At 29.1% G+C, this 55866-nt stretch carries 52 protein-coding genes (1 of these 52 cut by a window edge); 7 read left to right on the forward strand and 45 right to left on the reverse strand.

The genetic code is table 11. The annotated features are described in order from the left end of the window. On the forward strand, positions 1 to 1095 hold the 3' portion of the coding sequence (purD, locus tag VJI95_RS05275; protein ID WP_324010507.1) for a phosphoribosylamine--glycine ligase. 132 nt of this gene lie to the left of the window's left edge; only the last 1095 of its 1227 coding nucleotides appear in the window; the start codon falls outside the window, past its left edge; the stop codon is at positions 1093 to 1095. Between the two features lie 56 nt (positions 1096 to 1151). On the opposite strand, the gene VJI95_RS05280 is transcribed toward purD, so the two are convergent. From VJI95_RS05280 to greA, 17 genes are all read right to left on the reverse strand, one after another. Continuing rightward, positions 1152 to 3086: a Cna B-type domain-containing protein gene (locus VJI95_RS05280; RefSeq protein ID WP_324010508.1), complete on the reverse strand. Its 1935-nt coding sequence runs from the start codon at positions 3084 to 3086 to the stop codon at positions 1152 to 1154. 324 nt (positions 3087 to 3410) lie between these two features. Next, positions 3411 to 3992 carry an orotate phosphoribosyltransferase gene (gene pyrE, locus VJI95_RS05285; RefSeq protein WP_324010509.1) on the reverse strand — a complete coding sequence of 194 codons (582 nt, stop codon included), beginning with the start codon at positions 3990 to 3992 and terminating at the stop codon, positions 3411 to 3413. A gap of 9 nt (positions 3993 to 4001) precedes the next feature. After that, complete coding sequence (locus tag VJI95_RS05290) at positions 4002 to 4898, reverse strand: dihydroorotate dehydrogenase (protein WP_324010510.1); 897 nt, start codon at positions 4896 to 4898, stop codon at positions 4002 to 4004. Further along, a complete protein-coding gene (locus VJI95_RS05295) occupies positions 4898 to 5626 on the reverse strand; it encodes a dihydroorotate dehydrogenase electron transfer subunit (RefSeq protein ID WP_324010511.1) in 729 nt (242 codons plus the stop codon). The genes VJI95_RS05290 and VJI95_RS05295 overlap by 1 nt, the downstream gene beginning before the upstream one ends. Next, positions 5616 to 6470, reverse strand: coding sequence for an orotidine-5'-phosphate decarboxylase (gene pyrF / locus VJI95_RS05300; protein ID WP_324010512.1), 855 nt, complete (start codon positions 6468 to 6470; stop codon positions 5616 to 5618). Before pyrF ends, VJI95_RS05295 begins: the two co-directional genes overlap by 11 nt. After that, positions 6470 to 7657: a dihydroorotase gene (locus VJI95_RS05305; protein WP_324010513.1), complete on the reverse strand. Its 1188-nt coding sequence runs from the start codon at positions 7655 to 7657 to the stop codon at positions 6470 to 6472. Before VJI95_RS05305 ends, pyrF begins: the two co-directional genes overlap by 1 nt. Continuing rightward, positions 7641 to 8084 (reverse strand): aspartate carbamoyltransferase regulatory subunit, encoded by a 444-nt coding sequence (locus VJI95_RS05310; protein WP_324010514.1) that lies wholly within the window; start codon positions 8082 to 8084, stop codon positions 7641 to 7643. Before VJI95_RS05310 ends, VJI95_RS05305 begins: the two co-directional genes overlap by 17 nt. Further along, positions 8084 to 9004, reverse strand: a complete 921-nt coding sequence (pyrB, locus tag VJI95_RS05315) for an aspartate carbamoyltransferase (protein WP_324010515.1) — start codon at positions 9002 to 9004, stop codon at positions 8084 to 8086. The genes VJI95_RS05310 and pyrB overlap by 1 nt, the downstream gene beginning before the upstream one ends. A 58-nt stretch (positions 9005 to 9062) precedes the next feature. Further along, positions 9063 to 9323 carry a hypothetical protein gene (locus tag VJI95_RS05320; protein ID WP_324010516.1) on the reverse strand — a complete coding sequence of 87 codons (261 nt, stop codon included), beginning with the start codon at positions 9321 to 9323 and terminating at the stop codon, positions 9063 to 9065. A gap of 266 nt (positions 9324 to 9589) precedes the next feature. Beyond that, entirely contained in the window at positions 9590 to 10480 is an 891-nt protein-coding gene (locus VJI95_RS05325; RefSeq protein WP_324010517.1) for a hypothetical protein, read from the reverse strand. A 2-nt stretch (positions 10481 to 10482) separates the two neighbouring features. Next, positions 10483 to 12531 carry a T7SS effector LXG polymorphic toxin gene (locus VJI95_RS05330; protein WP_324010518.1) on the reverse strand — a complete coding sequence of 683 codons (2049 nt, stop codon included), beginning with the start codon at positions 12529 to 12531 and terminating at the stop codon, positions 10483 to 10485. Between the two features lie 185 nt (positions 12532 to 12716). Then, positions 12717 to 14543 carry a polysaccharide biosynthesis protein gene (locus tag VJI95_RS05335; protein ID WP_324010519.1) on the reverse strand — a complete coding sequence of 609 codons (1827 nt, stop codon included), beginning with the start codon at positions 14541 to 14543 and terminating at the stop codon, positions 12717 to 12719. 2 nt (positions 14544 to 14545) lie between these two features. Further along, entirely contained in the window at positions 14546 to 15430 is an 885-nt protein-coding gene (locus VJI95_RS05340) for a UTP--glucose-1-phosphate uridylyltransferase (RefSeq protein WP_324010520.1), read from the reverse strand. A 2-nt stretch (positions 15431 to 15432) separates the two neighbouring features. Beyond that, on the reverse strand, positions 15433 to 16623 hold the full coding sequence (locus tag VJI95_RS05345; protein WP_324010521.1) for a DegT/DnrJ/EryC1/StrS family aminotransferase: 1191 nt from the start codon (positions 16621 to 16623) through the stop codon (positions 15433 to 15435). Between the two features lie 12 nt (positions 16624 to 16635). Further along, positions 16636 to 16923 (reverse strand): hypothetical protein, encoded by a 288-nt coding sequence (locus tag VJI95_RS05350; RefSeq protein ID WP_324010522.1) that lies wholly within the window; start codon positions 16921 to 16923, stop codon positions 16636 to 16638. Positions 16924 to 16932: 9 nt separating this feature from the next. Further along, the gene (lysS, locus tag VJI95_RS05355) at positions 16933 to 18390 is read right to left on the reverse strand and encodes a lysine--tRNA ligase (RefSeq protein WP_323999494.1); all 1458 of its coding nucleotides are present in this window, start codon (positions 18388 to 18390) and stop codon (positions 16933 to 16935) included. A gap of 35 nt (positions 18391 to 18425) precedes the next feature. Beyond that, complete coding sequence (gene greA / locus VJI95_RS05360) at positions 18426 to 18908, reverse strand: transcription elongation factor GreA (protein ID WP_323999435.1); 483 nt, start codon at positions 18906 to 18908, stop codon at positions 18426 to 18428. Positions 18909 to 19138: 230 nt separating this feature from the next. Between greA and VJI95_RS05365 the strand changes: the two genes are divergently transcribed. Continuing rightward, positions 19139 to 19555: a hypothetical protein gene (locus VJI95_RS05365; protein WP_323999432.1), complete on the forward strand. Its 417-nt coding sequence runs from the start codon at positions 19139 to 19141 to the stop codon at positions 19553 to 19555. Positions 19556 to 20149: 594 nt separating this feature from the next. Here VJI95_RS05365 and VJI95_RS05370 read toward each other — a convergent pair. The 12 genes from VJI95_RS05370 to VJI95_RS05425 form a co-directional block, all read right to left on the reverse strand. Further along, positions 20150 to 21064 carry an ABC transporter permease gene (locus VJI95_RS05370; protein ID WP_324010523.1) on the reverse strand — a complete coding sequence of 305 codons (915 nt, stop codon included), beginning with the start codon at positions 21062 to 21064 and terminating at the stop codon, positions 20150 to 20152. Between the two features lie 16 nt (positions 21065 to 21080). Continuing rightward, the gene (opp4B, locus tag VJI95_RS05375; RefSeq protein ID WP_324010524.1) at positions 21081 to 22037 is read right to left on the reverse strand and encodes an oligopeptide ABC transporter permease; all 957 of its coding nucleotides are present in this window, start codon (positions 22035 to 22037) and stop codon (positions 21081 to 21083) included. Between the two features lies 1 nt (position 22038). Continuing rightward, positions 22039 to 22974 (reverse strand): ATP-binding cassette domain-containing protein, encoded by a 936-nt coding sequence (locus tag VJI95_RS05380; protein WP_324010525.1) that lies wholly within the window; start codon positions 22972 to 22974, stop codon positions 22039 to 22041. Beyond that, positions 22974 to 23978, reverse strand: coding sequence for an ABC transporter ATP-binding protein (locus VJI95_RS05385; RefSeq protein ID WP_324010526.1), 1005 nt, complete (start codon positions 23976 to 23978; stop codon positions 22974 to 22976). Before VJI95_RS05385 ends, VJI95_RS05380 begins: the two co-directional genes overlap by 1 nt. A gap of 611 nt (positions 23979 to 24589) precedes the next feature. After that, positions 24590 to 25021 (reverse strand): MOSC domain-containing protein, encoded by a 432-nt coding sequence (locus tag VJI95_RS05390; protein WP_324010527.1) that lies wholly within the window; start codon positions 25019 to 25021, stop codon positions 24590 to 24592. Further along, on the reverse strand, positions 25021 to 25506 hold the full coding sequence (moaC, locus tag VJI95_RS05395) for a cyclic pyranopterin monophosphate synthase MoaC (protein ID WP_324010528.1): 486 nt from the start codon (positions 25504 to 25506) through the stop codon (positions 25021 to 25023). The genes VJI95_RS05390 and moaC overlap by 1 nt, the downstream gene beginning before the upstream one ends. Position 25507: 1 nt before the next feature. Next, entirely contained in the window at positions 25508 to 26449 is a 942-nt protein-coding gene (gene moaA, locus VJI95_RS05400) for a GTP 3',8-cyclase MoaA (RefSeq protein WP_323999423.1), read from the reverse strand. A 21-nt stretch (positions 26450 to 26470) separates the two neighbouring features. Continuing rightward, positions 26471 to 27514 (reverse strand): sulfate/molybdate ABC transporter ATP-binding protein, encoded by a 1044-nt coding sequence (locus VJI95_RS05405; protein ID WP_324010529.1) that lies wholly within the window; start codon positions 27512 to 27514, stop codon positions 26471 to 26473. A gap of 19 nt (positions 27515 to 27533) precedes the next feature. Then, positions 27534 to 28196 carry a molybdate ABC transporter permease subunit gene (gene modB, locus VJI95_RS05410; protein ID WP_324010530.1) on the reverse strand — a complete coding sequence of 221 codons (663 nt, stop codon included), beginning with the start codon at positions 28194 to 28196 and terminating at the stop codon, positions 27534 to 27536. A gap of 44 nt (positions 28197 to 28240) precedes the next feature. Further along, positions 28241 to 29059 (reverse strand): molybdate ABC transporter substrate-binding protein, encoded by an 819-nt coding sequence (gene modA / locus VJI95_RS05415; protein WP_324010531.1) that lies wholly within the window; start codon positions 29057 to 29059, stop codon positions 28241 to 28243. A gap of 317 nt (positions 29060 to 29376) precedes the next feature. Further along, positions 29377 to 30759 (reverse strand): hypothetical protein, encoded by a 1383-nt coding sequence (locus tag VJI95_RS05420; RefSeq protein WP_324010532.1) that lies wholly within the window; start codon positions 30757 to 30759, stop codon positions 29377 to 29379. Positions 30760 to 30845: 86 nt separating this feature from the next. Further along, positions 30846 to 31532: a Crp/Fnr family transcriptional regulator gene (locus VJI95_RS05425; protein WP_324010533.1), complete on the reverse strand. Its 687-nt coding sequence runs from the start codon at positions 31530 to 31532 to the stop codon at positions 30846 to 30848. Positions 31533 to 31812: 280 nt separating this feature from the next. On the opposite strand from VJI95_RS05425, the gene VJI95_RS05430 reads away from it, so the two are divergent. The 3 genes from VJI95_RS05430 to VJI95_RS05440 all read left to right on the forward strand — a co-directional run bounded on the left by VJI95_RS05430 (position 31813) and on the right by VJI95_RS05440 (position 34216). Continuing rightward, on the forward strand, positions 31813 to 32724 hold the full coding sequence (locus tag VJI95_RS05430) for an ATP-binding cassette domain-containing protein (RefSeq protein ID WP_324010534.1): 912 nt from the start codon (positions 31813 to 31815) through the stop codon (positions 32722 to 32724). Then, positions 32717 to 33451 carry an ABC transporter permease gene (locus tag VJI95_RS05435; protein WP_324010535.1) on the forward strand — a complete coding sequence of 245 codons (735 nt, stop codon included), beginning with the start codon at positions 32717 to 32719 and terminating at the stop codon, positions 33449 to 33451. The genes VJI95_RS05430 and VJI95_RS05435 overlap by 8 nt, the downstream gene beginning before the upstream one ends. A gap of 255 nt (positions 33452 to 33706) precedes the next feature. Further along, positions 33707 to 34216 (forward strand): hypothetical protein, encoded by a 510-nt coding sequence (locus VJI95_RS05440; RefSeq protein ID WP_324010536.1) that lies wholly within the window; start codon positions 33707 to 33709, stop codon positions 34214 to 34216. A gap of 208 nt (positions 34217 to 34424) precedes the next feature. Here the strand turns inward: VJI95_RS05440 and VJI95_RS05445 are convergent, their stop codons facing one another. From VJI95_RS05445 to VJI95_RS05510, 14 genes are all read right to left on the reverse strand, one after another. Then, positions 34425 to 34928, reverse strand: coding sequence for a hypothetical protein (locus VJI95_RS05445; RefSeq protein WP_324010537.1), 504 nt, complete (start codon positions 34926 to 34928; stop codon positions 34425 to 34427). Between the two features lie 28 nt (positions 34929 to 34956). Next, positions 34957 to 35907, reverse strand: a complete 951-nt coding sequence (locus tag VJI95_RS05450; protein WP_324010538.1) for a DUF6612 family protein — start codon at positions 35905 to 35907, stop codon at positions 34957 to 34959. Between the two features lie 199 nt (positions 35908 to 36106). Next, positions 36107 to 37243 carry a hypothetical protein gene (locus tag VJI95_RS05455; RefSeq protein ID WP_324010539.1) on the reverse strand — a complete coding sequence of 379 codons (1137 nt, stop codon included), beginning with the start codon at positions 37241 to 37243 and terminating at the stop codon, positions 36107 to 36109. A 398-nt stretch (positions 37244 to 37641) separates the two neighbouring features. After that, entirely contained in the window at positions 37642 to 38499 is an 858-nt protein-coding gene (locus VJI95_RS05460; RefSeq protein ID WP_323999405.1) for a DUF6612 family protein, read from the reverse strand. Between the two features lie 152 nt (positions 38500 to 38651). Further along, positions 38652 to 39536, reverse strand: a complete 885-nt coding sequence (locus tag VJI95_RS05465) for a DUF6612 family protein (RefSeq protein ID WP_323999404.1) — start codon at positions 39534 to 39536, stop codon at positions 38652 to 38654. Between the two features lie 174 nt (positions 39537 to 39710). Next, positions 39711 to 40586 (reverse strand): DUF6612 family protein, encoded by an 876-nt coding sequence (locus VJI95_RS05470; RefSeq protein WP_324010540.1) that lies wholly within the window; start codon positions 40584 to 40586, stop codon positions 39711 to 39713. A 111-nt stretch (positions 40587 to 40697) separates the two neighbouring features. Continuing rightward, complete coding sequence (locus tag VJI95_RS05475; protein WP_324010541.1) at positions 40698 to 41555, reverse strand: DUF6612 family protein; 858 nt, start codon at positions 41553 to 41555, stop codon at positions 40698 to 40700. 41 nt (positions 41556 to 41596) lie between these two features. Next, positions 41597 to 42466, reverse strand: coding sequence for a DUF6612 family protein (locus VJI95_RS05480; protein ID WP_324010542.1), 870 nt, complete (start codon positions 42464 to 42466; stop codon positions 41597 to 41599). A 125-nt stretch (positions 42467 to 42591) separates the two neighbouring features. After that, entirely contained in the window at positions 42592 to 43425 is an 834-nt protein-coding gene (locus VJI95_RS05485) for a DUF6612 family protein (RefSeq protein WP_323999395.1), read from the reverse strand. 146 nt (positions 43426 to 43571) lie between these two features. After that, complete coding sequence (locus VJI95_RS05490; RefSeq protein ID WP_323999393.1) at positions 43572 to 44444, reverse strand: DUF6612 family protein; 873 nt, start codon at positions 44442 to 44444, stop codon at positions 43572 to 43574. A gap of 185 nt (positions 44445 to 44629) precedes the next feature. Further along, positions 44630 to 45433, reverse strand: coding sequence for a DUF6612 family protein (locus VJI95_RS05495; RefSeq protein WP_323999391.1), 804 nt, complete (start codon positions 45431 to 45433; stop codon positions 44630 to 44632). 51 nt (positions 45434 to 45484) lie between these two features. Next, complete coding sequence (locus VJI95_RS05500) at positions 45485 to 46396, reverse strand: DMT family transporter (RefSeq protein WP_323999389.1); 912 nt, start codon at positions 46394 to 46396, stop codon at positions 45485 to 45487. Continuing rightward, positions 46386 to 47558 carry a tRNA uracil 4-sulfurtransferase ThiI gene (thiI, locus tag VJI95_RS05505; protein ID WP_324010543.1) on the reverse strand — a complete coding sequence of 391 codons (1173 nt, stop codon included), beginning with the start codon at positions 47556 to 47558 and terminating at the stop codon, positions 46386 to 46388. Before thiI ends, VJI95_RS05500 begins: the two co-directional genes overlap by 11 nt. After that, positions 47558 to 48694 (reverse strand): cysteine desulfurase family protein, encoded by a 1137-nt coding sequence (locus VJI95_RS05510; protein WP_324010544.1) that lies wholly within the window; start codon positions 48692 to 48694, stop codon positions 47558 to 47560. The genes thiI and VJI95_RS05510 overlap by 1 nt, the downstream gene beginning before the upstream one ends. A 211-nt stretch (positions 48695 to 48905) precedes the next feature. On the opposite strand from VJI95_RS05510, the gene VJI95_RS05515 reads away from it, so the two are divergent. Both VJI95_RS05515 and VJI95_RS05520 read left to right on the forward strand, forming a co-directional pair. After that, positions 48906 to 49052 carry a hypothetical protein gene (locus VJI95_RS05515; protein ID WP_323999383.1) on the forward strand — a complete coding sequence of 49 codons (147 nt, stop codon included), beginning with the start codon at positions 48906 to 48908 and terminating at the stop codon, positions 49050 to 49052. 350 nt (positions 49053 to 49402) lie between these two features. Continuing rightward, positions 49403 to 49771, forward strand: coding sequence for a hypothetical protein (locus tag VJI95_RS05520; RefSeq protein ID WP_323999379.1), 369 nt, complete (start codon positions 49403 to 49405; stop codon positions 49769 to 49771). A 99-nt stretch (positions 49772 to 49870) separates the two neighbouring features. Here the strand turns inward: VJI95_RS05520 and VJI95_RS05525 are convergent, their stop codons facing one another. Both VJI95_RS05525 and VJI95_RS05530 read right to left on the reverse strand, forming a co-directional pair. Continuing rightward, entirely contained in the window at positions 49871 to 50308 is a 438-nt protein-coding gene (locus tag VJI95_RS05525) for a GNAT family N-acetyltransferase (protein WP_323999377.1), read from the reverse strand. A 204-nt stretch (positions 50309 to 50512) separates the two neighbouring features. Next, complete coding sequence (locus VJI95_RS05530) at positions 50513 to 55330, reverse strand: S8 family serine peptidase (protein WP_324010545.1); 4818 nt, start codon at positions 55328 to 55330, stop codon at positions 50513 to 50515. Positions 55331 to 55866: the final 536 nt, after the last annotated feature.

Genomic DNA, 55866 nt, shown 5'->3' on the forward strand with positions numbered 1-55866 from the left:
ATAGATATGTATGATATTGAACAAATTAAAGACTTTGCAATAAAAGAAAATATCGACTTGACTTTAGTAGGTCCTGCTGATGTTTTAGCACTAGGAATAAAAGACGAGTTCAACAAAAATGGATTACGACTTTTTGGACCTACAAAATCTGCAACAAGAATTGAATCCAGCAGATATTTTACAAAACAACTTATGGAAAAATTGAAGATACCTACAACTAAATATGTTGTATTTACTGATAGAGATCAAGCTCTAAAATTCGTTTCAGAAATTGAAAAATTTCCCACAACTATAAAAATTGACTCCATTCCTAAAAATATGGGAATTTTCATTGCAAGAAGCAATAAAATGGCAATGGATATAGTAAATGAAATTTTTGATGAAAATGAAAATTCAAAAATTTTAGTTGAAGAATTTATCATAGGTAAGGAATTCTCAATCTTTGCATTGGTAAAAAATAGCAAAGTTTATCCACTACAAATTGTTAAGGATTACAAGAGAACATCAGATAGCGACGATGCTGAACATACCGGTGGTATGGGAGCTTGTAGCCCTGTTGCAAAAATTACAGATAATGAAATTGAACAAGTTGTAGAAAAAATCTTAAAACCTATGGCAAAATCAATGTATGAAGACGGTTATGGCTTTGAAGGATTTTTATATGGAGAAATTGTTGTAACAAAAGATGGAATAAAAGTTTTAAGTTTTAATGCTAGACTTGGAGATCCCGAAGCCGAAGTTCTATTGCCACGTTTAGAATCAGACTTTGTTCAAAATATTCTGGATGTAATGGACGATAAAGAGCCTGAAATCAAATGGACTGACGAAGTTTGTATCGGTGTAGTTCTTGCATCAAACGGCTACCCTTCAAAAGAAAAATGCCAAGATAAAATTAATCTCGTTCCTGTAGAAAGTGATATTTGCTTTATGGGAGTTGAAGAAAAAAATAACGAACTCTACGCAAAAGGTGGAAGAAATTTAATTGTAACAACGATGGCAGAAGATTTTGAAAAGGCAAGAGAATTAGCTTATAGAGATGTCGAAAAATTAAAAACTGACTCTTTCTTCTACAGAGAAGATATCGGCGAATTTTAAAAATTGAATTATAATACAAAAAAGAGAGCTTGTGCTCTCTTTTGCTTTTTAACTATCTATTTATTTCTTTTCTTTCTTGAAATTTGTAGAAGTCCAAGACTTAATGTCCCCATTGTAACATAAGTAAGTATTTGAGTACCAACTCCTGTTTTTGGAATTTTAGAATTTTTTGGAATTTTCTTGTTAGTAATTACAAAACCGTCTTTTACATTTCCTTCTATTTTACTTTCATAACCTTCCACTTCTGTTTCTTTGACTGTATAGACTATCTCTTTGTCATTTTCATCAAATTTTGGCAAGTCTTTGAAAGTATGTTTCCAAGAGTTTGAGTCATTTAATTTTACTCTTTGAACTTCTTTTCCATTTGCTAAAAGTTGTACTTCTACTTCTTTCAATGGAGTTCCTATCCATTTCTTTTCAACTGAAATTTCTGATTTTTCTATATTCTTGTTTGTTATTGTAAAATCATTCTTTGAATTTTCTCTTATTTCTGTTTTATATCCGTCAATTTTTTCTTCTTCAACAGTATATTTAATTTCAGTTTTTCCATCATCTTTAAATTTATTTAAGTTTTTAAATATATGTTGCCAATTATTTTCATCACTTAGAGTGACTTTATCGATTTTTTTACCATCTGCTAATAAGTTTACTACAACAGACGATGTCTTCTTTCCAACCCAAGCTTTATTAACTTTTACTTCCGTTTTTTCTCTCTTATTAGTTATAGTTTTTACTACAGCAACATTATCTTTTACTTCAACATTAATTATTTCATCGCTTTTTATCCAACCTGAAGGAGCTTGAATTTCTTTAATTTCATACTTACCTTGAACTAATTTTTCAGAAACCGCTTCTCCTTTTTTATCAGTCACTAATTCAAAAGTTTCATTAGTTTCTTTGTTAGTAATTTGAAATTTTGCACCTTGTAAAGGCATTTTATTATTATCAGCATCAACTTTAATAATCTTTATTTTTCCAAGCAAATTTCCCTCAATACTTCCATTAGAAATTGCACTTCTATAGGTACTTGTTGCTTCATGACTTTCGCCTTGTGCTAATAATTTTACCTTGTTTTTTACAACAAGATTAGGTTTGTAAGTTGATTTATATCTTAAGAAATATTGTTCTCCTTTGTTTATATCCCCAAGCTCAAATCTAAATTTTGTTCCATTTTCAGAAATTTGAACTTTATTTCCAATTTTTTCCTTTGATATACTTTCAGTTGCATTTCCATATTTATCAAGTTTTACTCTTTCTAGTTCAAAACTATCTTTAATATAGTGAAGTCCACTAGATTTTCCATTTGAAACGGTCAATTTATCCTCAAATACAACATTTTTGAAATTTTTACCCTTTACATTAAAACGAACAGTCCACGCTACTTCGTTGGCATTCTCGTTAACTCTGTTAGGCCATTTTTCTAAAATTTCATCTGGTACTAATCCAGGCTTTTCTATATGAATTTTTTTATTTAATTTTTTACCATTCATCTCAATTTCTAAAAGATTGTCTTGTCCAATCTTTATTTTATCTTGATTAAATGAAGATTCCATAGAAATTTTTCCCTTAACATTGTAGAGGTTTTCAACTTTTTCATTTAAAGTAACTCTTAAAACTCCTCCACCTTCTTTTTTTACAGCAATTTTGCCTTTTCCATAAACAGTTTTTCCGTCTGTTCCATATATTGGAAAATCAACAGCTGATGAGTCTTCTATAAATCTAAAAGTATCTGGTAATTTAACTTCAAAGTAATCACCTTTTTTTAGGGTATTTTTATACTTTTCTGCATTCCAATCTAAATTAAGTTTAAATCTACTCCAACGGGAAATTTTATTTAACTCTTTTCCTTCTCCGTTGGTAATTGTAAATTTCGTAATATTCACATTAGGTGAAATATTTCTACCAGTTTCAGCTGAAATTCTGAAAATAGGTAACAAAGTACCTAATACCATAAGTACACTCAACATAATACAACAAAATCTTTTTTTCATTGTGCACCTCCTCATAGAATGTTTTTGATATTATACCTATTTTTAAAAATAACACATCACTTATTTTCAAAAATTTTTTAGTTATTAGAAATAACAAAACTAATAACTTAACTTAAATAAACTACAAAAAACGGATGAAACAATTTCTAATAGTTATAATTATCATAGCACTTTTGTGATTTATAGTCAATATGTGTTAAATATAATTATAACTAATCATAGCTTAAAATTATAAAAGTAATTGCGATTAAATATCGAAAAATCACATCTACGAAATTTTCAAAAAACATACTCGTTTTTATACGAGTATGCTTTTTTAATAGCTTAGAATTTTTTTCTGCTTCCAGGTTTTACAAGTTCAATTTTTCCTTCTTTACAAAGTGGACATTCTTCTTTGTCAAATGCTTGAACATTTAAGGAAATTGCAGGGAAAAGCGGATATTCAATATTTGATTTTCCATTTGTCCTATCAACTATTGAAGCAATTCCAACAACATTTGCTCCATGTTCTTTTAGAACTTTTATTGTTTCCAATGAAGATTTTCCTGTTGTAACAACATCTTCAACTACAAGTACATTTTCTCCCTCATTTATGAAAAATCCTCTTCTTAAAGTCATAATTTCATTTTCTCTTTCTGTGAACATTGCTCTTACTCCCAAGGCTCTTCCCAATTCGTAAGCAATTACAATTCCGCCCATTGCAGGTCCAACTACTGCATCAACTTTTACATTTGCATCTTCAAGTTTTTTCTTAATTACCTTACAAACTTCTTCAGCTTTTTTTGGATACATCAAAAGTTTTGCACATTGAACATATTTGTCGCTATGTTTTCCTGATGATAATAGGAAATGTCCTTCTAATAATGCTTCACTTTCTTTTAATAATTCCAATACTCTTTGTTCCATATTTACCTCCTAAATAATTCCTCTAATTTCTTCTAAATTTTTTATATTTTGTTCTTTACAGAATTTTTCCATTCCTTCAATTATATCAATCATTACTCTAGGATTGATAAAGTTTGCCGTTCCAACTTGAATTGCAGTTGCTCCAGCCATAATAAACTCAATTGCATCTTGCCAATTCATTATTCCACCCATTCCGATAATCGGAACATCTACAACCGAAGCGACATCTCTTACCATTCTAAGAGCTATCGGTTTTATACAAGCTCCTGAAAGTCCTGCCGTTACATTGTCAAAAACTGCTTTTCTATTATAAATATCTATCGCCAAGGCATTAAATGTATTAACAAGTGAAAGACAATCCGCTCCCGCTTCAACACAAGTTTTTGCCATTTCTTTTATATTTTCAGCATTTGGAGATAATTTTACCATAAGAATTTTATCCGTATTTTCTCTAACTTTTCTTACAATTCCCTCTGCAATGTCGCATTTTATTCCAAAAGCCATTCCACCTGATTTTACATTTGGGCAGGAAATATTCAATTCAATTATTTTTATATTCGTCTTATTGATAAGTTCAATGGATTTTAAATAATCCTCTAATTGTGAACCTCCAATGTTTGCTAAAATCTGTGTATCAAAACTTTCCATAAAAGGTAAATCTTCTTCAATAAAAGTCGGTACTGAAGGATTTTGAAGTCCGATACTGTTCATTATCCCTGCAGGTGTTTCGTAAATTCTAATTCCCGTATTTCCGTCTTTACCTGCAAAAGTAAGTCCTTTTGTAGAAATACCGCCTATTCTGTTTAAGTCGATATATTCAGCATATTCTCTACCGAAACCGAAAGTTCCGGAAGCTCCGATAACGGGGTTTTTAAATTTAACTTCACAAATATCTACTTCCAACATTAAAAATTCACCTCCTTAACTTCAAATACAGGACCTTCCTTGCAAATTCTTTTCATTCCGTTTTTAGTTTTACAACTACAAGCTAGACAAGCCCCGATTCCACAACCCATTCTACTCTCTAAAGAAACATAGACAGGTATGTTAAAGTTTAAATTTTTAACAGAATTCATCATAGGATTTGGACCGCAACAATAGATTACATCATAATCATCTTTTATTATTTCAGTTATGAAACCCTTATGTCCTACACTCCCTGTATTTGTTGCGATATATGTATTTTTTGTAAATTCCTTAAATTCTTCAGTAAAATATATTTCATCTCTAAAGCCTGCATATAAATCCACGTCTGCTTCCAATTTCTTTGCAAGATATAGCATTGGTGCAATTCCGATTCCCCCTGCAACAAGTGCAACTTTTTTCCCTTTAAATTCATCAATCGGAAAGCCGTTACCAAGCGGTCCTAAAATTTCTATGCTGTCTCCAACTTTCTTTTCGGACATAATCTTTGTACCTTTTCCCACAACTGCATAAAGAAAAGTCAATTTATCATCTTCCATATCGCAAATACTTATCGGACGGGGAAGCATATTCCCGTCCTCAAAGCATTTAACCATATAAAATTGTCCGACTTTAGCTTTAAATTCTCCCTTGACATCCATTTTGTAAATGCCTTCGGAAATTTTTTCATTTAAAATTATTTCAACTTTTTCGTATGATTTATTCTCCATAAATATCCTTCCTCATATTCAAAACAGCTTCTCTTGTATAGTGAGCAAATCTTTCTTCGCCGTCTTCAAATTTTTGATAGTATTTTATAATTCCTCTTGAAGAGTTTACAACTCCGCCATTAAAGTCATTCAAATAAGTTCTGATGTCTTCCGCTTTTGCACCTTGTGCTCCATATCCAGGTAATAAAAAGAAAATATTTTTATATCTTTCTCTTATCTTCTTAGCTTCTTCGCTATGAGTCGCTCCTACGACAAATCCCAAAGGAGAATATCCACATTCAGAAGTTAATTCATCAGCAAATTTCTTAAGTTCATCTCCAACTTTGAAGTATAGAGCTTCTCCGTTATAATCAAGACATTCAATATCCTTTGCTCCCTCATTTGAAGTTCTAAGTAAAACGAAAACTCCCTTTTCTCCGATTTTTAAATAATCTAAATAAGGTGTGATACTGTCCATTCCCATATATGGATTAAGAGTTATAAAGTCTGCTTCAAACTCTCCTTTAAAATGTGCCTTTGCATATTCCTTTGCAGTACTTGCAATATCCCCTCTTTTAACATCTCCGATACCTAAAAGTCCCTTTTCTTTAAGATATCTTAAAGTTCTTTGATAAGCAATAAGGCCTTCAAGTCCGTTTGCTTCATAATATGCAATTTGTGGTTTGTAGATTGCTACAATATCACTTGTTGCATCAATTATTGTCTTATTATATTCAAAAATTATATCTGAAATTTTTTCGTGCTTTTCTTTAATATAATTTGGAATATAGTCTAAATGGCTATCAAGTCCTACACAAACAAACCCTTTTTCTTTTACTGCTTCATATAATCTATCTATTATCATTAAAATTCTCCTTTATACTTAATTTCTCCTGCTTTAATTGTCATAAGCACTTCTCCGTAAAGTTCCATTTTATCAAAAGGTGTATTTTTTGCTTTTGATGCAAATTTACTTGAATCTACAACAATTTTTTTATCAGTATCAACTATAACCAAATCTGCAAAATATCCCTCTTTTAAAAGACCTTTTTTAATTCCCATTAAATTAGCTCCCCCATAGGACATTACTTTTGACAAAGTTCTTATGTCGATATTTCTCTCTTTAACTAATTTTGTATTACAAATCGCAAATGCAGTTTCAAGTCCGACAAGTCCCGGACTTCCATTCGCCTTATCCTCTGCAGTATGTGGCGCATGATCCGTTGCAATCGCATCAACAGTTCCATCCACAATTCCATCTATTAGAGCTTCAACATCAGCTTTTGTTCTTATTGGCGGATTTACTCTGTAAGAATTATCCCAAAGTGCAATATGATGCGGAGTTATTTCACAAGTAACCTTTACTCCCTCTTTTTTTCCACGTCTTACAGCTTCCAAAGAGTCAATTGTACTAACATGGCAAAGATGAATTCTTCCACCCAATCTCTTTGCAAGATAAACATCTCTTAAAGTCATAAGGTCTTCTGCTATTCTATAATCAATTGGAGAAAGTTCACTTTCTGCATGTATCATTATGATTTTATCGTATTTTTTCGCCTCTAAAATCGCTCTATACATTGTAGTTTCGGAAAGCACACCTTTACCGTCGTCGGATAAAAATTTTGCATTTTTAAATTTTGAATAGTCAACTAAATTTTTTCCGTCAAAATTTTCAGTAACTGCGACTATCTGATTTATATCTACTAAATCTAATTCCTTTGCTCTCTTCATTATATAGTTATAAGTTTCTAAATCACTGCAAATAGGCTTTGTATTTGCCATTGTATTTACAGTTGTATATCCGCCTCTTAAAGCTGAAAGTGAGCCTGTTTTTAAATCTTCCTTATAAGTAAAACCCGGATCTCTAAAATGCACATGCAAATCTACAAATGCAGGCATAACAGTCTTTCCTTTTGCATCTATAATTTCATAACTTTCATCGAAACTTAAATTTTCACCAATTTCTACAATCTTTCCGTCTTCAATCTTTATTTCTCCGACTCTATTTATATCTTTATCCACTAGGATTGCATTTTTAACTATTTTTTTCACTATGTCCTCCACAAGAATATAAATTATCACAGTAATTACATCTATAAATTCCCTTTTCTCTATTAACTAATATAAATTTATTCTGAACATTTTCGTGGCAAGTTATACAACGTGGATTTTTACATTTTATAAAACCCTCTACCTTTTCAGGTAAAATCATTGAAAGTTTTTCTTTGATTTTTTCATTTTCAATGATATTTATAGTTAAATTTCTATCTATCAAACCTAAAATTGCTAGGTCAATATCCATTACATTTTCAATTTTTATCATATCTTTTTTGCCATATTTTTTAGAATCGGCATTCATTATAAGTGCAACTGTAAAATCTGCACTATCCAATTCTAAAAGTTTAAAAATTTCATAACCAAGACCCGGTTTAATATGGTCTATTACAATTCCATTTGAAATACTATTAATATTTAACATTATTTTACCTCCAATAATTTTAAGATTAATGCCATTCTGATTATCATACCGAATTTAACTTGATTAAAATACTTTGCTCTAGGGTCTGAATCCACTTCTGTCGCAATTTCATTTACTCTTGGCAATGGGTGAAGAATTATCATATCATCCTTTGCAGTTTTCAACTTTTTATTATCTAAAATGTAAGTATCTTTAAGTCTTACATAATCAGCCTCATTGAAAAATCTTTCCCTTTGAACTCTTGTCATATATAGAATATCAAGTTTATCCATAACTTCTTCTATTGTTCTAACTTCAATAAACTCAACATTATGGTCATTTAGATACACCTTAATATATTCTGGAATAACAAGCTCACCCGGTGAAATAAAGATGAATTTATTTCCCTTAAACTTTGAAAGAGTCTTAACTAGTGAGTGAACAGTTCTTCCGAATTTTAAGTCCCCACAAAGACCGATAGTCATATTTTCCAAACTTTTCTTATATTGTGAAATTGTAAGTAAATCTGTAAGAGTTTGAGTTGGATGTTGATGTCCACCGTCTCCCGCATTAATAAAAGGAACAAGTGTTACTTCTTTTGCAAGCTCTGCAGAACCCTCGTGTGGATGACGCATAGCTATAATATCTGAATAACAACCCACTGTTTTTATTGTATCTTGTAGGCTTTCTCCCTTAGTTGCTGATGAAACTTTAGGATCCGGAACAGTTATACAACTTCCACCAAGTCTAAGCATTGCAGATTCAAAACTCAATCTCGTTCTTGTTGAAGGTTCAAAGAACAATGATGCCAAAATCTTTCCTCTACATTTTTCTGAAAATTTTTCAGGATTATTATAAATCTCAGCTCCTAACTCCATAAGTTCAAGTAACTCTTCACACGAAAAGTCCTCACTACTAACTAAATTTCTAAATTTGTTCATACCATTCCTCCTACTAGGTCATTTTGTCATAAACACAAAAAAAGGAAATAACTAAAAGTTATTTCCTAAAATTAAAATTATTAAAGAAAAATATTGAATAAAATTGGAAACAAAGCTCCTTTAAAAAGCCTTTTACAACTTGAATATTAGGAAACTTTGTCTTTTTAAAACAAAAACCGGAAATACATTTTATAAAAAATGGATTACCGGCTAAATTACCAAAATTATTAAAAAGAGAAAATTTAAGAACAAAAACAGAAAAGTCAATCAAACAATTTTTACCAATATTAAAAACCGACATTTTAACTGTACTTGTCATAAAATTTACCTCCGTCAATTTTTCTTTGACTATTATACAATAATAAAAATATAAAGTCAATACTTTTTTAAAAGTTTCACAAAAAAACTCCACCAATTTGATGGAGTCAAGGTATAGACAAAGTATAAAATTTGTCTGCACAAAAAAAGAAATTAATGGTTCAGTAACTAAATTTATTATTTCAAAATATATGCCTTTACATTTGTTTTTTCAGAACAATTTTATCACAAATTAATTTTGCGAATGTAAAAACTTCATTATTATTGTTATTTATTAACTACTTTAACCGACTTAACAAATTTTTTAAAATCTTTCTTTATTTTTTCTTGCAAATCTAATGGAGTATTTACTAAATCAATTTCAAATGTAAGCTCTAAAACTTCTTCTCCATCTTTATATAAGTATGAATGTTTTTCTATCTTTTTATTTTTTCCAGAAACTTCTACATAGTATTCTTTATCGTCAATCTCTTTATACTTAAATGATTTTAAATCCCCATGCCATCTTGTCCATGTTTTTTTTATATCTTCACTTGAAAAACTTTCATATGCAGTATCTATCATAAATCCTATATAGTTATTTTCATATTCTTCATGAATATATATTTGATAAGCATCTGTATGTCCATCTTCTATATCAATATATTCATCAGGAAGTAGCTTATAACTAACTTTTGAATCATCTGCGGTTTCAAATCCACCATTCTTAGAAATATTTTTAAAATCTATATCCTTAGCATTTAATGCTAAATTACGTACAGTTTCTCCCAACACTTCCGGATTGACTGGTAACAATAACTCTACAATATTATTAGAATTCTTACTTCCAATATATCCTTTCCCAATACTAACCCAAAGTTCAACCTTAATCTTATCATCATATTTTAAAACCTCTATGAATTTATATTTTTTACAAAATGTGTTGTAAGATTTTATTCCTGTTACTGCCCAAAAATCTTTTTTAGAATTTTTATGTTTTGAATTTTCTGAATATTCTAATTTAGTTAATATCTCTTTCCCAAACTCTGTATTAGTCATTGTATGTGAATAAATTTTATCTTGATATTGACTTACCCATAATCCCCTTTCATCTCTTATATCATGTATTATTAATATATTATCACCTAAATGGATTGATACACTTGCCTTTGATATCATTTTTAATTTCCTCCAACTATTATTTTTAATATTATATTGTTCTTATTTGCATATTCAATTGCATTGTTAATACAATTTATTTGACTTTCATTAAGAGTTACATTTGGAACTACTACTTCTAAGCATTTAAATGAATAATCTTCCGGATTAACTCTATTACCATTCATTCTACCTTTTTCAAAATTAATTAACTTATTAATATCATTTTTAATGGTATATTCCAATCTCTTCCCAGTTAGATAAGATTTTGCTGATAAATTCCTACTTTTTATACTAGTTATTGTTCTATTTTCTATTCTATCAATACCAGGAAAATTATGTCCTAAATTATTATTCCCCTCCATTCGATCAATTTTTATTCCTCTTTCAAATTTATCTTTAAACCACATTCTCGCTTTTAATTTTAATTTTCCTACAACTGTATTAAGTTTTAAAAATGAATTGTCTACTGTAAAACTTTTATACACTTTAATCTTGCCATTAGCATCAATATATTTCCATATCTGAGATCCATCTTTAAATTTTTCAATTTTTAAGCTTCCTCCCTTTTCAAACCAATTTTTTGGTATTGGGGCATTTTTTGGCTTATTATCAGATATAAACTTTGTAACTTTTCCAGGATTATCTAATTTTAATTTTTCCCAGCTATTAAAATCTTTTACTTCTATTGGTTTTTCTACAATGTTATCACTCAATTCTACTGGCTTTTCAGGAATATTCTCTTTCGCTACATTCGGCTTATCAGTAATGTTTTCTTTTACTTCTATTGGTTTTTCAATAGCTTTACTATTCAAGGTAAATTTACCAGCATATTTGGAACCATAATATGCTCCTAGCATGGAAGCTAGAAACTGTCCAATTCTTGCATTTTCTTCTGAAAATCCAAGTTGTTTCAGTCCATAATAGCCAACCTTTCCTCCAACCCATGCTCCTGCACTTCCTGCTAAAAATTGAAAACCTCCTTTAACAATACTATTTGTTTTTCCTATTGGTATAAGTATTGATGAACCTTTTGTAAAAATCTGTCCAGTTCCATGGTACAATTTGTCATTCCCTAAAAATACAGTATCTCTTATAGGATTAATAGCACCTGTTTTGTTATCTCCTAAAGAGCCATAAATTACATCTTGACCAGCTTCTGTCATATTAGATACTGAATATGCTACTGTTCCTGTTCCACATATTTTCCCAGCAAGTACTACTAATGGCGTTGCTGATCCTCCTGTTGCTACTATTGCTGCTGTTCCAACTAAAAGTGTAAGTCCTCCAACAATTAAGTTTTTTATACCTTTATTTCTTCTCTCTTTTGCGAAAATTTGTTCCCATCTAACTTTGTCTCTTTTGTCTGCCTCTTCTATTATATTTTTCCTATTGGAAAGATATCTATTAGAATTGTCAAAGGCAATAGCTAATTCTTTTGCAAAGTCTATTTTGGCTAAATCTCCTGATTGGTAGGTGCTTATATCACGAGCTTTATTGCTATAGTTTTCCATGAAATTTCTTGTAGATACCAATAACTCCTTAAAAAGCTTTAAATCTTGTGATTGATGCAATTTCTCATATGAAACTATTCTGCTATTAAGAGTGTCTAACCCACTAATTAAAAAATTATAGTTAGAAATCATAGTATCATGGCTATTTCCACTGTAACTTATTAAGTCAGAAACTTTATTTTTTGTTGCTACTAGTAAATCTATCTGATTTGCAAAATTACTTCTAGAATAGGACAATTCATTCCTTAAGTTTACGAAAGTTTGTTCAGAGAGCTTTGATTTGGAATCACTATCGACATTATAGTACCCATCTTTATATAACAGTAAAGAATAAGCATAATCCTGAATTAAATTTTGCATTGAAACTAACAAAGTCCCGTGAACTTCATATAGATATACTTTAATGCTATCCATTGTCTCTCCCTTAAGAGAAGAGTCATCAGAAAAATTTTTAATTGCTTCCATAAGATTTTTTATTGAATTATTCCAAATTGCTATAGAATTAGAGAGTTCTCTTTGAACATTGGCTATATCTTCAAAATGAATTTTATATTCCACTTCAATATCCCCCTATCTATCATAAACTAAAAATCCTTTTCAACTTACTATGTAAACATATTAGTTAAATTAAGTTTTGAAACTAACATATATTTATTATATCATTAATATATAAATAAAGATACAAAAAAGAGAAGAAATTAATAAATTTCTTCTCAGTTTGACTACAAATTAGTGGAATATTTCTACTTATTCAACAAGTCCGGTTTAAATGTCGGAACCATATCTTTTAAGATGTCTGTAATATCTTTTTTGTCCAGAGTGTTTTTAACTTTATCAAGTCTTTCAAGTCCATCTTTTAGAGCTTCTACATTGTGAACTATCGGTTTTTCTATAAATATTTTTTCGTAGTCAGTTGCTACTGAATTTTCCATATTTAATAGTAATTCTTCATAAAGTTTTTCTCCGGGTCTAAGTCCTGTAATTTTAATGTCTATGTCTTTATAAGGTTCAAAGCCTGAAAGTCTAATAAGGTTCTTTGCCAAGTCAAGAATTTTAACAGGCTCACCCATATCAAGTATAAAGATTTCTCCCCCTTTAGCAATTGCCCCCGCTTGTAATACAAGTTGGCAAGCTTCAGGGATTGTCATAAAGTATCTTATTATATCTTCGTGAGTAACTGTAACAGGTCCACCCTCTTTTATTTGATTTATGAAAAGCGGAATTACAGATCCGTTTGAACCCAAAACATTTCCAAATCTAACAGCGACAAATTCTGTTTTAGATTTTTCATTATATGTTTGAACTAACATTTCGCAAATTCTCTTTGTTGTTCCCATTACAGATGTAGGATTTACAGCCTTATCTGTTGAAATCAAAACAAATTTTGAAACATTGTGCTTATCACAGGCTCTTATAACATTTAGAGTTCCAAAAACATTGTTTTTAATTGCAGAAGTTGAGCTGTTTTCCATAAGTGGAACATGTTTATGAGCTGCTGCGTGAAATACTACATCAGGTTTATATTTTCCAAATATTATATCCATTCTTTCAGCATCTCTTATTGATTCAATTTCTACAACCAAATCTAAATCTTTATAATGTCTTACAAGTTCCATTTGAATTTCATAGGCATTATTTTCATAGATGTCTAAAATTATCAATTTTTTTGGACTAAATTTTGCTATTTGTCTACAAAGCTCAGAACCGATTGAACCGCCCCCGCCTGTTACCAAGACAGTTTTATTTTTCAAGAAATCATTTAGTACTTCCTGATCTAATTTAACTTCATCACGTCCAAGCAAGTCTCCAATTTCAACATCTCTTAAATCTCTTATATTTAATTTTTGATCATCAATTAATTCATACATTCCAGGAATTATTTTTATCTTCATAGATAATTTTGAGCAAATATCTGAAATATCTTGTTGAATTTCTCTGTTAGCTGAAGGCATTGCCAAAATAACTTCATCTATTCTAAATTCACTAATAGCTGAAATAATTTTTTCTTTTCCTCCAAGAACGGGAATTCCTAAAATTTCTGTTCCTACCTTGTTTTTATCATCGTCGATAAAAGCTACAACCTTATAACCTAATTCCTTATGTTTTCTAAGTTCATTAAGAACTAAAACACCTGCATCTCCTGCTCCAATAATTAAAACTCTTTTAAGTTTTTCAACAGGAATTGAAAAAACTAAATTTTTTCTAGCCTTTGAAAGATATCTCGTACCTGTAACAAAAAACATATCAATTACGAAAACAAGTGCCATAACACTTCTTGGAAATCCTACATTCCTTGATATTAAAAGGATTCCAGTTAGAACATTCGCGACAACTATTGCCATAAAAATTCTAAACAACTCTTTAAAATCTGCATATCTCCACATTATTCTGTATAAACCAAAGAGGGCAAAAACTACAATTTTGATTAAAACTATAGGAATTATCCATTTGCTATACATATACCAATAATGTGCAGGAATTTTCCAATCAAACTTTAATAGAAAACCCAAATAGTAACAAAGATTTATAATTATAATATCCAATATTATTAAAAATATTTTTCTTATCATTATTATTCTCCCATTTTAAAATCTGAAGAAACTAGTTTTTTTAAGTATTCTTTTATAGAATTTTGATTTGTTTTATCTTTCAAACCATATTCTATACTTGCAATTAAAACTCCAACTTTATTTCCAACGTCATAAGTTTTACCGTCAAATTTATAGCCTAATAAATCTCCTTTTAAAGTCAATTCATTTAAGGAGTCTGTAAATTGTATTTCTCCATTTTTTCCCGCTTTTTGATTTTCAAGAATTTCAAAAATTTCATTTTTAACAATATATCTTCCGACCATTGCTAAATTTGAATTCGTTTCATCAATATTCGGTTTTTCTATAAGTCTTGTTGAGTCAAAAACATTTTTTTCGATTTCTTTTCCTTCCAAAACGCCGTAATTATGCCTTTTTTCATCAGGTACAAATTCAACACCTACTACTGTTTTTTCGTATCTGTTATAAATATCGACAAGCTCTTTTGTACATGAACTGTCTTTACAGTCAATTATAACATCCCCCAAAACAACGCAAAAATCTTCGCCATCTACAGCTTCTTTTGCACAAAGAATCGCATGACCCAATCCCTTTTGTTCTTTTTGAATTATAAAACTTATCTTACATTTTAAAATATTTTCCAAAGCGTCAATATCGCTTTTTGAAACATTGTTTGAATTTTTAACTCTTGGATCAATTTCAGAGTTAAAATGTTTGTCAATTGTAAAATAATCTTCATTTACAATGAGAATTACCTCATCAATTCCTGCCTCTACAACTTCTTCAATTACATATTGCAAAGTCGGTTTGTCAAAAATCGGCAACATCGCCTTTGGAACACCCTTTGTTGCAGGAAACATTCTAGTTGCGAGTCCAGCTGTTGGAATCACGACTTTTTTTATCTTCATAATTACACCAATGCCTTTAAATTTTCAATTATATAATCAACTTGCTCATCTGTTAATAAAGTATGAAGTGGCAAAGTAATTTCTGACTTATAATTATTAAAAGCATTTGGATAATCTTTTATATCAAAGCCTAAATTCTTATAAGCAGTAAACATAGGCAATGGCTTATAGTGAACATTTGTAGCAATTCCTCTTTCAGCCATTTTTACAATTATTTCATTTCTCTCTTCTTCACTCGCACCTTCAATATTTACAATATAAAGATGACAACAAGATTTTTTATCTTCTTCAAAGTGAATAAAAGGCTTTACTCTTGTTCCTTCAAATCCTCTATTATACCTTTCCACGATTTCAAAACGTCTTTTCAAAAGATTTGGATATCTCTTTAATTGAGCTAAACCAATTCCTGAAGCAATATCAGTTAAATTACATTTGTAATTAGGAGCAACAATGTCATACTCCCAAGAACCTAGTTTCATCTTTGAAAGTGCGTCTTTTGATTGTCCATGTAAAGATAAAAGTTGAAATTCTCTATAAATTTCATCATCGTTTAAACCTAAATTTCTATTCCAAGTAACTGAGCCACCCTCAGCAACAGTAAAGTTTTTAACTGCATGGAAAGAGAAACAAGTAAAATCAGCAATGCTTCCACTTGGTTTTCCCTTATAAACAGCTCCAAGTGAATGAGCTCCATCAGCCAGAACTATAACTCTACCAATTTTTTCTTGTAATTTATTATTTGGTCTAAATAAAGATTTCTTTCTTTCTACAATTTCAAAAATCTCATCATATTTACAAGGCTTTCCTGCCAAATCAACTGGGATAATTACCTTTGTATTTTCTGTAATTGCATTTTCTAAAGCTTCTAAGTCCATAAACTTATCATCTTTGTTTGTATCAACTAAAACAATCTTTGCCCCAACATGATGAATAACACTTGCAGATGCAGTATAAGTATATGCACAAGTTATAACTTCATCTCCTGCTCCCACTCCAAGCAATCGTAAAGTAAGTTCCATTGCAGCAGTTGCAGAATTTAAACAAACTGTCTTATCTGTATTAGTAAAAGCAGAAAGCTCTTGTTCTAGTCTTTTAGTCTTTGGGCCAGTTGTTATCCAACCTGACTTTAAAGCATCTACAACTTCATCAATCTCTAATTGGGTAATATCCGGCGGAGAAAATTCTATTCTCATATAATCACTGTCCTATCTATCACTACCACCACTGTTGTTGTTATTTTTATTGTTTTTATTACTGTTATTATCTTTTTCAGAATTAGAATTTTTCTTCTTATCAATAACAGCACCTTTACCTTCTTTAATATTCTTAATTAAAGATTCTTTATCTTCTTCATCAACAACAATATATTCAACATTTTCAACTTTATTTTCTTTCTTTTTATTGTCTATAACAACTTTTCCTGTATGGAAGCTATTACAACCAACAAAAGAAAGACAAACAAAACAAATTGCAACTAAATTTCTTTTTTTCATAATGAACTCCTATTCACTATCCTTTTCAACCATAGGTTTCATTGTTGGAAAAAGTAGTACATCTCTTATAGTATCTTGATTTGTCAAGTACATAATAAGTCTGTCAATTCCTATTCCCATACCACCAGTTGGTGGAAGACCTATCTCAAGTGCATTGATAAAATCATAATCCATCATTTGAGCTTCGTCATCACCATTTTCTCTGGCTTCAACTTGTTTTAAAAATCTTTGTTTTTGATCTATTGCATCATTTAATTCACTAAAAGCATTTGCAATTTCTCCACAATTTACAAAAGCTTCAAATCTTTGAGTATATCTCTTGTCCTTAGGGTCTCTCTTAGCAAGTGGACTGATTTCCACAGGGTGCTTAGTAACAAAAGTAGGTTGAACCATATATTCTTCGCAAAATTCTTCAAAGAATAGAGAAATAACTTCTCCTCTTGTAGTATGTTCAGTAACTTCTATTTTCTTTTCAATAGCAAGCTTTCTTGCTTCTTCATCTGTTAAAATTGTTTCAAAATCAACTCCTGCATATTCTTTTACAGCGTCAACCATTGAAATTCTTCTCCAAGGTGGTTTAAAGTCAATAACTTTACCCTGTAACTCAACTTCAGACTTTCCAACAACTTCCATACAAACAGTATAAACCATTTCTTCACAAAGTGTCATCATTTCTTCATAGTCAACATAGGCTTGATATAATTCAATCGCAGTATATTCAGGATTGTGAAGTTTATCCATACCTTCATTTCTGAACATTCTTCCCATTTCATAAACTTTATCGAAACCACCTACAATCAATCTCTTTAAATATAATTCATTTGCAATTCTAAGATACATATCAATATCTAAAGTATTGTGATGAGTTATAAAGGGTCTTGCATTCGCTCCACCAGCAATTGTATTTAAAATCGGAGTTTCAACTTCCAAAAATCCTCTACTGTCAAGATATTTTCTGATAGAAGAAATAATTTTACTTCTCATAACAAAAACATCTTTAATTTCAGGATTTACAATCAAATCCACATATCTTTGTCTATATCTTAAATCAACATCTTTTAAGCCGTGAAACTTTTCCGGTAAAAGTTGTAAAGATTTTGTAAGTAAAACAACCTTTGAACTTCTTATTGAAATTTCTCCTGCATGAGTTGTGAAAACTTCACCTTCAACCCCTACAATATCTCCAATATCCAAAGTTTTAACTTCTTCATAACTTTCGCCTAAAACATCAAGTTTATTAAAAAGTTGAATCTTTCCAGAAAAATCTTGCAAGTCCATAAAACAAACTTTACCATGTCCTCTTTTAGTTCTAATACGACCAGCAAGTCTTACAACTTTCCCTTCATAATTTTCGTAATTATCTTTTATCTCTTTTGAATAAATAGTACCTTCAAATTTCTCAATTTCATGTGGGTCTTTTCCTGCATCAACTAACTCTTGTAATTTTTGTCTTCTTACTAAGAGCATTTCATTTAAATTTTGTTCTTCCACAATATCACCCCTTAATTTATCTTTATATTTTGTATTTTGTATTCTACAACATTTCCGTTCGGTAATTGTACTTGAACTTTATTTCCCTTTTTCTTTCCTAAAATAGCTTTACCAATAGGTGATTCATTTGAAATTTTGCCTTCAAGCGGATTACTTTCAGCAGAGCCTACGATTGTATATTCAACCTTTTTCTTACTTTCAACTTGAACTAAAGTAACAGTAGCTCCTACATTAACAGTTTTTGTATCTAGCTCAACTTCATCTATTATCTTTGCATTCGCAATCATATTATCGAGTTTAACAATTTTTTCTTCTATCTGAGCTTGTTCATTTTTAGCTTCATCATATTCGGAGTTCTCAGAAAGATCTCCAAAATCTCTTGCAACCTTTATTTTCTCCGCTATTTCTTGTCTTTTAACGGTTTTTAATTCTTCTAATTCTAATTCTAATTTTTTTAAACCCTCAGCAGTTAAAAATATCTCTTTTTCATCCATAATATCTCTCCTTAAAAATCTACAATACTATTCAAATATTATACTAAATACACAAAAAAAAGTCAATTAAACGACGAATATTACATATATATTATAAAAATATTTTTATGTAATTACTTGACTAAAGCAAAAATGTATGATAAAATGAAAGTCTAAAAGTGTTAATGTTTCATTTCGATTTTATGATGAAGTAAATGGTATTTAATAGTTATTTTACAAGGGAGGATTCTATGGCTAAGTTTAAAAAAATTATCAGCATATTGGTTGTATCAATTATGTTATGTTCTTGTGCGTCTTCAGGTATGCTAAAAAAATTAGAAAACAAAGTTTATGATGGAGATAAAGGAGGACAATTAGTAATAACAAAGGAGAGTTCTAAATCTCCAAAATTAAATTTTCAAGGTCCAAGTCCAATTACACCAAATACAGATTCTGCAAAACTGGAAGAAAAAAGGGAGCAATATGAAAAAAGTATTCCAAAAGAATATTCCGGTGTAAAAATCGAAGAGAGAGATGGCAAAAAATACATTGTAGCCAAAGATTTTAAATATAAATTAGTTGTTGTAGATGAAAATACTATATTAGATGAAGAAGACAATGTAACTTATAGATGCCTACCAGATTTATATAAAGACAGTAAAAAATAAGAATTAGAAAGCTCTACGAAAGTGGAGTTTTTTTGTGGGAATGTATCGAAAATATATTAAATACGGAAGTTTCATTCTTAACAGGCTTTAGAAAATCTCCAGAGTCATTGTATCTAATTGTTTAATAACTAAAAGTTAAAAACAAATAATTTTCTCATATCAATAAATAAACTTCAAAAATCTATAATAATTGCATAGAAAATTGAATTACTCAATTTTCATTTTTTATATTTTATTCTAGTACAGTTCTAATTTTACAATTAAAAATGTTTAAAAAGATTTTTTCTATGTTTTAAATATCATTTTTACGGTATATATAGAGTGTGTGGTAGTGTTTAAAGATAATAAACTCCTCCCATAAGTTTTCCTTTTCTTCGCTACCACACTTTACATACTACAGCATTGACTTTGTTCCTTTTAAATCCTCCCAAATTTTACAAATACAATTTCAATTGCTGTTTATAATGTATTTTAACTTTCCTAAAAAAGATGAGTGCTTTTGCACCCATCTTTTAATTACATAAAGTAAATAGTTAAATTTCAACAAAAAAGCGTAGAAAAAATCTACGCTTAATTTTTTATATTATACTACTTCTAACCTAATCTTTGTTTTGCATCTGATGCTCTTCTTAATGCTTGTCCTGCATAGTTAATTGAAAGCATTAGTACAAGTACTACCATTGACGCAGGAAACCAAATATACATTCTATCTCTTAATACAGTAGGATCCAATGCCTTGTTGATTAATGTTCCAAGTGATGGTACCCCATCCGGCAACCCGAAACCAAGGAATGTAAGTCCTATTTCTATTCCCATATTTCCAGCTAAGTCTAAAATAGCACTAATTATAAGAATTGAACTAATATTTGGTAGTATTCCTCCAAACATTATCTTCCATGAAGGTGTTCCCATTGTCTTAGATGCACTTATATAATCACGTCTTCCTTCAGAAAGAGCTTTTGACCTTACAAGTCTGGCAATACCTACCCAATAGAATACAGTCATTATAATTACGAATGTAAATGCATTATATCTAGGAACTAATGTTACAAATACGATAATAAGCATAAGAATTGGTAGCACTTGGATAAAGTCTATAATTCTCATAATGATGTTATCTACTATACCACCATAGAATCCTATAATTAACCCAACAATTATACCTATTAAATTAGTTAAAAATGTTACTGAGGCACCTATAAGAATTGAATTTCTTGTTCCTAAGAAAAGTTGTCCTAAAAGTGGTCTACCACCTTGGTCAGTTCCTAAAATAAATCCTTGTTCTCCAGGTTTTAAGTATGAATTCATAAGATTTACTTTCATTACTTCTTCAAGATTAAAGAATAAACTTCCTATGAATACTACCAATATTATCGTAACAAATAATATAAACGAAAATGTTGCTAATTTATCTTTTTTAAATTCCCTAACAATTACTTTGAAAGCACTTGGTGTAATATCTTGCTTATTTAGGGAAGCATCTTTTTCCATTTCTTTTTTCTTACTCATTTTATCACTCCCCCTATTACTCTATTCTTATTCTTGGGTCAACTATACTCATAATGATATCTGATAGCAAACTTCCAAGTAAAGTCATAAATCCGTAAATCATAATTAATGTTGTCAATAATGAATAATCTCTTGATTGTATAGAGTCAAAAAACAATTTTCCCATTCCAGGATAACTAAAGATAGTTTCCATAAATACAGAACCTGAAATAAGTCCTGTTAAAGTAAATCCAAAGAATGCAGCTATTGGTAAAAGAGAATTTCTAAAAATATGATGTGAATAAACTTTATTAATAGGTACTCCCTTGCTCCTTGCAGTTCTTACATAGTCTGAACCTTTAGCATCTATAACTTCATTTCTTAAATATTGAACTATTACTGTTGTAGCTATTAAAGTATAACATATTGCAGGTAAAACCATATGTCTTAATCTACTTATCACATATGCAAAACCTTTAACACCTGGATCAACATATCCTGATGCTGGGAACCAATGTAATGTATAACCAAAAATCAAAATCATAACCAAGTAAAATATAAAACCTGGTATTGCAAAAGTTACAAAATTATACAATGTAACGGCTTTATCAAACTTACTTCCATTATATCTACCTGAGAACAAACCAAGAGGAAGTGCTACCATATATAATAATGTTACACAGCATATTGATAGCCAGAATGTATTACTAACTCTTTGTGATAAAAGTGTAGATACTGGTAACTTAAATGTATAACTTATACCAAAATCACCTTTAAATATATTTGTAATCCATCTCCAATATTGTTGATACCATGGATCATAGAAACCATATTTTATTCTTAATGCTTCTAATTGATTAGGATCAGTTGTTGGTGAAATTTGTCCAGAGAAAGGATCTCCCGGCATCAACTTAGCTAAAATAAAAACTAAAATACTTAATATTATTAATTGAGGTATCATTAGAAGAAATCTTCTTAACACAGTTTTCCACATATTATTTTACCCCCTTTTTTGCTACATAGTGAGTATCTGTAATTTTCAGTAAATCAAACACTTTGCCTTTTTCGTCATAGTATTCTTTTTCTAATTCTTTATACTCTTTTTCTACTCTCAGTCTATTTGCGATTAATTGTTCTTTTAATCTTGGATCCGTTTCCGGAATAGCTGCAATCAATCTCTTAGTATAGATATGTTGTGGATCTTTATAAATATCTTCCTTTGTTCCTCTTTCTACAAGTCTTCCTCTGTACATAATGTTTATGTAATCACACATATGTTTTACAACCCCAAGGTCGTGAGAAATGAAAAGATAAGACAATCCCATATCTTTTTGAATTTTTTTCATAAAGTTCAAAACTTGTGCTTGAACTGAAAGGTCAAGCGCTGAAACAGGTTCATCAGCTATGATAAGTCTAGGATTTAAACTTATAGCTCTGGCAACCCCGATTCTTTGTCTTTGACCACCGGAAAATTCGAATGAATACTTATAAAGTGCATCTTCCGGCATACCAACTATATCTAAAAGTTCTAAAACTCTTTTTCTTTCTTCTGTTACAGTCATTTTTTCGAAGTTTCTTAAAGGTTCTGCAATGATGTCTATAACTCTTTTCTTAGGGTCTAAACTTGCCATATTATCTTGGAAAATCATTTGAACATCTCTTGTAAATTCTTTATCTTTTCTTACCATTTTCTTAGTAAGTGTCTTTCCATCAAAAATAACTTGTCCACTTGTAATTTTTTCAAGACCGATTATAGCTTTTCCGATAGTACTCTTACCGCTACCACTTTCTCCGATAAGTCCGTAAGTTTTTCCCTTTTCGATAACCATATCTACGCCGTCAACAGCATAAACATAATCAACTATCTTATTGAAAAAACCACCTCTTATCGGATAGTGAACCTTTAGGCCTTTAATTTCTAAAAAGCTCATTAATTACCCTCCTTTTCATCAAAATGAAAATTCTTATAGCAAGTACATCTTACTAAATGCCCTGGTGAAACTTCGTGCATTGTAGGATTTCCTTCATGTTCTTCATCACTTATCCAAGGAATTCTAGATTTAAACCTACAACCTTGTCTTGGTAAGTTTTTAAGTGAAGGAACCATACCTTTTATAACATACAAATCTTCATCATCTGCATCCATTTGAGGAATACTGTTCAACAAACTCCTAGTATAAGGATGCTTTGGATTTGTAAATAGTTCTAAAACAGTCGCTTCTTCAACAATTTGTCCGGCATACATTACACAAACTCTATCTGCAAGTTGAGCAACAACTCCTAAATCATGAGTAATCAAAATAATTCCTGCATTAATTTCCTTTTGAATTTGAACTAAAAGGTCTAAGATTTGTGCTTGAATTGTTACGTCAAGTGCAGTTGTTGGTTCATCTGCTATAATAATCTTTGGTTTACAAGCAAGAGCAATCGCAATGATAACTCTTTGTCTCATACCACCTGATAATTCATGTGGATATTGTCTTGCAACACGAGGAGGATTAGGAATACCTACTTGTTCAATCAATTCTAAAACTCTAGCTTTTCTCTCTTCAGAATTCATTTTTGTATGATAAATCAAACCTTCCTCAATTTGTTTTCCAATTCTTTGTAAAGGATTTAAAGCTGAAAGTGGATCTTGGAAAATCATTCCAATGCCTTCTCCTCTAATTTCATTAAATTCTTTTTCTGACAAACCTACTAAATTTTTTCCTTCAAACAAAATCTCTCCTGTTGAACGAGTGAAGTTTGGATTATGTAACCCCATAATAGTAGTAGCCAAAGTCGATTTACCACAACCACTTTCTCCTACTATAGCTAGTATTTCATCAGAGAATAATTTCATATCAACGCCATCTACAGCGTCAAAATAATCATCACGGATTCTAAAACTTGTGTGTAGATCTTTAATTTCCAAAAGTAATTCTTTTTGATCCATAGATTCTCTCCCCCTAACTTTGTGTTTTGGTATTATTCTCTATAAAAGCATAAATACATTTTGTTCTCTATTCAAAAAACTAAAATAAAAAAGGAATAAAAAAATTTTATAAAATAATTCCTTATAAGACAAAAATCAACTTAAAGTTAAATCAATTTTTATCAATAATTGTATTTATGTTATAAATTCAATTATAATTATACAATATTTAAAATGAATAATCAAGTACCTTGAAAACATTTTTAAAGTTTATTGTCCCTAATAATAGCTGATTTCAAAAATGTATAATTATGCTTTTTTTTGAAATTTATTTAAAAAAAATTGTCGTTTTTACCTATCAATTATAATTTTATATTGCTTAACTCCTGTAATATACTACATTAATTGTTACACAATTTATATTAATTTAAGATGTCATAAGAAAAAGCAATTTTGAATAATTTTACAGATTGTAGAAAGTTAATCAAAGAATTTTTTGTGAAATTTTAAACTAATTAAAAAAATTTGTGAAATTACTTTCTCAAATTCTTATAAAATCTCATACAAAAAACCCCAAATCCTTTATCCAGATTTAAGGGTTCACATCAAAGTCTAAATGTCTTAAATATAATCTATTTTTTTACGATTTCGATTTTATCTTCTGCTTTTATCTTTCCGCCTTTTATTACTTTAGTGAAAATTCCCTCTCTTGGCATTACACAGTCGCCAACAATATGTCTGATTTCACAGCCTAGATGACATTCTTTTCCTATTTGTGTAACTTCAAGAGTACATTCTCCAACTTTTAAGATTGTTCCGATTGGCAATTTATAAAGGACAATTCCTTCAGTTAAGATGTTTTCTGCAAAATCCCCCGCTGAAAGTTCTGGAAGTTTTTCTTTCATCACTTCCATACTTTCAACCCCAAGCAAACTTACTTGTCTATGCCATTTTCCTGCATGAGCGTCGCCGTCTATTCCGTAATCTTCAATTAATTCTATGTACTCTACGGGATGTTTTTTAATTCCCTTTCTTTCACTTATACTTACTGCTAAAACTTTCATTACTTTCCCCTTACAAAATCTCCACTTTTTCCGCCGGATTTTTCTAATAATTTTATTTCTGTTATTTCAATGTCCCTTTGAACAGCTTTACACATATCATATATCGTTAGAGCAGCTATTGAAACTGCTGACAGTGCTTCCATTTCAACTCCTGTTTCTCCAACACATTTAGTTGTGGCAATTATTTCTATTTCAAAGTTTTCATAGTCCATATTAAATTCAATATCAACGCCTACTAAATTTATCGGGTGGCACATTGGAATTATATTGGAAGTTTTTTTTGCTCCCATAATTCCTGCAACTTGAGAAACGGCTAGAACATCACCTTTTTTTGTTTTTCCGCTTACAACTATATTAAAAGTTTCTTCATTTAATTTAACTTTTGCAAAAGCCTTGGCAATTCTTTTAGTTTTTTCTTTTTCTCCAACATCGACCATTTTTGCTCGGCCTTGATCATTAATATGAGTTAAAACTTTTTCTTCCATTTTAACCTCCAATTTTATTCATATCTCTTGCACTTTCACTTTTTCCGTCTTCAAGATGATGTTTTTCAGGTTTTTCATAAATTCCTCTCTTGAAAACTTCTTCAAGTTCTTCTCCACTCAATCCTTTAAGATTTATTTCATCACTTGAATGTAGGCAAGGTTTTAATTTCCCGTCGCTTGTTAATCTTATACGATTGCAATCTTCACAGAATGAGCAACTTATCGGGCTTATAAGTCCGATTCTACCTTTTTGTCCTTTTATTTTATAAATTTTCGCAACTCCCGAAACTCCGTCAAACTCCAGTTCTGGAACTTTTTCCAAAACAACTTTGTTTGAAATAAATTTATCCTTACTCCAATTTGCAGTTTCTCCAATTTGCATAAGCTCGATAAAACGAACTTCCAAATCATATTTATTTGCTAAATTTACAAAGTCTTCTATTTCATCATCATTAAAGCCACCGATTAGAACTACATTTATTTTGACCTTAAAGCCTTTTTTTATTGCATAAAAAAGACTCTCCATAGTCTTATCAAAATCATTTCTTCTTGTTATATCATTGTACTTTTCTTTTACCAAAGTGTCAAGACTGAAATTTATTCTTCTAACTTTATTTTCAAAAAGTTCATCTGCCATCTCTTTTAGATGAACTCCATTTGTTGTTATTGCAATATCTTCAATTTCATCAATCTTAGAAATTTCTTTACACAAATTAATAAAACCGCGACGAACCAAAGGTTCCCCGCCTGTCAACCTAATTTTTTTTATTCCATTTTTTGATGCGATTTTAACTATCTCAACAATTTCTTCAATGGATAGAATATCACTATGACAAAGACTTTCAACCCCGCTTTCAGGCATACAGTATTTGCATCTTAGATTACATAAATCAGTAACTGAAATTCTAAGGTAGGTGATATTTCTTCCAAATCTATCTTTCATATAATCTCCTATCTCGATATATTAATTATTTTCCTCCTCCAACAAAATTAAATCTTCCTTTCTTAATGTGATAAAAAGATGTTCTTGTCCTTCTACCTTTTCCCAAATATCCTTTGTTACTTCAACTCTTATGGATTTTATTGCACCTTTTTTACGAACTAATATAATATAGGTAAAGACATCTTCAATAACTTTATCAACTTCAACTTCAAATGAATTTTCTTCTGATTTTTCAAATTCAATAAAATGCGAACGGATTCCTAAAACTTTATGAGTTTCTAAAATTTTATCTGAAGTTTCAAGCTCAACATCCCAATCTTTTGCAAAGAGTTTTGTATCTGAAATTTTTTCAATTTCAGAAAAGTTTTTACAGCCTGAAATAAGGCAGGATGAAAAAGTTTTTGGGTTTTTAAAAAGCTCTTTCTTTTTCATAAGCTCTTCACTTTTACCTTTAGACATTACACAAATTTCCTTACAAAGTCTATAGACTTCTTCTCTACTATGTGAAACTAAAATTGTAGGAGTTTTGTATTTTCTTAAAACTTCCCCAACTTCTAGTTCTATTTTCCATTTTAAATAGTCATCCAATGCAGAAAAAGGCTCATCTAAAAGGATAATTTCCGGCTTATTTATAAGTAATCTTGCAAGAGCAACTCTTTGTTTTTCTCCACCGGAAATTTCATATATTTTCTTATCTTTTAAATGAGAAATTCTCATTTCTTCGAGTTTTTCCATAATTAATTTATCAAAATTTTCTCCTTCTCTTATACCCACTTTAATATTTTCATAGACATTCATATTAGGAAAAAGGGCATAATCTTGAAATAAATAACCTATTTTTCTATCCTTTGGAGAAATATTTATCTTTTTTTCAGAGTCAAATAGAACTCTACCATTTAATATAATTCTTCCTTTATCGGGTTTTTCAATTCCTGCAATACATTTTAAAGTAAGACTTTTTCCGCTTCCTGATGCTCCCAAAAGCCCCATTATTTCATTGTCAAATTCAAATTTTGTCCTTAAATTAAATTTTCCAAAATTTTTTTCAATATCAACATAAATCATAAATTACTCCAATTTTTATTTAATCTTTAACTGCTTTCTTTTCCAACATATTTATAATGATAAGAACTGTAAATGAAATTACAATATTTACAAGCACCCATCTATAAGCCAAAGCATCATTTCCCGTTCTCCAAAGCTGATAAACAGTTGTTGAAATTGTTGCCGTATCATTTGGAGTATAGCCTGAAACCATACTTGTCGCTCCATATTCTCCCAAGGCTCTGGCAAAACTTAAAACAAGTCCTGCTAAAATTCCCTGTTTACAATTAGGCAAAGTAATTCTCCAAAAAATCCAAGTATTGCTCTTTCCAAGAGTTTGAGCAACATATTTTAAATTCATATCGAAATTTTGAAAAGAACTTCTGGCTATTCTATACATTAGTGGAAAAGTTACGACTACAGTTGCAAAGATTGCAGAATACCAATTCATAACGAGTCTTATTGAAAATTTTTCAAAGAAAAAACTTCCAATTGCACTCTTTGGAGATAATAATCTCAAAATGAAAAAGCCGATAACCGTTGGTGGTAATACTAAAGGAAGTGTTAGAATAACATCTAAAATTCCCCTTATAAATCTATTAAGTTTTGAAATATAATACGCTAAGAATATCCCGATAAAAAAAGTTATCACAGAAGAAATTAATGCAATTCTTAGCGAATTTAAAAGAGGATAAAGATCCATAAACACTTCCCTTTCATATTAATTTATTATTTAAAATTTAAAATCTACTTAGCTCTTGTAAAACCAACTTTTTCAAAAATTGCCTTACATTCATCACCTTTTAAGAATTCTAAAAATTCTTTAGCTTCTTTTGAGTTTTTAGAATTTTTCATAATTGCAGCTGGATATAAAACAGGAGTCTTAATCATTCCTTCTTTTGCAGTTGCAACAACTTCAAGGCCTGCTGAATAAGCGTCAGTTGCATAAATGATACCACAGTTTGCAACCCCTTCTTTAATCCAAGTTGTAACTTCTTTAACATTGCTTCCTAAAGTAACTTTCTTTTGAATTTCATCCCAAATTTTTAAGTTTTTCAAAAGTTCTTCTGAATATTGTCCAACAGGAGCGTCAGAATTACCAAGTGCTATTTTAGAAATTTCAGCTTTTGTTAAATCTGTAAAATCTTTAAGACCCAAAGAATTTCCCTTTGCAACAGCAAGAACAACCTTATTTTCTAAAAGATTAAATCTAGAAGATTCATCAATAACTACACTTGCTTCTGGAGTCTTTGTCTTATCCAAAGCATTCATTTGTTTTTGAGCTGCAGAAATAAAAATATCTACTTCTGCACCTTGTTCAATTTGTTTCTTTAAAGTTCCTGAAGAATCAAAAGTATAAACTAATTCTATATCCTTATGTTTTTCTTCATATACTTTCTTGATTTCTTCCATTGTTTCAGTCATTGAGGCTGCACAATAAACATATAGTTTTTTCTTTTCTGTCTTTTCTACTTTAGTTTCTTTCTTATCTGCAGGTTTTGAAGAACATGCAGTAATACCAAGAATCATAGTTAAAACTAAAAATACTCTTAAAAATTTTTTCATAAAATACTCCTTAAAATTTATTTGACCTATTTCAGTCAAATAAATTTTAACATCTAAAGAAAAATAAGTCAATTACTAAGGTTAAATTATTTCTAAAATAAACGAACGATGTTTATAAAAATAACCGTTGTAGGTGTGTTTTTTTAAGTCCTTTACAGAACTTACTATTATTTGTAAACAAATAATAGTAGGTCTAGATTCACTCCGCTAACGCTACAGTCGAAATGACATGTTGGGAGACTTTCTATTCAAGGTATTGTGATGTGAACATTTTTTGCAATAAAAAAAGCAAGATTAAAACTTGCTTTTTAAATTAACTATTTTCTCTTTTTTGTTAAGCCTAAACCAACTAAGCTAAGTAATGCCATTAATAATGAATTATTAGCTATTGCAGTCTTTGGTAATTTTGCTTTTCCTTTCTCTTTATCCATTCCCGGTTTTAATCTTCCATTTTTATCATTTGAATTTGATTCCTTTTTAGTAGCACTTGCAACAAATACAGTATCTTTTTCAATCACAGTATTTTTTTTCGGTGCCCATTTCAAATCCTTATATCCTTCTTCAAGTTCAACATTCGGGAAATATTTTTGATCTAAAACTGTTCCCTTCTTAACAGCATAAGTTTTAACTTTTGCTTTTTTTACACCTTCTCCAAGTTTAAAAGTTACTTTTGCATGAGTTTTAGGAATAACTTGTCCATCTTCTATTTCAAAAACATCAAGAGGTTTCCACTTTCCAAATACTTCCATATCCTTTGTTATTTTAGTATCTTTTGTAAACTTAGTACCTGAACCATCAGCATTTGTATTCCAACCTTCAAAATTATAATTTTTCAAACTCTTATCTGAAATTTTAGCATTTGTTTCAGTTGAATTAGCTATTGATTGTCCTGCAAGAACACTGATTTTTTCATGTTGTTGTTCTTTATCTCCAAATTTTGTAGTATTTTTATTGAAATCAATAACATTCTTAATTTTTACTTCAACAACTTTAACTCTTGTACGTTCTCCTCCAGCTTTTTCTGCATAAGAAATAGCCAATTTTACAGAATTTTTTTGAACATCTTTTAAAAAACTTTCTTCTATATAAGTCCTAAAAGTCCATTTAACAGGTTTGCCTTTTGTTCTACCCACTAAGTTAGTTGCATAAATCATATATCTTGAATCTTTAGCTAATGTATTCAATTCTCCTGACCTAGAACCTGAACCTTTTGTGAAGAACCTTTCAATATCATTATCAAAATCTTTTTCACCTTGTTTTCTAAATTTATAAGCATTTTCCCAATTAATATCATATGAAAAAGCAGTTGTCGGTCCTTTTGGCTTTTCTCCATTTATCTTTAAATTTTCAGGATCTTTTAAAGAATTTGGAAGTAAAATTGAATGCCAATTATGATTATTCCATCCCTTTGGTGAAATAAGAGGTGCATAAATTCCCCCTCCTTCTGAATTAACATTTGAAACAATTTCCCAATCAATATAAACTCCTCTTTCATCTTTGTTTAAATTAGCCTTATTTACTTTGATTGAATTTTCAATATTAACATCTTCAGCTTTATTTCCAACAGTAAAAGATGTTGTTTTAGTTAATTCTTGAGCTGAAAATCCTTCGGCTTTAACATTTGTAGTAACTATGCTAGCAGAAACAGCTAGAGTTAATAAAAATGCCAAAAATCTTTTTGTTAACTTACTAATTCTCATGAATATCCCCCTTTTTAAATTATTCTTCTTAATGGTATCATAAAAATATACCTATGTCAATTTATATAAGACTTCTTATTGATTTATCATCCTATAATCTTTTTTAAATAATCTACATCTTTTATTAGTATCTTTTTTGTTTCAATCAGTTCTATTACTCCTTTTGCATTTAGTTCTGCAAGTTTACGAGTTACGGTTTCTCTTGTAAGTCCTGCAAATGAGCCCATATTTTCACGACTTATATTTAATTCCAACAAAATTCCGTCTGTTTTTTTTACTCCGAAATTTCTAGCTAAACTCAAAAGAAGTGATGCGACTTTTACATCTGCACTGTTTTCTATAAGTCTTGTTACTAAATCTTCTGCATGACGAATTCTCAAAAAGGATTCTTCCAAAATCTTTATTGTAACTTTTGGATATTTATTTATAATTTTGTCAAAACTTTCTTTAGAAAGAGAGATTACAAAAGTATCTTCGATGGCTTGTCCATAATATATATAAGCAGTATTTTTGATAAGATTAAGTCCACCGATAAAATCATCCTTTTGATATATATAAAGCATTTGTTCAATTCCGGAGCTACTTATGGTAAATACTTTTATTTTACCACTTGCTATAATATACATGGTATTAGCCTTATCTCCAGGTTTAAATAAAAATGTATTCTTTTTATATTTCATTATATTTAATTCATCTTTGAAAGTATCAATCTCTTCAGTTGATAAATCAGAAAAAATTAGTAAATTTTTCAAATCAATATCTCTATTTTTCATTTAAACCTCCTTGACCTATTTTGTAATTTTAATTCTAACATTTATTACAAATAAAATCAACAAACAAACATATTTTTCATACAGTAAATTTACCACTTTTCACAAATTTGATTATAAATATTATATTTACAGCTTGAGTCTTAGTTGAGAAATTCCTATACTAGAATGAGTTCAAAACTTTTAGAAGATAGTAGAAGTACAGCATTTAATAAATAAATAATATTGATATTGAGACTGTTTTGTGTTAAAATAAAGTCAGGAACTTTATAAGGAGGTTTTTATGGACGATATTTTAAAAATAAAAGGTCTTACTAAAACTTTTGGCCAAACAAGAGCCGTAGATAATGTCGATATGTGTATCCAACGTGGAGATATCTACGGATTTATTGGAAGAAACGGTGCTGGTAAGACTACATTAATCAGAATTTTACTAGGCCTTTGCGAAAGACAAAGTGGAGATATCGAACTTTTTGGTTCAAGCAATCTAAGTGAGGGAAGAGATAAAACAGGTTGTATTATTGAAAATCCTGCATTATTTCCAAAGATGACTGCAAGAGATAATATAATTGCACAGTCTAAAGCTGTAGGAGTTAAACTTAGCGATTCCGAAATTGACGATTTGCTTAGGGTTGTTGGACTTGAATCTACAGGTAAGAAAAAAGCTAAGAATTTTTCTCTTGGTATGAAACAAAGACTTTCAATAGCTCTTGCACTTGTAGGAAATCCTGAATTTTTAGTACTTGATGAACCTACAAATGGACTAGATCCAGAAGGAATTAGAGATATTAGAAATTTAATTTTAAAATTAAATAAAGAAAAGAGTATTACTGTTTTAGTTTCAAGCCATATTTTAGGAGAACTTCATAAATTGGCTACAAGATATGGTGTTATAGACAAAGGTAGACTTATTAAAGAATTTACTGCTAAAGAGCTTGATGAAAAAACTGAAGATGGCTTTGAAATAAGAGTTAAAGAAGATGATGTTCAAACTACAGAAGAATTCTTAAAAGAAAGTAATGTAAATTACTCATTGGATAGCGAAAAATGTAAATTTACAATCTCCAAGGAAGAAAATTCAGATGATATTCTAAAACAAATAACTGCAAAGGGAGTAATTCCAACTTCTTATGGCTTTAAAAATGTTGATTTAGAAGATTACTTTATGGAACTTATAGGAGGTAAACATGAATAGAGTTTTTAAATATGATGGATTTAAATTGCAAAAATCAAAATTTTGGTGGGTTTGCTTATTGATTACTATGATTTTAGTTTTTTTTGCAATATTCGCACTCTCAACAGTTAGTGGAAGAAGTCTACCTTTTAAAAGAGTTAGAACTATAACAAATCCTTCCAGTTTAGATTTTCTCTTTGCAATAATGATATGTATATTTGTTGGAAATGATTTTAAAACAGGAACCATCAAAAACATTGCATCTAAAGGAATTAAGAGATATGAAATAGTACTTTCAAAGTTAATTTGGAATTTTGTTTTAGCTATAACTTTTACAGCTGTTTTAGTGCTTTCGGGTTTAATTGCAATTACCTTATTAACAAAAACTTCAATCTCATCTAAAGAGTTTAGTGAATTATTTAAATTATCAGCTATCGCATGTCTTTCTCTATTTGCCCTTGCTTCACTCTATACACTAATTACTTTTATAGTGAGAGGTTCAGGAATTGCTATTGCGGTTTCAATAGGTGTAAATATACTTTTAGCAATAATTGTTCAGTTACTTCAAATTTTAATTTTTAAAGACAAACTAAATATATCAAAAGTATTTCCTGGTTATATAGTATCAATCACTGACGGTGCTGCATCTGCAGCAAATACCACAACATTTATAATTGCAATGTTTGTTTGGATTATAGTTTGTTCAGCTTTAAGTATTTTAATTTTCCAAAAACAAGAAATAAAATAAGACTTTTTGTCTTTTTTTATTAAAATATAAATAGAAAATATAATATAAAATGTTGCTACCAAACAATTATATTATTATAAGCGATTAAGATTTCCCTCTTAGTCGCTTTTTAGTTTGTATAAAATGAAATAAGGAAGTCAAATAATTAGTATTTTCATAGAAATATTACTACAAAAACAATATATAATGCGTCAGTTAAATCTATAAAATAATAAAAAAAAATGGTATAATCAAGATAATAGGAGGTAAGTATTATTGGATATAAAAATAATATTTGTAGAGTCAATTATTTGGTCAATTATTTGGGTAATTATGGTATCTATATCTGTTAGAATATTCCCTTTTACTATTGAACATGATTACCCAAAAGATGTAAGAGAAATTGCAAATATACAAAAACCCTCAAAAAAACACAAAAAACTAGGAATCATATTTGCAGCTACTAGCTTTATCATAATTTTTGGATTACTAATTGTATTTGCAATATTGGAATATAGAGGACAAGAATTATCTTTTAGAAAAATATTTATTCACTTATGGATTATCTGTATGACTTGGAATATAGTTGATTTAGTAATTATTGATTGGCTATTTATTTGTCTTTTATCATTCAAATATTTTGTACTACCAAAAACTGAGAACTATAATGGAAATAAAAATTACAAATTTCACTTTATTGGATTTTTAAAAGGTTGTGTAATGATGAGTATTGTAGCACTAATTTTTACTACAGTTTCATTTTTTATTTTACATCTTTTGAATTAACTAAAATGTTAAATTTATCAACATAATACTATTTTAGATTTGCGAAGTTATATTAAATGAGCTTTTTGCTTCTTATACAATTTATAATAATTTTTAGAGTTTTTTAATATTTACGTCAAACATTTAATTAAAGTTTTATGTCTATATGTCATTTCTCTCGAAATCAAGTGAAGCTGAGTGAAGTTAATCTAGCCATAACTTTGCTTGTTTATATAACAATACTCAAGCTATTTCCTAAAATTAAATTTGAAATTAGAAAAGCTAGTAAGTTAGAAAGTATTACCATTGGAAATAGTATAAGTATTATCTCAACAAATCCAAAAAGAAGGTAATGACCTCCTTTTTCTCCAAAAAAGAGACTGTAAAGATGATATTTAAAGTAGTATAATGGAGCTTTTCCTTTACTATAATCTCCATATTTTTTAAAAAACCATAACCAAGCCATTTCTCTAATATACACCATAAGTCTATAAGCTGTAGTTGCTGATATGATTATTCCAATAACAAAAGTGTAAGAAAGAAAGCTGTATCCAAAATATAATCGTATTAGTATTACATAAAAAATCAAGATAATTTCTATTAAAATAATCCATTTTATGTATTTTTTTGCTTCAAATTTATTTTCTTTTGTTGGTTTCTTTGCAAAGAACATTAAAATTGATATTAAAACGACTAATCCTATTGCTTTTGCAATACCTTCCAGAATATACATCAGATTTTAACTCCTTTTCGATAATTTTTTATTTATTGCGAAGCAACAAGGTTCCCGGGTACCCACCCGATGCGAAGCATCGTGGAAGGGTGAGGTTTTTATTGCGAAGCAACAAGGTTCCCGGGTACCCTCCCGATGCAAAGCATCGTGGAAGGGTGGGGTTCTTATTATACGATACTTCAGATTCAATTAGTTTTCCATTTTTTGCTTCTTCAGGTATTATTATCTCCTTAACTTCATCTATATCAGAATATGTTACCGTAAATTCTTCATCTAAAGAAACGGAAATAACTCTTTGCCCATCTTTGAAATATGCAAATTTAGCTTTTATTTCACATTCTATTGGTAAAAAGGTTTTTTTATCAATTATATATTTTACTTCAAGATTTTCTATAAGCAACTGCTTTCTTAATTCCTCTGTACCTGTTTGGACAGAATTCAGAATTTTTGTAAAGATTTTATTAACAGAAGTCTCACTTCCTGAATAAGTTACTTCATAATTTGAATTTTTTTCTTCTATTTTTATCTTATTTTGAATAACAGTTAAAAATTCAGTTACCATTTCAAAGTTTGTAAGTTTTCGTTTAAGATTGTATCCTTCTCTAAGCTTTTCATTTGTAGCTCTCTTCCAACTTGTATTCTTAACATCTTCTATATAAACAGTGTCATCTGTAATGTACAACATACTCTCAAACTTCTGCCCATTTCTTTGTGTATTACGACTTACTTTTACAATGGATGGATCAGTGGTCATCGAAGTTTCAAGAGTTATTGTTGAGTTCATATTTTGATCTGAATTTATAAAATTTTGTTTAGTTTCAATTTTTGCATTTGCACTTTTTACTGATTTTGTGGCTTTTATTACTTTCTTAACTAATTCTTCATTTTTAGTATTGTCAACCTTAGATGAACAGCCAACGGCTACTATAAAAAATAAGCAAATTGAAAAAATCAGTAGAATTTTTTTTATTATTTTCATATAAACCTCCAAAATATATATAGTTAATTGTAATACATTTAGTATAAAATGTAAATATAAAGTATTTCTGACGGAAAAATTATTCAAATCTTTGATTTGAATACAATTGACTGTAGAAATCACAATATTAAAAAAATTATTTCACAATAAAAAATGCAAACTTATGTCTGCATTTTTTATTAAAAATTAATTATAAAATTTACTTGTCAAACAGAAACATTCCTGTTACAAATTGATTATCATTAGGTACATCATCAATCTTTAACGGCACCTCTTTGATTTTTTTTATTTCTGTTCCATTTATTTCATACTTTGCTATAGTAGGATTTTTATTCTCATATTCATGAAGAACATAAAGATAATTATCAACTTTAAACATTCTATCTGCTCCAGGCTCTAATTTATGAAATATCTCCTCTCCTGTCTTTATATTTTTAAAAGTAATTCCTCCTTTATGTGGAGATTCAGAATTAGCACTTCCTAAAATATAATATTCTCCTGAAATTGTAACATCTACAACATTTTTAGTTTGCAAATCAATTTTTTTCAAATCAAATGTATTTTCATCAAAAACATACATAAAATTTTTATTTTCAGAATTCTCAGAATTAGCAAAATAATATTTATTTTCTATCTTACTTATCCTAAAATATTCATATTGTTCAAGTTCAATTTTTTTTACAAGTTCTAATTCATTATTGTAGATATACAAAAAAGTTTCTCCTATTTTACTTTCTTTAGTAAGATCATCTTTAGAGGAAATTACAAATAAATGTTTTTCATTTGCAAAACTCGCAGAAATATACTCAGCTTTTAGCTCTATCGTTTTTTTCTTTCCTTCATCCTTACTTGTTGCCGTAATATATGAAACTCCATTTGAGTTTGTAGTTCCAAAAACATTTTTCTTATTTTCTGCAATAGTATAAAGACCGGCTCGTTCAACTTCATAAGTTTTATACGAAAAGTCTTTTAAATTAACTTCTAAAATTTCTTTTCCCTCATGATTATATTCATGCCCAATTACCTGTCCAAAATATGATTCTTTATTAAAGGTAGTATGATTAGCAAAATGTCCTACATTTTTAAAGGGAAAATCTACATCTGCAATCAAATTCAAATCTTTATCATAACCCAATATAGTAGTTTTTTTTGTGAAATTAGTAGTCTTTACAACTCCAAAGACAAGTTTATTTCTTTGCTCTTGTGTTATTTTTGCCCCATTTGAATTTTGATTTGATATTTTATCTTTTTTTTGTAATTTCCAAAATAGAAACAATCCAGAAATAATCACTAAACTAAAAGCTAAAATAACTATGTTTTTTCTTGTTTTTATCATTTTTTCTCCTTTAATTATCTATTTAAATAATAAGAATATCCATTACTTTATAATGCTGTCTCCATTTTTGTATCTATGATAATTTTTATAATTCATAATTCTTACCTCTCACAAAAACATTTGATAACTATAAAGATATATATTATCATTTTCATAGTAACATATATTTTTTCTTTTATCAATACTTTTAAAATATAATTGATTTATACAAAATCTCCTAAATCATTTTTCTAAATTTGGGGGCAGTATTTTTATTTGATATACGATAGCCTTGTTATTTTATAATAAGAACCCCACCCTTCCTCGATGCTTCGCATCGGCTGGGTGCCCGGGAACCTTGTTGCTTCGCAATAAAAAATGCAGACAAGCTTTAATGTCTGCATTTTAGTTTTTACTTTTTAGTTATTACCTTTCCATTCTTTTGCGTTTTTAACTTCATCAGGTAAAACTATCTCTTTAATTTGATTGATTTCTGAAAATTCTGTTTTTGAATCCATATCCAAACTCATTTGCTTTTCATTTTCGCCAGCTTTCATACTTACTTTCATAGAATAGCTTTTTGGGAAAAGTGTTTTTTTATCGATTTCAAATTTTGCTTCAAATTTTTCTAGGTTAATATTAGTAAAGAATTTTGCTAAGCTTTGTTGTCTATTAACCCCAGATTTAGATAAAATTTTTTCCAAAATTTCCTTAATAGCTTGGTCATTTCCTGAGTAAGAAATTTCATAAGATGAATCTTTTTCTTCTACTGTTAGATTTTTTTCAACAGAATTCATTATTTCTAACATTGTATCAAAACTTGTAGGATCTTTTTGTGATTCAGTTTGCTTTTTTGCTACTTCATTATTAGCTTTCACCCACTCTTTAGTTATTGCATTTTGAACATAAGTACCCTCTTTTGTAATATACATGTTATTTTCTTGTTCTAGTCCAAAAGATTTAGCCTTTCCTACGATTTTAAGTACAAAAGGTTCATAAGTTGATGTCATTTCAATTTGTGAAGATACTTCTGCTTTTTGACCTGCCATATTTAAATTTACTGTACTTTGAACGGTTGCTTTTGAACTCTTTACAGTTTTTAAAGCTTCAGTTATCTTTTTAATAAGCTCTTTATTTGATAATTTACCATTTGAATTTTCGTTAGTATTATTAGTAGTACCATTTTCATTATTTTTATCATTAGATGAACATCCTACGGATATAATGGAAATTGAACAGATAGCTAAAGCCATCAATATTTTTTGTATTTTTTTCATAACATACCTCCTTAATAAATGTATAACTATATTGTAATATATATTTAATAAAATGTAAAGTTTTAATATCAATCTCAGCAAGAATACTTTACAATAAAAAAAGCAGATATAATCTGCTTTTTTGTCATTTATTATTCTGGATTTGAATTTGCCTAAGGTAAACTAGGCAAATTTGGATCTGCATTTTTTGCATTTAGAACATTTTCAGGAATTGTTATAGCTTCAACCTTATTTACATCTGAATACTTTGCTGATATTTCTTCAATCATACCAAGTCCATCAACTTTTTGTCCCTTTTCGTAGTAATCATATTTAGCCTTAATATAAAATTCTGTTGGTAAAAATGTCTTTGCATCTACTATAAATTTATATTCAAAATTAGTAGGTTTTACTTGTTTAAGTAACTTTTCTGCACTCTTATCAATGTAAATTAGTACTTTCGAAATTAAATCTCCAAGAGAAGAATCATTTCCTGAATAAGTAACTTCATAAGTCGAACCTTTTTGTATTACTGTCAAATTATCTTTTACAGTTGTCAAAAATTCTAAAGCATTTTTATAATTTACAAGGTCTCTTCTTCCATCATTTAGCTTTCTAAGAGCTTCAAAAGTAGCTTTTGACCATTCTTTAGTTTTATAATGTTGACTATAAATTGTACTATCTGTAATATATTGTTCATTCTCTGTCTTTTTATTTCCAGAACTTAAACTAGTACGATAAATTTTTATAATAGTTGGATTATCAGACATTGCCATATCCATAGTTACAGTGGAAACAGATGTTCCATTTTCACCATTTACTGTCTGTTTTTTTTCAACTACTGCCTTTGAACTTTTTACTGTTTTGATAGCTTCTGTATATTTTTGAAGAAACTCTGAACTATCTACTTTAGTTCCTTTTTCTTCTTCTTTTTTTAAGTTATCTTTATTATCTGTCGTAGTAGTTTTATTTTTATCATCTTTAGATGAACAGGCTACCACCACTACAGAAAGAGAACAAAAGGCAAGAGCCATTAAAATTTTTTGTGCCTTCTTCATATTAAACCTCCTTAATAAATGTACTATTATATAGTAATATATTTTTTAAAAAAAGTAAATACTTTAATACTTTTTTAGATAAGAACCCCATAATATACCACATCGGGTAGTGCTTAGAAACCTTGTTATTTCACAATAAAAAACAGATAAACATCAGTTTATCTGCTTAAAATTTTATTTACCCGTATAGTCTTTAGCATTTTTAACTTCATCAGGTATTTTTATCGGTTCAACTTTATTTATATCAGAAATTTCTCCCTTTACATTTATTTTAAAAACATTCTCTTCTCCGTTTCTAACAATTTTTAAATTAATTTCAACAGTATATTCTTTCGGCATAAATGTATTTTTGTCAATTTTATAAAATAATTCAATTTTTTCTACATTTAGAAGATTATTAACCTTATTTTGAGTTTTTTCTTTCAAAAATAAAATCATTATTTTTTTTAGATAATCCTTAATAGAATCATCTGCTCCTGAATAAGAAATTTCATATTCCGAATCTTTTTCTTCTATTTTCAAATTCTTTTCTATAGAGTTTATAAAATCTATAATTCCTTTAATATTTGAAGCTTCTTTATGTAATAACATTCGTTTTTTACTTTTTTCATCTTTAATATTATACCAGTCTTTTGTTCTAGATTCATAAGCATAAAATTTATCTTCTGTATAATACATAGTTGTACTATCTTTACTTTCATAATCAATCATTGTACTTGAAACTTTAGAAATAGTAGGATTAGAACTTGTTATTACATCCATAATTAAAGTTGTTTCCGCTTTACGACCAAATGAATTAAAAGTATTTTTAAATTCAGTTTTTTGCTTCGAACTATTAATTGAACTAAAAGCTTCAGTTAGTTTTTTAACTATTTCTTCATTTGATAATTTTTCAGTTTTATCTTCTTTTGTTTCTTTATTTTCTTTCTTTTCAGTTGTTTCTGTTGTTCCATTTGAAGTGTTTTTCTTTTCATTAGAAGAACAGCCTATGGCAACAACAGAAAGTGAGCAAATTGCTAATGCCATTAAAATTTTTTTTGATTTTTTCATAATATCCCCCATAAATAAATATTTAACTATATAGTAATATATTTTTTTAAAAAAGTAAAGACTTAAATATTACATAAAAAGCAGACAAACATTAGTTTATCTGCTTAAAATTTAATTTCCTGTATATTCTTCTGCATTTTTAACCTCATCAGGTATTTTTATCGGGCTAACTTTATTAATATCAGAAAATTCTCCGTTTACAGAAACTACAAAATACCTTTCTTTTTTGACTTTACGAGATTTTGTATAAATTTCAACAGTATATTCTTTTGGCATAAATGTCTTTTTATCAACTTTATAAAGAATCTCAAATTTTTCTACATTCGCATCGTTAAGAAATTGATTTATAGAATTTTCATTCATAAATATAACCATTACTTTTTTTAAATAATTTATAATAGAATCATCAGCTCCTGAAAAAGAAATTTCATATTCAGAATTTTTTTCTTCGACTTTCAAATTCTTTTCTACAGAATTTATAAGTTCGATTAACCATTCAATATTTGAAGCCTCTTTATGTGATAGCATAAGTTTTTTGCCGTATTCATCTTTAATATTAGCCCATTCATTTGTTATAGCATCATGGCCATAAAAATTATCTTCAGTAAAATACATCATCATACTATTTTTCCCCTTGAAGTTAATAGGTGTACTTGCAAGTTTAGTAATAGTAGGGCTATCACTTGTTGTTATATCCACAATCATAGCAGTTTCTCTTTTACTACCATTTACATCAAAAGAAGTTTTAAATTCAGTTTTTTGTTTTAAACTCTTTATTGATTTTGTAGCTTCAGTAATTTTTTTGACTATTTCTTCATTTGATGATTTACTTGATTTGTTTTCTTTCTTGTCAGTTGTTTCACTTGTATCATTAGCAGTATTTTTCTTTTCATTAGAAGAACAGCCTATGGCAACAACAGAAAGTGAGCAAATTGCTAATGCCATTAAATATTTTTTTGATTTTTTCATAATATCCCCCATAAATAAATATTAAATATGTAGTAATAAAATTATTTCCCTTTCCATTCCTCTGCATTTTTTACTTCATCAGGTAATGTAATTGGATCAACATTGTTTATATCATAATATTGTGATTTAAAATCAAATACATAATAACTCTCTTTTTTACTTTTTTTAAATTTCATTTTAATCTTAACTGTATATTCTATTGGCATAAATGAACTCTTATCAGCTCTGTAAACTATATCACATTTTTCTAAATCTGTAAGTTCAAAAAGCTTATCAGTAAGAGGTGCATTGACAAAACAAAGTTGTTTTAAATAATCTTTAAGATTAACTTCTGCTCCTGAATAAGAAATTTCATATTCTGAACCTTTTTCTTCTATTTTCAAATTCTTTTCGATTGATTGCAGAACTTTTATAATTGCCTCAATATTTACAGAATTTTTTTGTGTCTCAAATGTTTTTTTTCTACCTGCATCCTTAACATTATACCATTTTTTTGTTTCTGAATCTTGAGCATATGAAGCATCTTCAGTAAAATACATATTAAAATCTCTACTTTTTATATCATCCTTCAAATTACTTAAAAGTTTAGTAACAGTAGGATTCTCACTTGTTGTTACTTGCATAATTATACTTTGAAGAATCATATCCCTATCAGAAGAAATAGATTCCTTATAATCAGTTAACTGTCTTGAACTTTTTATAGATTTTGTAGCTTCAGTAGCTTTCTTAAAAATTTCTTCATTTGATAATTTAACCTCTTTCTTTTCTGTTGCCTCTTTCTTTTCTGTTGCCTCTTTCTTTTCTGTTGTTTCATTTGTAGTATTTTTCTTCTCTTCAGAAGAACAGCTAACTGCCACAACAGAAAGAGAGCAAATTGCCAACATCATTAGAATTTTTTTGAGTTTTTTCATAATATCCCCCTTAAATAAATATTCAAGTATATATTAATATATTTTTTTAAAAATGTAAAGACTTAAAAATATTTTTAAAGAAAAAAAGCAGATAAATTAAAATTCATCTGCTTTTGCTTTTATGATTAGTTGCTTCTTTTCCATTCTTTTGCATTTTTAACTTCATCAGGTATTGTTAATCCTTTAACTTCATTGATTTCAGAAAACTCTACTTTTAGCTCCATTTGAAATACAGTCTCTTTATCTTTATTAGGATATTTTATGGTTGTTTTCACTTCATACTCTTTTGGCATAAATGTCTTTTTATCAACTTTATATTTCAATTCAAGTTTATCCAATTTAATATTATCCAATACTTGACCTAAATCTTGTTGATTATTACTTAAAGCTTTTTTTAGAGCTTCCTTAACAGCATCATCATTTCCTGAGTAAGTAATTTCATATTCTGAATCTTTTTCTTCTACTGTCAAATTCTTATCCAAAGCATTCATCATTTCTAACATTCCATCTAGATTTGAAGCGTTTTTTTGTGATTGCATTGCTTTTTTAGTTGTTTCATCTTTAATATTAAACCATTCATTAGTTTCCGGATCTAAAGCATAGACAGCGTCTTCTGTAATATAAGTATTTATATTAATAGTTCTTCCTAATGCTATCATATTACCTGTAACTTTAACAATAGTGGGATCAGAACCTACTATTATGTCCATATTAAAAATAGTTTCAGTCTTTTTTCCAAGTACATCTAAACTAGTTTTATTTGTAACTTTTGCCTTTGAATTCTTAATTGATTTAGAAGCTTCATTAACCTTCTTTAATAATTCTTCATTTGATAATTTACTATTTTCTTTTGTATTATCTGTTGTTGTATTTTTCTTTTCATCAGAAGAGCATCCTACTGCCACTATAGAAAGCGAACAAACAGCAAGAGCCATTAATATTCTTTGTACTTTTTTCATATAAAAAACCTCCTAATTTGTTGTACAACTATATAGTAATATATTTTCAAACAAAAGTAAAGTATCAAAAAATTTATAAAAAAATGCAGATAAATGTCGAATTTATCTGCATTAAAAATTTTATTGTGAAACAATAAGGTTCTTCTTTAATTCTTGTTCCATTCCTTAGCATTTTTAACTTCATCTGGAATTGTTATTTCTTTAACTTCATTAATTTCTGAATAACTTGCTTTTAAATCCATATCAAAAGATAATTCTTTATCATTTTGCTTTAGTTTAACAGTTGTTGTCATTTCATATTCTTTTGGGAAAAATGTCTTTTTATCAATTACATATCTGATATTAAGTTTACTTACTTCCATCCCATCAAGCAATCCCTTCGCTTTTGGTTGACTTGAACTCATGATTTTTTTCAATGCTTCCTTAACAGCATCATCTGTTCCTGAATAAGTAATTTCATAACCTGAATCTTTTTCTTCTACTTTTGCTTTATCCCCAATAGACTTAAAAAGTTCTACCATTCCTTCAAGATTTCCAACATTTTTTTGTGATTCAAATGAACTTTTCATTGTTGGATCAGCAATCTTCAGCCAAGTTTTAGTCAATGTATTCTTAACGTAAGTAGCTTCTTTTGTAATATACATATCCATATCAACGGATCGTCCCAATGTTGTCATCTTTCCACCAACTTTAAAAACGAACGGATCTAAAGTCATTGTTACATCCATATCCATATTTGTACTTGTCTTTTTACCTGCCAAATCCATAGACGTATTATTTTTTACTTTTGCCTTTGAACTTTTCATTGACTTTGTGGCTTCATCAAACTTCTTAGCAAGCTCTTCATTTGTTAATTTACCAGTATTTTTATTTTTTGAATCTTCGCCTGTAGTATTATTCTCACTTGTAGTAGTCGTATTATCTTTATTATCCTTGTTATCTTTAGATGAACAACCTACTGCTACTATAGAAATTGAACAAATTGCTAAAGCCATCAAAAATTTTTGTAACTTTTTCATATTAAACCTCCTAAATAAAAGTACAATTATATAGTAATATATTTTTAAATAAAAGTAAAGCCCTCCAAAATTTATAAAGAAAAATGCAGATAAATGTCTAATTTATCTGCGTTAAAGTTTTTGTTGTGAAACAACAAGGCTCTCCGGCAACCTCCTGATATGTCGTGCTAGGTTGAGGTTCTTCTTTAATTTTTCTTCCATTCCCTAGCATTTTTAACTTCATCTGGAATTGTTATTTCTTTTAATTCATTTATATCATAATATTTAACATTAAAATCTATTTCTATGATTAATGGTTGGTTTGAAATAGAAGCTTTAATTTTAGTTTTTATATTAACTTCTGTTAGGTTAAATGTCTTCTTATCAATTATGAATTTTGCATCAAATTGTTCCAATTCGATATTGTTTTGAATCACTTTTTGTGAATTAGGTTGACTAGCAACTATAATCTTTTTTAAAGGTTCTTTAACTACATCATCGGTTCCTGAGTAAGTAACTTCATAGTTTGAATCTTTTTGTTCTATTTTAAAATTCTTTTCCAAAGCTGTCAAAAGTTCAACCATATTTCCAAAATCAGCTGATGGTTTTTGAGCCTCAAATGATTTTTTATAACTTTCATTTTGAATATTCAACCACTCTTTACTATAACTATTTTGGAAATAAACAGCCTCTCCAGTAATATACATATTACCATTAATAGTTTGTCCTGATGTTTCAGACTTTCTACTAATTTTTACAACTGATGGTTCTTTAGTCATTTCAGTTTCTAAATCAAAATTTGTAGTTACTTTCCTACCATTAACATCTATACTTACTGTACTTACATTTTTAGATTTTAAACTTTTTGCTGATTTTGTGGCTTCATTAACCTTTTTAACAAGCTCTTCATTAGTAACCTTATGAGATGAACAAGCAACTGCTCCAATAGAAATTGAAGAAATAGCAAGGGCATCAATATTTTTTGTAATTTTTTCATAGTATACCTCCATAATAAATGTATAACTATATTTTAATGCTTTTCAATAAAAAGCAAAGCCGTGTTACCTCATCTGTTTTCCAATATTCTTCTTAACTCCTATTTTTAGTATAAATACTGTTGAAATTATAAAGAAAAATCCAATAAAATCAATAAATTGTAATTTTAAATTAAGCAAAACTACGCTAAAAAATATTGCTGATAACGGCTCAAATGTATTTAAAAGACTAGCATTTACTGGTCCTATCAAATTAACTCCACTCATAAAAAGGAAAAATGAGATTACAGTTCCAATTACAACAAGTCCTAAAAATGCAAGAGTTGTTAAAAATTCCAATTCAACAGATATTGTCCAAGGTTTTAAAAGTAAAGTCAAAAAAACTCCCCCAATAAACATTGAATAACTTAAAACTGAAAAGCAATTAAATTTTTTAAGTAATTCAACGGGGGTTAAACTATAGGCTGCAAGTCCAATTCCCCCAAGCAATCCCCAAAATAACGCCTTTGAATTTATTGAAAGAGAATTTAGATTTCCATGTGTTGTAATTAAAAATGTCCCGACTAATGCAAATAACAAAGATACAAATTCAACCTTTGTCGGAAATCTTAAATTTCTTATACATACATATATAACTAGATATGATACTCCTAAATATTGTAAAACTGTTGCTGTTGCTGCATTTGAATAGGAAATTGCCATAAGATATGTAAATTGAGCTCCTACAAGTCCAAATATTCCAAAATTAACAAGCCTTAAAATATCTTTTTTATCTTTTAGTGGCTCAAAAGTTTTTTTACCAACCACAAAAAGTGAAATAAAAAATAGAACTATAGATGCAGTCAAAAGTCTTATGGGAGAAACCCAAAGGGGAGATATTTTCTTTACAGAAAATAAATAATCACTACAAAACCCCGAAAATCCCCAACAAATTGCACCTAAAATTGTATATAAAAATCCTTTTGTATTATTGTTCATTTATTTCATACACTTTCTTATTAGCCAATGCTTCGTCAATAAGTTTATCAACTTCTAAAAGAGCTAAACTATTATTTATATCTTCAATCTTTGGCTTTGTTACCGGATGTTTTGGTAAAAACACAGTACAACAGTCCTCAAAAGGTAAGATACTAGTTTCATAAGTGTCAATCATTCTTGCAATGTCAATGATTTCAGTTTTATCCATTGCAATTAAAGGTCTTAAAATTGAAATTTCAGTAGATTTATCCACAACTGTAATTCCTTGAATAGTTTGACTTGCAACCTGTCCAAGACTTTCTCCTGTAATTAAAGCGTGATAATTTTGTTTAATCGCAAGTTTTTCTGCAATTTTCATCATAAAAATTCTGCCTAGAATAGTAATTTCTTTTTCAGGGCATTTACTTGCAATTTCCTTTTGAATAGGTAAAAGGTTTATGCTTGTCATTGTAAATTTTCCAACATAATTTGAAAGTATTTTTGCAAGGTCTTTAACTTTTTCCTCTCCTCTTTCACTTGTAAAAGGATAGGAATGAAAATGTATTGCTCCAATTTCCATACCTCTTTTACCCATGACAAAACCAGCAACGGGACTGTCGATTCCACCTGAAAGAAGCAAAAGTCCTCTTCCACTTGAGCCTATTGGAAGTCCACCAAAGCCCTTATATCTCTTTACATAGACATATACATATTCTTTAACATCTACGAAAATTGGCATTTGTGGATTATGAACATCAACCTTTAAAAGATTTCCGAAATTTCTAAGAACAACGCCTCCAAGCTCTCTTGAAAGCTCAGGAGATTTTGGAGTAAATTTTTTATCAACTCTATTTACAAAAACTTTAAAAGTCTTTTCTTCATTTATTCCTAAATCACTCACTAAAACTCTTGTTGCCTCTCTTATATTTTCAAGTTTTTTTTCAGTTCTTAAAACTTCGCAGATATAGAAAATCCCAAAAACTTTTTTGATTTGTTCAATCATTTCATCAAAAAGCTCTCTATCAGCTTTTATATAGACTTTTCCCTGTTCTTTGTAAAATTCTTCTACTTCAAAATCTGCTATCGCCTTTTTTATCTTTCTTATTATTCTATTTTCAAAATCTTTTCTATTATCTCCCTTTAAAGTCAGCTCTCCAAAGCTGACACTAATTAAATAATCCATTATCTTCCTCTTTTCATAATCATTCTAATTTCATTTACATACTTTTCTAATTTTTCAATAAAAATTGTAATTTCTTCTTCTGTATTAAACTCGGAAAGAGAAATCCTTACAACTCCGTCATTGTATTTGTTATCAAGACCTATTCCGTCAAAAGTTCTGCTCTTTTTACCCTTACTACAAGCAGAGCCTGTTGAAATATAAATCTTTTCACTCTCCAAGAAATGTAAAAGCACCTCACTTCTAATATTTTCAAAAGCGACTGTTACAATGTTTGGAACTCCGTCTTTATTAGTTAAAAATTTATGATTCTCAATTTTTGAAATACCAGAAATCAGTAAATCTCTTAAATTTTCCAAATGTTTTTTTCTATTCTCCATATTTTCATACATAAATTCGGTAGCAACTTTTAAACCCATTATTCCTGCGACATTTTCCGTTCCTGATCTAAAGTCTTTTTCCTGACCTCCACCCAAAACAAAAGGTCTTAAATTTATATTTTTATTTACATAGATTGCTCCTATTCCCTTTTGAGCATGAATTTTATGCCCACTCAAAGTTAAAATATCAATCTTGGATTTTTTTACATCAATATTGACTTTCCCGAAAGCCTGTGCGGAGTCAACATGAAAAATACATTTCTTATTCTTTTCTTTAATAGCTTTTCCAATGCTTTCAACATCTTGAATAATGCCAAGCTCACTATGAACATAGGCTATTGAAACTATTTCAGTATTTTCATCAACGAGATTTTTTACGCTCTCAATATCGATATAGCCTAATTCATCCAATTTTAAAAATCTAATCTCTTTTTTCTCTTTTAAAAATTTATAGACATTAAAAACGGAAGAGTGTTCTATCTCTGTTGAAACTATATTTTTTCCCTTTGCAGTTGAAACCCCTCCAAAAATTGCAGTATTATTTCCCTCCGTTGCACAGGAGTTGAAAAATACCTCTTCAGCCTTGCAATTTATGTATTTTGCAATAACTTCTCTACAAGAATTTATATCTTTAGAAACGGAATATCCAAAATCATAAAGCGATGACGGATTTCCATAATTTTCCCTTAAATATTTTACCATAATATCTATAACTTCATCGCGAACTCTTGTAGTCGCGGCATTATCTAAATAAATCATAACAACTCCTTAAAAACTCTTTTCATTAACAATATTTTAATATAAAATCAAGAAATAAGCAACAAAAAAATTACAATATTAAATAAAAGTTATTTAAATTTAATAAATTAAACTATTGCACGATTTTAAACTTTATGTTATTATATAGATATAAAATAATATATAGCAGATTAAAGTTTAAATGTATGAGAATTATTTTAAGGAGGACATTATGGAAGACAATTATATTGAATTGATACAATTTATTTCTATATTGGGAGTTTTATTCAAAGTCGTATTAGGCATTATGAGCTTAATAGTTTTACTTAAACTCTCAAAAGCATTAGATAAATATTTGAAGGAAAATAAAGACGAATAATTTTATTAATTTATATTTATTTGAAGTTTATTTACTTTTTACGTCAATCTATCAAATGAAGATTATTCTCTTATACGTCATTTCGACCGTAACGGAACGAAGCATAGCGAAGTAGAGTGTAGTGAATCTAGCCCTAACTTTGTTTACTTGTAAACAAAAGTAGGTCTGACGCAAAGATTGTTCAAATCTTTGATTTGAGTACAATTGACTGCGAAAATCTCATACTTTTGATTGTAAACAATCAAAAGTAAATGTATCGTAGATACATAAAATAAGCAATCTTATTACTAAACAGTGCTTTAAGAGATTTATATAATAATTTTATTAATTAAAAATTAGGGGAATAAAAAATGAAAAGAATGAGTACAGGAGATTTATACAAATCATTTTTAGTTGTATTGTTTTCCGGTTTTATAATTGCATTTTTACATTTACTAAATGTGGATAAACTTTATATTACTATTATAGCTGTAACTTGTATTTGTATAAGTTCCTATTTAGTGTTTTTTACCAAAATAGGAAAATTTAAAATATTTAGAAATAAATATTTTGAAAAATACTATGAAAACTATGTTATATTCGGAGAACTCTTAATTTTAGGGATTATATTTTTCGTTGTATATATCAAAAATATGAATGAATTTTCTCTAATGGGAGCAATTTTTATACTGATAGGTTTAATCCTTCCTTATTTTTCAAGAAAAAATTGGGATAATTAATCAGAAGTAAATAATTTAATAAGTGGCCGAAAGGTCACTTTTTTTATAAAAGACCATATAAAAAGCGACTACTTTTTGTAATCGCTTAAATACTATTTATTAAAAAGGATGATAAAATACAGCACTATCCTCCAAATGTATAGCTCCTTGAGATTTATAAAAATTGTATGCTGAAGAATTTGTTAAAGTTGTAAAAAACGCTCCGGAAACTCCCATTTTTTTCAATTCTTTCAAAACATCACTATATAACGCTTTTGCTATTCCCTGTTTTTGAAAAATCGGATCAACAAACAGTTCATCAATATAATATGTTTTTCCATCATTAAAAGTTTGTATATGTCCTAATATAGCCCCAACCGGAATACCTTCTTTTATGGCAATAAGCCCATAAAAATGTGGAAAATCAAAAATATTGGATAAAGAAATTCTAACACTTTCGTCTGTCCATTTTTGATTCCATTCACTTTCATTAAATGCTTTTTTAAAACTTGGAATAAGTTTTTCTAAATCTTCTTTTAAAACTTTTTTTATTTTCATATACTACCTCTCTTTATTGATATTCTATCTCGTTTTTATAATTATAACATTTCTTTTTAAGCTCTGCAATAAAATTTTCAATATAAAATAAAATGTCTTCATAATAAAAACTACTATTTCGATGCTTTGATGAATAATAAAGTTTCCAAAAAACTTATTACAAAAAAGTGGCTACATCGTAACCACTTTTTAAATTATCTTTTCTTATTTACTTCTTCTCTTTTTATTTACGACCACTGCTATTCCTAAAGAAATAACCGCTACTCCAATAAGTCCTAAAATATTTGAATTAAGATTTGTCCTTGAAAGCCCTTTTCTATTTTTAGAACCTTTTTGTCCTGGTTTGTTCTTTCCTGGTTTGCCCGGTTGTTCTGGTTTGCCCGGTTGTTCTGGTTTGCCCGGTTCTCCTGGTTTTTGTGGGTCCGGAACTTGTGGATCTGGTTTTTGTGGATCCGGATTATCTGGATTATTTTCAGCCTTGCCATAATCCACCGCATAACCTGAGAAGTGAGTTGTTGTAAATGTTACATTTTTATCGTCTTGTTTAATTTCAAATTTTTCTTTGTCAAGCTCGCCTTTTTCATTTACATAATAAACATCTTTTGCTGTCTTTCCTTCAGCTTTTACTATAGAAACATTATATTCTCCCTTAGGTAGTTTGATTTTTGTATTGTTTTTATCAAGGAAATAGATGTCGTATAAATCAGCTTCAGAACCTTTTAATTTTTCAACTGAGTTTTTATCTTTAACATCAGCTACTAAAGTCCAATCGTCTTTTAAATCAAAGCTTGAAACTGTAACTTTCTTATTTTTATCTGTCAATGTTACCATCTTCTTGATATTTACAATTTCTTTAACTTTATCATTTGCAACTGTAATATCGAAAGAAGGTCTATCAACTTTATATCCTTTAGGAACTTCTATATTAACTCTGTATTTTCCACGATCAACTTCACCATAGAATACTTTCTTGTTAAACTTACTTTCTTGAAGTTCTGTTTTTTCTTTAGTATTAAGATTTTCAAGAGTTACTTTTACTCCTTCAGGAAGTTTATCCAAACCTTCAAAAGCAATATTAACTATATCTTTTATTGTTTCTTGTGTTTTGAAGACTACTCTCTTTGGTTTGTTTTCTTCAACTTTAAATTTAATTGAAGTTGTTTCAAATTTTAAAGAATCATCTTTTGTTACAATTTCAGCAGTATATTCTCCAACAGGTAAAATAGTCATTAAATCTCTGTGGAAATTAACTCCTGTAAGTTTTCCATTTTTGTCTTTGATTGGAGATTCGTATAACTTAGTGTAAGTTTTTAGATTATCTCTATTAACTACATTTCCATCTTTATCTTTGATTACATAAGTTCCACCAACTCCCATATAGTTTTCAGGATAATTACCTATTTGTAATCTGAAATTAACTTCTCCATGTCCCTTTGGAATCTTTTCTTCTTTTTGTTTAGTTTCAAAAACAACTTCTGATTCTTTACCTTTTTCAACCTTAACAGTCTTTTTTTGTTCTTTTAATGGTTCATATACATCAGGAATTTGAGCAATGTTGAATTCATAACTTCCTGGAGCAACATTTACTAATCCATTAGAATAGTTGTAATCACTTAATAATTTCCAACCTTTTCCATCATTAACTTCAACATCTTGTCTCCAATTAATTTCTATTGGGAACATATTAAGTTTTTCTGAACCTTCAATATGATTTCCTTCAAAGTCTTTATAATTTGTTACTCTAAATACTGGTTTAATATTTGCTCCTAAATCTTGTGGTTTTATTTGAGGTGCAGAATATTCAGAGCCATCTAAATTAAGTGATGAAATATTTCCAGCATGGTCAAAAGTATGAATATAGATATTTTTATGATCTATTCCTTGAGGAATTTCAAAAGTACCATCATCTTTAGGATTTATCCATTTAACTTTTCCATCTTTGTCAAGATATCTTAAGAATGTTTTATCAATACCACTTAAGTTATCTGTAATTTCTGGTTTGTAAATATTACCTTCAACCTTAGGTTTAGCAATCTTTGGAGCAGTAATGTCAATTTTTACTTCAAATTCTAATTTTTGTTCAGCAAAACCAGAACCACCAACTTCAGAATTTCCAGTTACTACATACTTGTACTTGCCTTCAGGAAGAGTCTTGCCATTAGATGTTCCATCCCAATAAGTTTGAGTTATAAGATTAGATCTTCCAGCATTTGGATTGTAGTTATTGCTATTTTTCTGAGCATAACCTGATCCATTTTCATAAACAAGATTCCCACTTTCATCATAAACTTTAGCTTTTAAATATTGTGAATTTCTAAAGAATACACCTTTAAATGCAACAAAGTCTTTGTTATTATCTCCATTTGGAGAAATTGCCAAATTATCCTTTGAGAATGATAATTTACCTGAGTCAAAACCTAGAGGAATTTCGCCTTTACTACCAACAAAATTGAATTGTACTCCATTTTTGTTAGTCCATTGTTTTGATAATGCATATGGGTTATTTTCAACAGTTACAAGAGATGTAAAGTTTCCTGTAAAAGTATTTCCTTGTCTCATATACATTGGTAATTCTTTATTAAAATCATAGTCATAAATAGGTTTTTCCCAAAGTGGTAAATTAGCCCATTTTCCTTTAAATCCACTAAATGCTATACTAACTTCTTTTCCACCGTCTTTAGCATCTTCAAAGAATACAAAACCTTCTAAGAAGTAACCATTAGGCATTTGTTGACTTAATTCTTTATCAAATTTGCTAGCGTCAACTGTTATTTTTACATTTACTGAACTCTTAGCAGGAACAGTGATTTCTTTTCCTTCGATTGTATCAAGAGTTCTTGTCTTTAAAGCAAATTTTCCATTTTCAGTAGCATCAGTACCTAAAACAGTTTTATATTTTAAAGTTTTTGCTTCATTTCCAATATTTACAACTTTTAAATTAATTTCAAATTTACTATCAACGTCATTTAACCAAACTTTTGGATTATTATTGCTGTCAATTACGTAAAGATCAGTACTTGTAGCCTTTTCAACATTGATAGCACCAGCACCTTGTTTTCTAGGAGAAACATAATCATCACTTCCAGCTTCCTTAACAGGATCGGCTGTACTCATCATTATTGCTTTTAGAATGTCATATTCTTGTTCTCCCTTAATTTCAGGATGTCTTTGGCTTAAGCTTTCTCTTACAAGAGCTACAGCACCTGCAATATGAGGAGTTGCCATTGAAGTCCCACTCATAGTTGCATATTTATTATTATTTATTGAAGAATAAATAAGTCCACCTGGAGCAGTTATATCAGGTTTGAAAGTTCCGTCAGATGCCCATCCATAAGATGAGAAGTCTGTTAATTGTCCACCTTTTGCGTAAGGAAGAGCTGTTAATTGTCTAGCGAATTTAACTTTTTTATCTAAATTTGCAAGAATTTGTTTTCCGCCGGCATTTCCTATAAATACAGATGGAATTCTAACATCTTTAGTTTGATCTCCAAATGCCATATTTATAATTTCTTCTCCACCTTGTTCGTGGTTGTAAATTATAACACCTTTTGCACCTTTACTTTGAGCTAAAATAATTTTGTCTGCAAAAGTTTTAGCGCCTCTTCTAACTGCTACAACTTTACCCTTTACATCTTGACCTTTATAGTCAGCATCTTCATTTCCAAGACCTGCATCAACTATATCATAGCTTTGTGAATCTTGACCAGAAGGTACAAAGTTTTGTTCAGGATTAGGGTCTCCTTCTTTATCATAACCTGGGAAGAAATCTCCTGTTTTTATTACACCTTTAATGCCTTCAATACTTATTGTTCTTACTCTTTCAACATCTGTATACATAGCTGCAACAGTTAAAGCATCTTTTGCAACCCCCGGTTGTCCAACTGTCCCATAGTCAGGATTTGTAACAGGAGGTTTATCACTAAATGCACCGAAATGACCGTCATTACCAGCTGCAATTGCTACGATAACACCCATTTTTCTAGCGAAAGCTATAGCTTTTTCCATAGCTTTACCAACAGATGCGATAGAACCGTTAGGAGCACCTAAACTCAAGTTGATACTATCAGCACCAAGTTTTACAGAGTCTTCAACAGCTTTTGAATAAATGTGAGTAAATGTTGATTGTCCTTGGAAAACTCCCATAAAAATAAGTTGAGCTTCAGGAGCAGTTCCTATTATTCTTTCTTTCTTAGTTGTTCCATCTGGTTGAGTAAATTCATATTCTTTTTCTGGATTTCCAACTGAAATACCGGAAACATGCATTCCATGAGATTCTTCTCTCATTTCTTCCTTTACATTCTTTCCATTTGTACTGTAATTATGAGCATAAACAACTTTGTCAGTTCTCCAGCTACCATAATTAATTCCGGCTTCTTTCATCTTTTGATTCATAGAATCCTTAGTTGGAAACTTTCCTTTTGAAACATCAGAAACTCTTAAAATTTCATGATTTACATCAACACCTGTATCTAGTACGGCTACAACTCTACCTTGTCCATTATATTTCTTTCTAAGTTCATCTGTAACCTTCATTAGATTATTTGAATCTAAGCTTCTTTCCCTTCTCTTCGCATTGAATTCCTTTTGAGATTCATCAACTTTAGGTTTTAAAAATTCATTTGAAACTTCAACTGACTCAACAGAAGCCATTTTTGAAATTTTTTCAATATTTTTAACCTTAGTTTTTAAAGCAATTCCAGCAAATAAAAAGTCATATTCATAATATGTTTCATAGCTTATACCTGCTTTAGAAAGTTCAGCTTTAAAAGAATTAACTAATGCCTTAGTTTGTGCTTCTCTCGCTTTCTTTCCTTCTTCCGTCTTTAAGCTCTCAAAATTTACTTTCGAATTCTCTTTCAAAACTACAATATAAGTTTTTTCTTCGTTTTCGTCACCTTTAAACTTATTTTGAGCTTGTGTAATTTTTGGAGCTGTATTAACTTTTTCATTAGCAAAAATTCCACTTGTACTACTTAGTAACAATGAAAACGTTAATATCAGAGTCAAAAATCTTTTCCTCATAGAAAAACCCTCCTTCAACGTAAAAATAAATAAATGTAATATAAATAATATTACTTTATTAGTATAACATATTTATCTAGTTTTGTATATACCATTTAAAGTAATATTTCCGAAGACGTGATAAAATTTAAAAAATATTTCTAAAAATAAAATAAAAAGGGAGTATTTTTAAAAATTTACTCCCCATCCTTAGTTACTGAACCTAATTTTTTAAATAAAATATTAGCCTTATTGTGAAACAACAAGGTTCCCGGGTACCCGCCCGATGTGAAGCATCGTGGAATGGTGGAGTTCTTATTGCGAAGCAACAAGGTTCCCGGGTACCCAGCCGATGTAAAGCATCGTGGAAGGGTGGGGTTCTTATTGCGAAGCAACAAGGTTCCCGGGTACCCAGCCGATGTAAAGCATCGTGGAATGGTGGAGTTCTTATTGCGAAGCAACAAGGTTCCCGGGTACCCAGCCGATGTAAAGCATCGTGGAAGGGTGGGGTTCTTATTGCGAAGCAACAAGGTTCCCGGGTACCCAGCCGATGTAAA

Source organism: Parvimonas sp. C2 (genome assembly GCF_035282405.1).
In the GTDB taxonomy this organism is placed as follows: domain Bacteria; phylum Bacillota; class Clostridia; order Tissierellales; family Peptoniphilaceae; genus Parvimonas.

Bases quoted from the DNA above. Each gene is read 5' to 3' on its own strand.
- VJI95_RS05370 (WP_324010523.1), bottom strand. From the start codon at position 21,064: ATGAGTAAGAAAAAAGAAATGGAAAAAGATGCTTCCCTAAATAAGCAA.
- VJI95_RS05390 (WP_324010527.1), bottom strand. From the start codon at position 25,021: ATGAAAGTTTTAGCAGTAAGTATAAGTGAAAGAAAGGGAATTAAAAAA.
- VJI95_RS05450 (WP_324010538.1), bottom strand. From the start codon at position 35,907: ATGAAAATAATAAAAAAAATTCTACTGATTTTTTCAATTTGCTTATTT.
- modA (WP_324010531.1), bottom strand. From the start codon at position 29,059: ATGAAAAAATTTTTAAGAGTATTTTTAGTTTTAACTATGATTCTTGGT.
- VJI95_RS05510 (WP_324010544.1), bottom strand. From the start codon at position 48,694: ATGATTTATTTAGATAATGCCGCGACTACAAGAGTTCGCGATGAAGTT.
- VJI95_RS05495 (WP_323999391.1), bottom strand. From the start codon at position 45,433: ATGGAGGTATACTATGAAAAAATTACAAAAAATATTGATGCCCTTGCT.
- VJI95_RS05365 (WP_323999432.1), top strand. From the start codon at position 19,139: ATGGCTAAGTTTAAAAAAATTATCAGCATATTGGTTGTATCAATTATG.
- pyrB (WP_324010515.1), bottom strand. From the start codon at position 9,004: ATGAACAAATTTAGAAATTTAGTTAGTAGTGAGGACTTTTCGTGTGAA.
- VJI95_RS05455 (WP_324010539.1), bottom strand. From the start codon at position 37,243: ATGATAAAAACAAGAAAAAACATAGTTATTTTAGCTTTTAGTTTAGTG.
- pyrE (WP_324010509.1), bottom strand. From the start codon at position 3,992: ATGGAACAAAGAGTATTGGAATTATTAAAAGAAAGTGAAGCATTATTA.
- VJI95_RS05320 (WP_324010516.1), bottom strand. From the start codon at position 9,323: ATGACAAGTACAGTTAAAATGTCGGTTTTTAATATTGGTAAAAATTGT.
- VJI95_RS05435 (WP_324010535.1), top strand. From the start codon at position 32,717: ATGAATAGAGTTTTTAAATATGATGGATTTAAATTGCAAAAATCAAAA.
- VJI95_RS05500 (WP_323999389.1), bottom strand. From the start codon at position 46,396: ATGAACAATAATACAAAAGGATTTTTATATACAATTTTAGGTGCAATT.
- VJI95_RS05470 (WP_324010540.1), bottom strand. From the start codon at position 40,586: ATGAAAAAATCAAAAAAAATTTTAATGGCATTAGCAATTTGCTCACTT.
- VJI95_RS05340 (WP_324010520.1), bottom strand. From the start codon at position 15,430: ATGAAGATAAAAAAAGTCGTGATTCCAACAGCTGGACTCGCAACTAGA.
- VJI95_RS05345 (WP_324010521.1), bottom strand. From the start codon at position 16,623: ATGAGAATAGAATTTTCTCCGCCGGATATTACCCAATTAGAGATTGAT.
- VJI95_RS05475 (WP_324010541.1), bottom strand. From the start codon at position 41,555: ATGAAAAAATCAAAAAAATATTTAATGGCATTAGCAATTTGCTCACTT.
- VJI95_RS05290 (WP_324010510.1), bottom strand. From the start codon at position 4,898: ATGTTGGAAGTAGATATTTGTGAAGTTAAATTTAAAAACCCCGTTATC.
- moaA (WP_323999423.1), bottom strand. From the start codon at position 26,449: ATGAAAGATAGATTTGGAAGAAATATCACCTACCTTAGAATTTCAGTT.
- VJI95_RS05310 (WP_324010514.1), bottom strand. From the start codon at position 8,084: ATGTTAAATATTAATAGTATTTCAAATGGAATTGTAATAGACCATATT.
- VJI95_RS05405 (WP_324010529.1), bottom strand. From the start codon at position 27,514: ATGATTTATGTTGATATTGAAAAAAATTTTGGAAAATTTAATTTAAGG.
- VJI95_RS05465 (WP_323999404.1), bottom strand. From the start codon at position 39,536: ATGAAGAAGGCACAAAAAATTTTAATGGCTCTTGCCTTTTGTTCTCTT.
- VJI95_RS05515 (WP_323999383.1), top strand. From the start codon at position 48,906: ATGGAAGACAATTATATTGAATTGATACAATTTATTTCTATATTGGGA.
- VJI95_RS05385 (WP_324010526.1), bottom strand. From the start codon at position 23,978: ATGGATCAAAAAGAATTACTTTTGGAAATTAAAGATCTACACACAAGT.
- greA (WP_323999435.1), bottom strand. From the start codon at position 18,908: ATGGATGAAAAAGAGATATTTTTAACTGCTGAGGGTTTAAAAAAATTA.
- moaC (WP_324010528.1), bottom strand. From the start codon at position 25,506: ATGGAAGAAAAAGTTTTAACTCATATTAATGATCAAGGCCGAGCAAAA.
- VJI95_RS05445 (WP_324010537.1), bottom strand. From the start codon at position 34,928: ATGTATATTCTGGAAGGTATTGCAAAAGCAATAGGATTAGTCGTTTTA.
- VJI95_RS05430 (WP_324010534.1), top strand. From the start codon at position 31,813: ATGGACGATATTTTAAAAATAAAAGGTCTTACTAAAACTTTTGGCCAA.
- VJI95_RS05350 (WP_324010522.1), bottom strand. From the start codon at position 16,923: ATGAAAAAAAGAAATTTAGTTGCAATTTGTTTTGTTTGTCTTTCTTTT.
- modB (WP_324010530.1), bottom strand. From the start codon at position 28,196: ATGGATCTTTATCCTCTTTTAAATTCGCTAAGAATTGCATTAATTTCT.
- opp4B (WP_324010524.1), bottom strand. From the start codon at position 22,037: ATGTGGAAAACTGTGTTAAGAAGATTTCTTCTAATGATACCTCAATTA.
- VJI95_RS05280 (WP_324010508.1), bottom strand. From the start codon at position 3,086: ATGAAAAAAAGATTTTGTTGTATTATGTTGAGTGTACTTATGGTATTA.
- VJI95_RS05460 (WP_323999405.1), bottom strand. From the start codon at position 38,499: ATGAAAAAAATACAAAAAATATTGATGGCTTTAGCTATCTGTTCAATT.
- VJI95_RS05325 (WP_324010517.1), bottom strand. From the start codon at position 10,480: ATGATATCAAAGGCAAGTGTATCAATCCATTTAGGTGATAATATATTA.
- VJI95_RS05480 (WP_324010542.1), bottom strand. From the start codon at position 42,466: ATGAAAAAACTCAAAAAAATTCTAATGATGTTGGCAATTTGCTCTCTT.
- VJI95_RS05520 (WP_323999379.1), top strand. From the start codon at position 49,403: ATGAAAAGAATGAGTACAGGAGATTTATACAAATCATTTTTAGTTGTA.
- VJI95_RS05380 (WP_324010525.1), bottom strand. From the start codon at position 22,974: ATGAGCTTTTTAGAAATTAAAGGCCTAAAGGTTCACTATCCGATAAGA.
- VJI95_RS05525 (WP_323999377.1), bottom strand. From the start codon at position 50,308: ATGAAAATAAAAAAAGTTTTAAAAGAAGATTTAGAAAAACTTATTCCA.
- VJI95_RS05530 (WP_324010545.1), bottom strand. From the start codon at position 55,330: ATGAGGAAAAGATTTTTGACTCTGATATTAACGTTTTCATTGTTACTA.
- lysS (WP_323999494.1), bottom strand. From the start codon at position 18,390: ATGCTCTTAGTAAGAAGACAAAAATTACAAGAGTTAGTTGATGCAGGA.
- VJI95_RS05485 (WP_323999395.1), bottom strand. From the start codon at position 43,425: ATGAAAAAAGTACAAAGAATATTAATGGCTCTTGCTGTTTGTTCGCTT.
- thiI (WP_324010543.1), bottom strand. From the start codon at position 47,558: ATGGATTATTTAATTAGTGTCAGCTTTGGAGAGCTGACTTTAAAGGGA.
- VJI95_RS05425 (WP_324010533.1), bottom strand. From the start codon at position 31,532: ATGAAAAATAGAGATATTGATTTGAAAAATTTACTAATTTTTTCTGAT.
- VJI95_RS05295 (WP_324010511.1), bottom strand. From the start codon at position 5,626: ATGGAGAATAAATCATACGAAAAAGTTGAAATAATTTTAAATGAAAAA.
- pyrF (WP_324010512.1), bottom strand. From the start codon at position 6,470: ATGATAATAGATAGATTATATGAAGCAGTAAAAGAAAAAGGGTTTGTT.
- VJI95_RS05490 (WP_323999393.1), bottom strand. From the start codon at position 44,444: ATGAAAAAGTTACAAAAATTTTTGATGGCTTTAGCAATTTGTTCAATT.
- VJI95_RS05420 (WP_324010532.1), bottom strand. From the start codon at position 30,759: ATGAGAATTAGTAAGTTAACAAAAAGATTTTTGGCATTTTTATTAACT.
- VJI95_RS05335 (WP_324010519.1), bottom strand. From the start codon at position 14,543: ATGATAAGAAAAATATTTTTAATAATATTGGATATTATAATTATAAAT.